We start from the raw sequence: 57,671 nt of genomic DNA on the forward strand, positions 1-57,671 counted from the left end.
ATAGCGATGAAGACGGGCTTTCTGTACCCAAAAAATTATTTAGGACGCTACTGATGCTGATTCGGTTTATGTTTCTTTTTGATTAAAAATTGTATCTTTATTTTTACCAAATTATTTAAGAAAAAATATTTTAAAGAAAGTATTTAATGTGTCTTTTTGAATATATCTACAAGGCTATTTGTCTGCGGATATAGCTTATGAAAATTATGTTGTAAAAGGTTAGCTCGAAGACGTACGTTTCCGGGCTAATTTTTTTATCGGTGCCGTCGGGCCCATTGGAAAGGATTAAAAGCCTGGACCTCCATGTGTATTAGTTACCGTAAAATTTTACAATATTTGTTGCGGCAATGGGGTGAGAGGCGCTAAAGAAAACGACATAGATAAGAATTAATTTTAGTATTGTTGGCTGTCGACGGTGCTTGCTTTGATCGAAGTTTGTTAGAGTCGGGCTTCCGCTTTAGTACTGACTTGTTCAGCCGTAGTGGGCACGCTGTAAAGCTCGTGTTTCGTGTAGCACCCTTCGAGATTGCTCTTGGCCATGTTAACTACCGAGTCCAGGGACAGGAAAATACTTGCAGAGCCTAATCGTTCGCCTTGAAGCCCGAAAAGTTAGAACTCCAGGTCGTATGGTTACGGGCTCCGTTACGCGGCTCTAAAATAATACATCTTTAATTTCAGGGGTCTTCTCGAATACGCTTTTTGCGTACGGGCATAACGGAAGGATTTTACTCCCTTTCGCCCGTGCATATTCTGCGCCGGCCATTACGAGCTTTCTACCGATCCCTTTGCCTTCATTTCCCTCGAACACTTCGGTATGATCAATTATGAATTTATTATCACCTGCCCAAGTATAACGCATTTCACCTGCGCGCTCTCCGTTTTCGAAAATTTCGAATAATCCTTTCTTGCCTTCTTTGTTTGATATCGTTGTCATCGCGTTTTTTCTTTTAAATGTAACACATTTTTTTACAAGTTAGATTTGAGTAGCTATATTATTCGGTCTTTAAAAACGCCCTTTTATTGAAATTACGATACCTAAGGGGATCGTTAGTCGTTAAGGTTAAATATTTGTAAATTAATTGTTTAATAATATTGGGGTGGTAAAGGCGTTATATTGTCGTCGCACATCGTAATTGAAAAATAATTTAGGATTTGTTTCATCTATTTCATGTAAAAATGATAATTTTAACTATGTTTTCAACCTGTTCTCATTTTTTTATTTAAATCCAATATAACATGAATTTTGAAAAACTTACTTTTAAAGATTTTGAAAATATCCCAGAACTAGATCTAAATGCACGCTCGAAAATTTTTAAAGAGTATCTATCTTACATGGGATTTGACGATTACCAAAGTTATAGAATTATAGGCAAAAGCGGTTGTAATGCAAATATGACACTTGAAAGCCAACACGGGGAATCTTTTATAAGTTTTGTGTCCAACGACTACCTCGGTTTCACGCAACACCCTAAGGTAAAACAAAGCGCCATTGAAGGTATTGAAAAGTACGGTACAGGTGCTGGTGCTTCGCCTTTAATAGGAGGCTTTTTTGATTACCACCGATTATTAGAGAAAAAAATTGCCGGATTTTTTGGCCGACCAGATGATTGTTCGGTGATTTATACCACCGGATACACGGCTAACAGTGCGTCGTTACAAAGTTTACTGCAGAAGGAGGATATCGCAATCGTCGATATGGCGGTTCATACTAGCGTTCATGAGGGGTGCATTCTGACGAATAAAAAAACGTTTCTGCACAATGATACGGATGCATTGGAACGGATATTACAAAATACGACTGGTAAATACCGCACACGTATGGTCATTGTAGATGGTGTTTATTCGCAGGATGGGGATGTTGCTCCGTTAAAAGAGATTGTCGCCTTATGTAAAAAATATGGGGCTTACATCATGGTCGACGATGCGCACGGGGTAGGGGTTATCGGTCAAACTGGTCGAGGGGTCCTAGAAGAAGCTGGTCTTTTGCAAGAAGTTGACTTTATTACTGGTACGTTTAGCAAAACTTTTGGTGCGATTGGCGGGTATGTTGTATGTAACGCGGAGAATGCGGCATTTTTGAAATTTCAGTCGCGTCAGCAGATTTTTTCTGCTACTGCCGGCCCGGCAAGTCTAGGGATTGTTAAAGCGATTGAACTCATTGATGAAGAGCCAATATGGCGAGAAAAGTTACAACAGAATATGGAACACTTCCGTCAGGGACTACTCGATATAGGCATTGACATCGGAACGACAAATTCAGCGATTTTTCCGCTTAAACTAAAAGATCCAATTTTAACAGTGGCCATGAATAAGGCGATCTTTAAAAAAGGAATCTATGCTAATGCGATCTTGTACCCCGCGGTGTCAAAAAAGGATGCGCGAATCCGTATGAGTTTGTCGGCATTACATACGCGCGAGCAACTAGATACCGCGCTTTCGAGTATTGAATCTGTTTTTTTAAAAGAAAAGCAATTCGTGTATTAAATAACGAAATGCTACTGACAAAAGGTTGTCAATCGACCGATTATCTTTGTTCGTATACTTTAACTTAAAAAGAGAAAAACATGCACCTAAAACAAATTATTTTAAGTAGCCTGGAATATAACCTGTGGGTTAACGAGCAGTACGATAAATGGTTGTCTGATAAAAGCGATGTTGTATTGACGAGTCACGTGGATTCCAGTTTTCCGAGTATGCTACTGACCTTGCAACATATTTTGCAAACGCAAGAGTATTGGTGGTCTGTTTTAATGGAACGACAAAATATAGCAGTCGAGAGGCAGGAGGAGGATGGTTTAAACCGTGATCAAGTATTTGATTCATTAATCGAAAATTCCAGACTTATCCTAAATCATTTTAACGCCCTTAGCGAAGATGAATTGCTTAAAACGTTAGCGATTAAAAATGAATGGTTTAGTTGTAACTTTTCGAAATTCGAATATGTGCAACAATTGATGTATCATGCGGCCTATCATCGGGGACAAGTTGTAACGATTGGCAGAAACCTTGGTATTATAGATGCCCCTTTAACGGATTATAATTTTTGGAATTTATATAAAGACCGAACAGATATATTTGCTGGAATGGGCAATTAACAGTCACAATTTCTAAGTGGAATGTCAAAGTTTAAATAAAAGACTTTTAAGTCTTTTATTTAAACTTTCTTTTTTATCTTTGTTCTATTCAATCGTTGGGCGCAACAGTGCAACGGAGGAATTGGTAAATGTGTTTTAAAATATGGAAACAACTTCGATATTAGACGGGATTGAATATAATGCGAACCGGCCAGTCGTTTCGGTTTTGCTTCAAAGCACTGCTGGAAAAGAAATGCGCATTGTCTTTCGTAAGGGACAGCAGCTCAAGCAGCACAAAGTCGGATTTCCAATTGTTATACATGTTGTCGAAGGCAGAATTGATTTAGGTGCCGGACCGGAGCGTTGTGAATTTACGGTAGGTAGTTTAATAGCCTTGGAAGCAAATGTACTTCATGATCTGATTGCCATTCAGGACAGCATTGTTCGGCTTAGCATTAGTGTTAATGATACTGCCGGTCGAGTAGAACGATTGGTTCACAATTAATCAGAATTGTTATATTCGAAAAATATTAAAAGTCAATAATGGGAGTATTTTCCAAAACATGTGAGTACGCGATCCGAGCGGTGTTTTATATCTCGCAACGCACACATGAAGGGTATAAAACGGGCATAAAGGAAATCGCGAGCAATATTGATTCGCCGGAGCCCTTTTTGGCTAAAATTCTCCAGAAATTGGCGAAAGCTGGTATTGTACAATCGGTAAAAGGTCCAAATGGAGGGTTTTATATTGATATAGCTAGTTTCGATCGGCCCCTTTCGGATATCGTGGAAGCAATCGATGGGGCAGAGATATTTACCGGTTGTGCAATGGGACTAAGTTTCTGCTCGGAGGTAAACCCCTGTCCGTTGCACAACGACTTCAAAGAAGTGCGAAATCGGATCACTGAGATGCTTCACAGAACTAGCATCAGCCAATTCGACGAAGAATTGATCCGTGGACAGCTTTCATTGAATAAATAGTACTTTTTTTTACCCTAATAGAGGACAAAAACATCTTTTATTTTTTTAAACAACAATGAACAACAATATGACTACAGAACAAAAACAAATGGTGAAGGCAACAGTGCCCGTGTTGAAAGAGCACGGTGTATTATTAACAACGCATTTTTACAAGCGTATGTTTGAACACAATCCAGAATTAAAGCATGTCTTTAATATGGGGAATCAACAAAATAGCAAACAACAAACCGCGCTCGCACACGCGGTATTAGCCTATGCGGAGCACATTGAAGATCCCTCGGTTTTGTTACCGGTTGTAAATAATATCGGCCATAAGCATACAAGTCTTGATATTCGCCCTGAACATTATGCCATCGTTGGAAGACATTTGATCGCCTCCATCGGTGAGGTATTGGGGGATGCTGCAACACCCGAATTGATCGACGCTTGGACTACAGCATATGGACAGCTAGCTGATTTGATGAGTGGTCACGAGAAAGGCTTGTATCAGCTCCAAGTCGAGAAAGAAGGTGGATGGACAGGGTGGAGACCGTTTGTCATCCGCAATAAGGTAGAAGAATCGAGCGAAATTACATCGTTTTACCTGTACCCGGCAGATGGGGGAGCCGTTCCTGATTACAAACCTGGGCAATATATTAGTTTACGCTTATTTCTCCCCGAATTAAATCTTTTACAGCCACGTCAATACAGTATCTCCTGTGCACCAAACGGCGAGTTTTACCGTATCTCGGTGAAACGTGAGACAGGAAGTACCCATCCGGATGGAATGATCAGCAACCGTCTTCACAACTTTGTTAAGGAAGGTGATATCGTTGATCTTTCTGCACCAGCCGGCGTATTCATTCTAAATGAGAAAACTTCTGCGGCAAAGGTATTTATTAGCGGAGGAGTGGGACAAACGCCATTGATGGCGATGCTCGAAGGTGCACTAAGTAGTTCTGAAGGTCAAGGTCGCCCTATTACATGGGTTCATGGATGTAGGAATGAAGCTGTGCACGCATTTAAAGATCGTCTTGCTGAAATTACGCATATGTATGCTAATGTAAATCGTCACATATTTTATGATGACCTCGAGCAAGAAAATGAAGCTACACATCGCGGATGGGTTGAACTCGAAAGGATCAAAACGCAGGTGATACACGAAGATGCAGACTATTATATCTGTGGCCCTGCACCGTTTATTGCAAAGCACTACAATTATCTGGTAGAGAATGGTATTCCTAAAACAGCTATTCACTTCGAGGAATTTGGTCCGGCTTCTTTGAACATGAACTAATTGTTTATATTCTGATTGTTTAATGAAAAGGTTCTCCCGAGAGGACCTTTTTTGTTCTCGAACAACTTGATCGGTAAATTTCACCAAGGTGTTTATATAGCTCGAGGAGATTCTGGGATGCAAATTCGAATGCCCGGCAATTCGTTCATACCATTGCCACGTAATCCATTGTCTTTTATAAAACAGGGAGAGGAAAGCCCTGTTGCGGATAAATTGATACGAATTGTCAATGTATTGATCTATAATTGCTATAAGATGGTTATTCTTTCGGTGTATCTTTAACGTTGAAATTGAACTCTCATCACGCAGCATTCAATGGGAGTATAACTATTATACCGCCTACAATTACCATAAATAAACCATTTTGTGCACTATATACCAATAATAATTAAACGATGAGACGAAGAACATTTTTACAAGCACTTAACCTGGGAGTTACGTCCGCAGCTCTTTATAACGGATCAGGATTCGCAAGAACTTTAGCAACATTCTCGGAGAATTTTAAACAGCAAGAAGACCTCGCGCACCACCGGATAGCAGAAATTAAATTTTCCTACGTACAATTAAATTACCCACGCTTAGTTGGTAAAAATGCTCGACTTGATCTTCACGGGTATGGACCGAAAGTGGAGATCTGTGTTATAAAAACTGATCAAGGGGCGTCTGGATGGGCCTCGCTGCGCGGATCAAGACAAGACGCTGAAAAAATCGAAGCCGAAATAATTGGGAAGCGGATTTCTGAATTGTTTTCCGTGAATCAAGGCATTCTCGATAACCGCCATATTCCGTTCGATATAGCACTACATGACCTTGCAGGAGTCATTTTGGATAAGCCCGTCTATGCATTATTAGGAAAGGAAAAGCCCTATACAACCGATTATTATAGTGGTATGATTTATTTTGATGACCTTGAGCCTGAAGCTACCCCGGCTGGTATCGATCGCATATTAGAGGAGTGTCGATACGACTACGGATTAGGGTACCGACAGTTTAAGTTGAAAATCGGTCGTGGTCATAAATGGATGCCTTTTAAAGAAGGATTACAACGCGATATTGAAGTAACCAAATCGGTCGCAGAAGCTTTTCCTGATTGCAAGATTTTAGTGGATGGAAACAACGGGTTTTCCGTTGACCAGTTTATCCAATATCTTCAGGGGATACCTGCGGTCGAGCTGTTCTGGATTGAGGAGCCATTTCATGAAACAGTTGAGGATTATAAAAAATTGCGGAGCTATATCACCGGGGACGGTAGAAGTGTGCTGCTTGCTGACGGAGAAGCAGATCCTGATCCAACGTTGTTACGTAAGCTCTTTGAAGAAAAGCTTTTGGATGTACATTTGACCGACATCGAGGGATTGGGATTTACAAACTGGCGAACATTGATGCCGGAATTAAAGCGGTTAGGAGCCCAGGCATCACCGCACGCTTGGGGATCATTGCTAAAGAGTTATTATACCGCACATCTAGCAGGCGGGCTCGGAAATACGGTGACCATAGAAGGTGTAAGCAGTACGTCGGACGATGTTGATTTCTCCGGGTATAAAGTCGAGCGTGGTCGGTTGATTCCGTCCGCAGCAGCCGGTTTTGGGATGCCGCTATTGAAGAAAATATAACTTCGACAGTTTCGAGAAATTAAATCAAAACGTACGACGCAAACAATTACTTGTTAAATGAATTGAAAAAATGAAAACATGATGCCGCCATGCGGTGGAGAGCTCCATGACCGCGCTTCAGGCACCATTCGGCACGTAGTTATCATGCTTTTTTTTCTATAAATTCTTGATTCTTGTCCTAAGGCAAGTACTTTGAGCAACCAAGTCGTTAAACTTGTATGGATCATTCAATTACGCATTATGGAAAGTAAATTTGAAGCCGGTGTTAATATCGCTATAAAGATTCCTAAAAATAAATACGAAAAGACGATTGCATTTTACCGAGATATTTTGCAGTTGAGGGTCGAAGAACGCCCAATAAATAATCCAACTGTCTCCAGAACATTTGAAGTGCAGTTTGGTAATAATATTATTTGGTTAGACTGCGTCGATAACTACACACATTCAGAAACTTGGTTACAGCTTACCGTTGCTGATGTGGAAGTGGCGACAAAATACTTGCAAGCTAACGGGGTAGACACATGCGACGAAATTGAGGAGATTCCCGAAGATATGCATTGGATTACCGATCCAGCAGGTACCGTTTTTAATCTCCAAAAAAAAGACGGAACTCAGGGTGCCGGCTAACGCATTGCGGAGATCTCCCTACGTTCGAAAATGATGTGCAGGAACCAAGTTCAGTTCGTTTCCCAGCGATTGATAATTCGGTTTGATGAGTCGCAATTCGCTTTCTAATAATTTCTGTCTCACCGAGACGGGCAAAGCAGATTGAAAGGTATATCGGACATTGCGGTTCGCGTGCTCTGTCTTTTCGTTTCTGGGCCGACCTTTGTAAGTTGGGCGACTGGCCCTGTTTAAAACTTTTTATCATGGAAACTGTTGATACTTTAAAACGGTATTTAATAGCGAATGATGCCTAACACGGAGACTGTTGAACGCAAATCTTTTTTAGTATGGAAAAGGAAATAAAACCACATTACCAGAATCTTATCATCGGATTTGGAAAAGGAGGGAAGACGCTCGCGGCTTGGCTGGCTGCGCGAGGAGAAACCGTAGCGATGGTAGAAAAATCCGAAAAAATGTATGGGGGGGCCTGTATCAATATTGCGTGTATACCGACCAAATCATTGATCAAAAATGCAGAAAAGCAAATCCCATATCAAAAAGCGTTCACTATCAAGAATGATCTAACGTCAACCCTTAGAAAGATAAATTTCCGCGCCCTTGAACAATTACCATTCGCAACGGTTATTTCTGGTGAAGCTTCCTTTGTGTCTGAAAATGAAGTGCAAGTTAAATTAGGTGCAATCGGTGATATCGTTAAGATTCACGCAGACCGTATCTTCATCAACACTGGGTCTAGACCCTATTTGCCACCCATTGATGGCTTAAGAGCTTCGGCGAGGATCTTTACCAGTACTGCCTTGCTGGAGCAGTCTGCCCTAGAAAAAGATATAGCGATCATCGGTGGAGGCTTTATTGGGCTGGAGTTTGCAGATATGTATGCGAAGTTTGGAGCCAAAGTAACAATTTTTGAAAGCGGAGACACCTTCCTATCAAAAGAAGATTGCGATGTCGCGGAATTAATTTATGAGATTTTAACTGCAAAGGGTATCCATATTTTAACAGGTGTTTCGGTTGAAAAAGTAGAGGATATTAATGACAAAAAAGTGAAATTACGTTATAAAAATAAAGCGAATGACTGTAAATCGCTTGAGGTGACAGCTATCTTGGTGGCAACAGGGCGGATGCCGAATACAGCAGGACTAAATTTAACCGCGGCCGGTATCAAAACTGGGGAACGGGGATTTATAATGGTCGACGATGAGTTAAAAACTAGTGTTCCAAATATTTGGGCGATTGGCGACTGTAACGGAGGACCCCAATTTACCTTTATCTCTCTTGATGATTTTAGATTGATCAGAGATCAGTTGTCAGGCGGTAGCTACACGTCTGTTAAACAAAGAAGACAATTTGCCAGCTCGGTTTTTACGACGCCGCAACTTGCACATATCGGAATACGGGAAAAAGAAGCCAAAGAACGTGGCTACGACTATAAGGTTGCGAAATTACCTATAACAAGTATCCCTCGGGCGAAAATTAATGGGGAAACACAAGGTTTTTTAAAAGCGGTGGTCGATTTAAAGACAAATAAAATATTAGGGTGCACGCTGATATGCAACGATGCGAATGAAATGATAAACACCGTTCAAGTGGCCATGAATGCGGAACAAGATTACCAAATCATTCGCGACGCTGTGTTTACACATCCTTCTATGACCGAAGCATTCAACGATCTGTATGCGTTGGTTTAATAGTTGATCGCGTCAACGTTGACGTGTTTTTCAGAGAGAACAAATAAACCGATAAGTGCGTTTTAGATAGTTTTTCCATCGCTTTTTCCATCAGCTTATCGTGTATGTTGCGGGCTTTGTCCAGTCAAAACTTTTAATAAACCACTTAAATATTTGGTCGAAACATTTAATGTATCAGCAATGTATTGTACCGTTGGCAATATTTATGAAATTAAATCTTCGCTGTCTATGGCATTTATCGGGGTAGTCAAGAATCTTTTTGGTACGGGTGCGCTAACAAAAAAACGGTAAACTCAACATACGTTGAACTTACCGTAATTGATTTTGTGAACCCACTTGTACAGAACTCGAACTATTTTTTGGAAGATTTACGCAAAATAAATCATCTGCGAGACCGTCCGTAGCAATATGATTTGGACGCACAAAAGGTAATTCCTCTTAAATCTAAGCAAGCTCAAAATCCTACGAAAGTAGTAAAGGTAAAAAGATAAAGAAATTGGATAGCTATTCTCGCTAGTACGAGGCGGATGATAAAAAACCTAGTAGTGTTAACTCTATTGCAAAGTCCTATTCGGCTAACGCCGCAATCGGGTTTATTTAACAAGGGCAGTCTCTTTTGGAAAGATTCAAATACTGCACAAAACACTACATTTACTATTTCAAACCCTGCCTTTGCTGTTTTATGGTTTTAGTTTTGCTATAATTACCACAAGTTTGATAAAAATTAAACTTAACACCATGAAAAAGATCATCTTCACATTACTCAGCTTCATTATTGTGCTATCTACAGTCAGTGCACAAAAAGGCATCAACTTCAATCACACGTACCCGGGTGGAGGAAGACTACTCATGACGGTTGATAGTTCAGCTAAAAACGTCTATTATGACATTTACTTCCCCAATCAACCTAATACCTCCTTTAGTTATTTACCGGAAGTCGACAGTGTAAGTATCCAAATATATTTTAGAAAGAAAGATAGTGTAGAGCATTATCGGTACACAATTTTAGCCGATAATAAGCCAATAGTGGTAAATAAGGCGATCAACAAAGCGGGACTAAAAGATTTCGACAGGGGAGACGAACTATCAAGTTTCACAACACTCGGTATTTTTCCAATAAAAGGCAAAATGATTACGACACTAGTCTACAGCATCGAAAATCCTCTTGATATAGAGAAATCTGTTTTTTACGGGAAGCCTATTCCCAGAGCGAAAATCGAAGTCTTAACAACGAGTTTTGCAACTGAAAGCGGCGTTGACTACAACTATATAACACAGCCAAAAGAAAGGGTAGATCTCACGTTCACTGAAAACGACGACGAACTGACCGTTGTAAAAGAAAGAACGGATATTGACTATCTGTACTTCACCTCCATAAAAGACAAGAAAACAGATAAAATAGTCTTTGAATCCACTTCATGGCTATATGGCAGCTACCTTAATAAAGCAGGTAAACTTTCACCTTACATAAAGATCGATAAAAGCGTTTTCAAAAAGTCGGGAGATTATGAAATTATCGTTCAGCCTTTGATTGACTGGACTAATTGCCTTGACTGCGATATTTCCGCAAAAGAATTAGAAAAATGTATAACCAGAAATACGCTTTCTATAAAGCTAGATGAGGAAAACTATACTAAAAAAGAACTTTTAATTTATACGCTGATCGCAGCATTTTCTATTGGACTAGTTTTTCTCATTATTCTTTACTTCATCAAAAAAAGAACCAAAAAGAGGCTGGCAGAAAAAGAGCAACAAAAAAACATTGCCAAGCTCAAACTTAACTCAATTCGTTCCCAATTAAACCCTCATTTTCTGTTTAACGCACTCGCGGGCATTCAAAGCTTAATGAACAAAAACGAAATAGACAAAGCCAACACGTACCTCTCTAAATTCGGTCGGCTAACGCGCAATGTACTTGATGATAAAGAACTGATTAGTTTGTCACGAGAAGAAGCTTTATTAGACGATTACCTGCAAATGGAGCAATTGCGGTTCGGCTTTACGTACGAAATCGATCACGCCGGAAACTTAGATTTAGATAACATAGTAATACCAAGTATGCTGCTACAACCATTTGTAGAAAATGCGGTTAAACACGGCATGTCGCAAAAAGCTAGCGATGGAAAAGTTATAATCACATTTATTAAGCAAGCAAATGATTTGGTGTTAACGGTTACCGACAATGGTAATGGCTTTGATACAGGGAAAAAGCTTAATGGTTTGGGACTGGTATTAAGTGAAAGTAGATTAGCACTATTAAATAGTGTTTATAAAGAGAATCGCTTTATCTTAGCTATACAATCAACTACTAACGGCACTAAAATAAGCCTAACATTAACCGATTGGCTATAATATGATGAGAGCAGTTTTAATAGATGACGAAATTTCCAACTTAGAAAACCTGCGGATTTTGCTAGAAAGGCACTGTTCGCAGGTAACTATAATCGCAACAGCACAAAATGTAAGTGATGCAGTTGATGTTATTCAAAAATATTCGCCTGATTTAGTGTTTCTGGATATTCAAATGGACAAGCAAACCGGTTTTGACGTACTTAAAATGCTTCCTATGCGTAATTTTGAAGTTATTTTCGTTACCGCTTACGACAAATATGGGGTACAAGCTGTGAAATTTGCGGCCTTAGATTATCTCTTAAAACCCATTGATATCGAAGAACTGATGATTGGGGTAAACAAAGCCGAACACAAATTGGCAACACAAATACAAACATCGCAGCTCGATTTTTTACTGCAACAACTAAAAAAGCCAGAGATGAACGTGAGTAAAATTGCCCTACAGATGCAAAGCGAAATAAGGTATATCACTTTATCTGAAATTATACGTTGCGAAGCAGACAATACTTATACCCATTTCTTTCTTTCGAGTGATGAAAGAATAATGGTTTCTAAATCACTTAAAGAATATGCAGATTTACTGTGCCCCAATGGATTTTTAAGAACTCACCAAAGCCATTTAGTGAATCCAAAGTACATAAAAAGCTGGTTAAAAGAAGACGGTGGCATTCTACTCTTAATGTCTGGAGAAAAAATACCTATTTCTAAGCCCAACAAAGAGACTGTAAAGCAAGCCTTGCAACAGCTTTAAATAATATATCTGGCTTTTAGCTTCTTCATTTAACATCTATGAATACGCTTGCTTAACAGCGTTAATTGAGAAGCATACCTAATATAATGCTCCTCAATATTGGGCCGCTGATTAAATTCATGCATTTAACCGTTCAAAAATCAGTCCGATCTCTTAAACCAAAATGCCAATCTAATCATTTCCAGTTTTCAAGTTCCGGAACATGTAACAATTCGAACCCCAGGTGGGAACAAAAAAGGCGCTATTTCTAGCGCCTTTCGTGATCCCGCTGGGATTCGAACCCAGGACCCATACATTAAAAGTGTATTGCTCTACCAGCTGAGCTACAGAATCATTTTACACCTTTCGTGTGAAAGATTACTCTTTCGTTGTTTGGAGTGATGCAAAGGTAGAAAAATAGTTGATTTATGCCAAATCTAACGAGCTTTTTTTGTTTATTTCTTTTTAAATAGTTGTTTCTCAGTTAAAAAAAAGCAATCCAATTATATGCTAGCTTTGATCATACGGTTGACTTGGTTTATATCTTTACGAATTTCTATTTCTTTGTACCCTTTTTTTCGTAATAAGTCAGCCGTTTCGGCCGCTAAGTACTGGTTGATCTCACAGTATAGGTGACCAGGGGAATTTAAATGGCTTTTTCCGAAGTCTGCGATTGCACTATAAAAAAGTAACGGAAAATGATCTTCGACAAATAGTGCCGAATGAGGTTCAAATTGCAATACGTTTTTATGCATTTTCAATTGTTCTTTTGGTGTAATGTACGGTGGATTGCTGACGATAATGTCGAGGTTCATTCCATCGGAGAGTGCCATTTCCCACTCCAAAATATCGGCTTCAATGAACTCAACTTGGGGCGCGAGCCTTTGGGCATTTATGCGTGCAATTTTTAATGCTTCTTTAGAAATATCGAGGCCGGTCAGGTCGGCATTTTCTAGTTTTCTTTTTAAGGAAATTGCGATACAACCGCTTCCAGTTCCGATATCTAGAATCGTTAAACGCTTTTGTTGGTTTCTGACGTTATCTTTGATTATCCAATCTACTAATTCTTCAGTTTCTTGTCTTGGAATTAACGTATGTTCGTTTACAATAAACGCGTTACCGTAAAATTCTGCTTGGCCAAGAATATATTGGATCGGACGACCTGAACAAAGCTCTTCAAGGGTATTCATATATTTTTCATATACAGTAGGAGGTAAGTTCGCACTTTTTTCTAGCGCATAGTGCACGGCCGGCTTACCAGTGACGAATTGATATGTCATCAGACAAAGTTGACGAATTTCACCTTGGTCATATAAATGGTCAAGGTGTTGTTCAAATAAACTTACGACCTCCTTAAGATTTCCCATAATGCAAACTTACAAAAGGATATCACACTTTCTAAATTGATCAATTAAATAGTAGCTTTGTAATATGGATTACGAGGAAAGGTATATGCGACGCTGTCTAGATTTAGCAGTTCTTGGTGCTGGTAGTGTGAGTCCTAATCCGATGGTAGGAGCAGTCGTTGTTTATGACCGTCGTGTAATCGGCGAAGGCTTTACTTCGCCATATGGAGGACCACATGCGGAAGTAAATGCGGTGAACGCTGTGCTGGAAAAATATGGCGAGAGCGAGTCTAGAAAGCTCTTTAAACTTTCAACGATATACGTAAGCTTAGAGCCTTGTTCGCATCAAGGAAAAACACCACCATGTGCGGATATGTTAATCGACTACGGTTTTCAGAAAGTTGTTATTGGTTGCTTAGACCCTTTCATAAGTGTAAATGGGAGGGGATTGGAAAAACTTCATTTGGCAGGAATTGAGACCAAGGTTGGGGTTTTAGGGAAGCAATGCGAGTTTATTAACCGGCGGTTTTTCACACATATCAAACAGCAACGTCCCTTCGTGATTTTAAAATGGGCAGAGACGGCCGACGGGTATTTTGCGCCTTTGCATAATAGTCAACACTGGATAAGTAATGCCGCTAGTAAGCAGCTTTCACATAAATGGCGCAGCGAGGAAGATAGTATTTTAATAGGAACGTCCACAGCACTTAACGATAATCCTTCCCTCACCACGCGAGAGTGGAAAGGGAAAAATCCTAGACGTATCTTAATCGATAAAGATTTGAAAGTGCCTGCATCGGCTGCGGTATTGGACAGGTCGGCCGAGACCATCGTATTTAATGCGATTGAGTCAGACTGGCGCACTAATATAAAACGGATCGCTTTAGAAAATTTTGAATTTTATCTACCACAAACCATATTGTATCAATTGTATCTTATGGATATTCAGTCGATTATTATTGAAGGCGGAATTCAAACGCTTCAGTCTTTTATTGATGTGGACTTGTGGGACGAAGCGCGGGTCTTTGTGTCCCAGCAGCATTGGGGTGAGGGCAGAAAATCACCTTCTTTCCAAGGTGGCAATGTCATGAAATACAAAGTTGGAAATGATATGCTTCGACTATATTATAATGAGAGGTACTAATGTAACTTCGGACTGTCAAGTAAATCACACACATAGCCTAGAACTTCATGTTCCGTATGCCCATCTTCTAACATTGAAAACGTTAGGTATGCCGCGTATATTTCAGCGCTAAAAGTTACATGTTTATCTTCGATAACGCGATCGATAAAGTCTTCGTTGACTTCTATTCCAATGTGTTGAAGTTCATTGCGCAAATTAGTTGAAATCGAACAGTGCTCTTCACCAGAGGCAAAAGCTGCAATTATGTGTAGGATTAATGTATCTAATACATCCTCTTGTATGGTAGATGCCTTTTCGCCATATTCGGAAATATCAATTCTTTGTTTAGCACTATTGACGATCTTATCCCAAATAAGGAACTCTGTTTTAGTGTGCATAATTGTAGAAGTTTATATTGTAGACTAAAAATAGGAAAAATCAATCGATAATAAAAACTCTTGTAATTTTTAAAATTTTCGAGAAGTTTATTCATGTTGAGTTATTCAGGCCATCTTTTTGGGAAATTAGCATACTTTATCCGGTCAGTATTGGTATAAAGAACGTGGCTAGGAGCGACTGGAATTTGAGTAGATTGTCAGATTACGCATTAAAAATTCATGGAATTTAAATTTTAAATATCATTTATAATGAGCAAGTTAAACCGGTTTGAATGGTACATTGTTACTGTTTTTCTTAAAATAACTGTCTGACTAACAATTAATTGCAATTGGTGCTTTGAAAAAGTTAGTTTGGATTGCGATAAATCCATACCTTTAAGCTACAACTATAAACTAAAACTTAACTCAATTTAAACACGACACTATGCAACACTATGCCTATTTACAACAAAAAGTATGGATCAAACCTTTTGTTCTTGAAATGAAATAAGCGTCTCGACGATCAATTATCATTTCTGTGAACTTATGGAGCTAACCGAAAATTGATTTTTCCATTGTTAATTATATAATTTTTTCCTTTTAAGGATCGTAGTCAAAGCACATGTGCTGTTGAGACGAATTTGCACCGCCCGGTATTTACCGGAGTGGGGTGCTATGATATTCTGAAATACGAATTATTTACCATGTACACAATGATTTCAATTAGTAGTGAAACCTAAATTTGAACTATCAATTTCAACTTAATAAATTAAAACTTATGCTTAACAAACGAAACTACAAGAAGGACCTGAAACGGTTCTTGTGGATGGGAGGATCCGTGTTCGCCTGTTTGAGCTATTCGTTTACGCCTGTAAATGGATTTGCACACGAACAAAACAGTAAAGTTCCAATCACCCTAAATCAAGAGAAAGTTACAGTAAAAGGAATTGTCACGAGCCAAGCTTCAGGTGATGTAATTTCTGGAGTAACGGTTTCTGTTGTTGGACAGACGATCGCCACAACTACGGATAATCGCGGCTACTACGAACTGAAAGACGTGCCGGCTTCATCGCAGATTTCCTATGATATGATTGGTATGCAGTCCGTTCGAGAAGATTTGGCCGGACGCACTAATATCGACGTAATGTTAATCGATGTCAACTCCAACATCGAAGAAGTCGTCGTCGTTGGTTACGGTACGCAGAAGCGTGAGACGGTCACGGGATCTGTAGTTGCTGTTAAAGGCGAGGAGCTCCGGAAATCACCAGCGCTGAACGTTTCGAACGCAATTGCCGGGCGTGTTCCTGGCGTGATAGCAACCAACGGGAGTGCGGAACCCGGGAATGACGGATCGAGTATAAAAATTCGTGGAACCAATACCCTTGGCGACAGCTCTCCTTTAGTGGTGATCGATGGTATTCCAGCACGAGAAGGAGGAATTGACCGTATTAATCCGGCTGATATTGAGAATATTTCGATCCTTAAAGATGCGTCGGCAGCCATTTATGGAGCGCGTGCCGCAAATGGCGTAATTTTAGTTACAACCAAGCGCGGTAAAACCGGTAAACCGAAGTTATCGTACAATTTTAATTTAGGCTTTTCGCAGCCTACAGTGATACCAGAATTGGCCGATGCGATGCAGTACGCAGAAATGCGTAATGAACTTGAAATTTATAAACTACCCGTAGCCGAATGGCAAGGCGCATTCGACGGTTTTAACTCCACAGGGAGTTACGATAGAGAAAATGGGACAGTTCTCAATGCGCCATTCACACCTGGAGATATTGAAACGTTTGCCAATGGATCTGATCCCTGGGGGCATCCCAATACCGATTGGTACGACGATGCCCTAAAAAACTGGTCGCCTCAACAGAAGCATAACTTGCAAATTGATGGTGGTACCGAGGATATGCAATATTTGTTGTCTTTAGGTTATCAGGATCAAGATGCATTTTATAAAAATTCGGCAACAGGATACAGTCAGTATGATTTTAGAATTAATCTAGATGCTAAAATTAGCCCGTATATTAAAACGCAATTTGGTGTGCTTGGCCGTCAAGAAGATCGGGAATACCCGACAAAGCCAGCATCGACTATATTTCGTATGTTAATGCGTGGTAATCCTACAATGCCCGCATTTTGGCCAAATGGGAAACCGGGACCTGATATTGAAAACGGCGAAAATCCTGTTGTGATTACTACAAATCAAACGGGTTATGATCGCGATAAGCGTTATTACCTCCAAACAAACGGGCAAGTCGATATTACCAATCCATGGGTAGAGGGTTTAAAACTATCGTTAAACGCATCGGTTGATAAATATATTAAAAAAACGAAAAGGTGGGAAATTCCCTGGTATTTATATACTTGGCAGGATGAATATGAAGCCGATGGAACGACACCTAAATTGGTTGAAGGTGTCCGAGGACCTGCGGACCCGCGCTTGACGCAAACTGATGAAGATCAATTGAACATATTGATGGGGGCAGTTTTGAGTTACGATAAAACGATTAACGATCACACGCTGAATCTATTAGCGGGTGTGAACCGAGAAACGATTCGCAACGACAATTTGTCCGCCTATCGACGTTATTTTATCTCCCAGAATATAGACTACATGTTTGCTGGAGGTGATTTAGAGAAAGATAATGATGGAGGAGCCTGGGAGCGAGCACGATTGAACTATTTTGGTCGTATGGGTTACAATTATAAACAAAAATATATTGCAGAGTTCCTTTGGAGGTATGACGGATCATATATGTTTCCCGACGATTCTAGGTATGGTTTTTTCCCAGGTGTGATGCTCGGTTACATGGTGTCTAATGAGGATTATTGGAAAGAAAACGTTCCTTTTATCAATTATTTTAAGATCCGCGCGTCCTATGGACAAATGGGGAACGACAATGTTTACTATGATGATGAACTTCAGGAATACCAGTATTTCTTGACCTATGGTTTCGGTAGCTATATTATCGGCGGTAATGAAGAAAAAACGTTGAGTGAACTGCGGGTGCCGAATGAATTTATCACCTGGGAGGTAGCGAATAACTACAATTTAGGTTTTGACTTCCAGTTTTTCGATGGTAAAATGAATGCGGAAATTGATTTTTTCAAAAATAGTCGTAAGAGTATATTATGGAGGAGAAATGCTTCGGTTCCCCAAAGTACAGGTATGAGTCTACCTTCTGAGAATATAGGTAAGGTCGATAACTCCGGTTGGGAATTTAATGTGGGATGGCAAGATAAGGTAGGCGAAGTTGGCTACCGGGTTTCGGTTAATGGTGGTTACGCCAAGAATAAAATTATTTTCTGGGATGAAGCGCCAGGTGCACCAGAGTGGCAAACGAGTACCGGTAATGCAATTAACGCGGAACTTTATTACGTTTATGACGGTGTTTTTCGCGATCAAGCCGAAATTGATGCCAATACTATCGACTATACCGATGTCACGGGAAATTTGCGCCCAGGTGATATGAAATATCAAGATTACGATGGAGATGGAAAAATTACAGCAGATGACCGCGTACGTCGTGATAAAAATACGGAACCAACCTTCCAGGGAGGTTTTAGTTTAGGTTTAAATTACAAGAACTTTGACTTGAGTATCTTATTTCAAGGTGCCACCGGAGGCGAACTTCGGGTAGCAACGGATGAATCTGGTGCAATTGGTAACTACCTAATCGATTTCTATGAAAACCGTTGGACGGTTGATAATCCGAGCAGTGAGCACCCACGCATTACCGATAGAAGTGATCAATATTATTCAAACAATAATACATATTGGTTGCGTAGCACGGACTACCTTCGTTTAAAAAATGTGGAGTTAGGTTATAACCTTCCATCGAGTATCTTAGAGAAGGCAAAAATAAGTAACCTACGTATATTCGTAAGCGGGATGAATTTGTTGACCTGGAGTAAAAATAAAGCTTATGATCCGGAATCAACCAACCAGTTAGGCCAATATTATCCGCAGTCCCGGTTGATCAATGGCGGGGTGATGGTTTCATTTTAACGATTTTAAAGTATGAAAAATTTTAAATATTTATTATTTATTGGGTTGATTACCGGTGGGTTATCTTCTTGTAATGACGATTTTGTCAGCACAAAGCCGCTTGAAGAGGTGCCTGCTGAAGATGTCTGGGCCGACGGCCCGTTAGCACAGGCTTTTGTTTTTGAAATTTATAATGGATTTGGTGTCGGTGGTTTTGAGGAGCAGCAGCTTGCTTCGATGTCTGATGAATCGCTATTTACTCATCCAGGTCGCGGAATTAATACGGTAAATGAAGGTCGCGCAAATGCTGCCGACCAAGGGTACATTATGCCGACCTATGAATATGGAGCAATGTATACTAGGATTCGGGCGACGAACGTAGCCATACAAAAGCTTCAAGCACCGGAATTTGACGACCCGGCTTTGGCGTCTCGATTATTAGGTGAAGCCTATTTCCTTAGGGGGTATTTTTATCAACAGCTGGTTCGATTGTATGGGGCGGTACCGTTGGTGGATGTCGTATATGAATTAGGAGAGGACGACTATACTTTGGCGAGAAATACGTATGAAGAATGTATCGCCTTTATCGTCGACGATTGCGACTCGGCAGCACTTCTGTTAGCCGGAGTGGAAACCGTCGACGGTCGAGCTAGTGATGTGGCTGCATTAGCGCTTAAAGCGAGAACATTAACTTATGCAGCAAGCGATCTACATGACGTACCGACGGCTAAAGCGAAGTCGGCAGTTATTTCAGGTTTTTCTAATCCCGAGTTTCTTGGGTACGTGTCGGGAAATCGAGCAGAACGATGGGAACGAGCAAAAGCCGCAAGTAAGGCCGTGCTAGAACATGCAGAGCACGCGTATAAGCTAGACCTTTCGGCCCCTGTTTCAGCGGAGGAAGGGCAGGCAAACTACCGGTCTATCGCGATGGGAGGAGGAAGTAAAGTGGCAGATGTAGCCGGAAAGCAAGATTTGATATTAGGTCGTTTTTTTGTTGATTTAAAAGACGAGCGTGGCGGCTGGGTTGGTCGCGACAACGGGCCGAATGGTTACCACAATTGGTCGGGGAATACGCCGACGCAGTTGCTCGTGGACGACTACGAGATGATTGACGGTAGCAAGTTCGACTGGAGTGTCGTTGCACACAAGTCGGCGCCCTACGAAAAACGCGACCCACGGTTTTATGCCTCGATTTTACACGATGGCGCTGATTGGAAGCCGCGGGCTGCAGATGTTTCCGGCCGTGATCCTTACGATCAAATTCAAACAGGTCAGTACCAGGTTATCAGCGGAGGTAAAAAAATCAATCAACCAGGGCTCGATACAAGAAATGGTCCGGTGGAAGACTGGAACGGTTCGTATACAGGGTATTACTACAGTAAATTTGTCGATTCTGACCCCGCTATCGAAGATCAAAACACACGGCAAAGCATTCCATGGCCAATTTTGCGGTACACGGAAGCCGTGCTCAATTATGTTGAAGCGTGCATCGAGTTAGGTGAGGAAGCAGAAGCAATTTCGTGGCTTAATAAGATTCGTTTCCGTTCCGGTATGCCAAAGGTTACCGATTCGGGAGCTAAGTTAAAGGAACGTTATCGAAATGAGCGCCGCGTGGAACTCGCTTACGAGGAACACCGTTACTTCGATGCCCGCAGGTGGATGATCGCAGAAGAAACCTTGGGTCGCAAGGTTACCCTAATTCGAATTCAGGGGACATTGAAACCAGGCAAATCAGTTACGCTTTATAAGTATGATAAAAGCAATTACGATTATACCTATACGGTTGGTACGATTGATCCAGGAATTGAAAATAGAGTCTGGAACGACAAGATGTATTTTACACCGTTAAATCGTGATGAAATAAATAGGAATACGAAACTTGTGCAAAACCCAGGTTATCAATAGGTACGTTTTTCTATAAGCAAATGCAGGCGGGAGTTTCTAGAAATTAGAAGCTTCCGTTCTTTATATGCCGCATATTGCAAGCACAATCGGTAAAGCCAGATTCCTTTAGGGTGGGGATATAAGGCTTATTTCTTTTATTTGCTATACGCTTGCGGCCTTAAGGAAAGTAGAGGGTGGAGAGGAAATTTAAAGGGGAAAAGTATAGCAATAACCGTTTTAATATATAATTCGTATAGGGTATTGACTGGTTCTCGATCTTCTAATACACTTAAAAGTCTAAGATAACAAACATTTAAATTTAGCCTGGTTGTATGCAGCAATAGCCCCACCCTTAGTTAAAGTTTATAATATCTAATAGCCTTATGCTCTCTTTTTAAATAGAATATAAACACCTTAATTATTGGTTAATATATTTTAGCGTATTTTTAATAAAACTAGTAAATATAAATTTCACAACTGTTCTGCTATATGATAATTGCAAAACGGTTTCCCTTTTCTACTCATACTGTATGCATGTCATAAAGTAGGTGATCTGATTAAATTGGGATTATGCTCGAAAAATCGAGATAAATTAAAACGTAGATAACATTATGAATATAACATTGGAAGGACGAATAGCCCTCGTGGGAGGGAGTAGCGATGGCATTGGATTTGCAATTGCACAGGTGCTTGCTGAATGTGGAGCGAAAGTCGTGCTGATGGCGCGAAATGAACAAAAATTACAATCGGCGGTATCGAAGCTATCTGTGCAGAGCGGGCAATCGCATAGTTTTATTGTGACAGATTTTAATAATCATCAGCTACATAAACAAACACTTAGAACTTATTTTGAAAACCACAGCGTTGATATTTTAGTCAATAATACCAATGGACCGGTTGCTGGAGATATGTTTTCGAAATCTGAATTAGATTATCAATTAGCATTTGATTTACTGTTTCAAAATGCCGTATATACTACTAATTTGGCGGTAAGCTCGATGCGTGAGAAAGGTTTCGGCAGAATTATTAATGTTTCTTCGATGACGGTGAAGGAACCGAGCGATACCCTTGTGTTATCGAACACCATGCGCACGGCGCTAGTGAGTTGGACCAAATCGCTATCCAACGCGGTGGGAAGGCACGGGATAACGGTGAACTCCGTGTTAACGGGCTTTTTCGATACAGGACGGTTGAATAGTTTAATGCGTCTGCAAGCGGAGAACTCGGGCGTGGCATTTGAAAAAGTTAAAGAAAGTCGTATTGGAGATATTCCCGTGGGACGACTCGGGGAACCCAGAGAGTACGGCGCCCTTGTAGCATTTCTAGCATCTCCCTATGCTGATTTTCTCACAGGAACAGCTATCCCATTGGACGGGGGTGCGGGCATCGCTGCATTTTAAGTTAGATAAATATCCCTCTCAAATTGAAGTGATATTTATTGCTGATTTTAATCATTTTCGAGTTGCTTTTTGTAGGACTTCAGTTGATCCTGAATATCATTGTCCAATTCCGGGTATTTGATATCTTTATAACTTGAGAGTACCTCCCATAGGATTTTCGCCACAAGATACCGGGAGATATCTTTATCGTCAGAGGGAATGATATACCAAGGTGCTTTATTTTTACTTGTTTTCTGAATCGCCTGCTGGTAAAAATCCATGTATTGGCTCCAAAGCTTCCGCTCTTTAAGATCTCCAGGGGAAAATTTCCAGTTGTGCTTTTCTTTTTCAATTCTTCGCAATAGCCGTTCTTTTTGCTCTTCTTTGCTTATGTTTAAGAAAAATTTAAAAACGATCATCTTGTTTTCGGTAAGATGTTTTTCAAAATTATTAATCTGTTCGTATCGCTTTACCCAAAAATTGTCCGGTATATTCTTGATCTCTTCAATGCCGGGAATATTCTCATTTAATAAATATTCGGGGTGCACACGTGTGACGAGTACATTCTCGTAATGCGTACGGTTGAAAACACCAAACTTACCTTTGGCTGGAAGGTTTATATAATGGCGCCAGAGATAATCGTGCTGCAATTCGAGTGTTGTGGGGGTCTTGAAGCTTTTGACCTCTACACCACGTGCATTGAATTCCTCAAATACTTCGCGTATTAAACTGTCTTTTCCCGCGGTATCCATGCCCTGCAAACAAATTAAAACGTTATATCGATTGTGTGCGTACATCACATCTTGCAGCTTCGCCAATTTTTTTCTTAAGTCTTTTAGTTCCTGCTTGGCAAAGGTTGGGTCAATTTCGCGGCTTATATCTGTCGGAAAAGATTGGAGGAGGAACGACCGTTTTGCTTTAAATTTTTTCGAATATTTATTCATGCGAGTTTCAATATAGGTTATTGCGTGTATAGTCGGTAATCGTCAGTACAACCGGTGTTTTAAGTTAAATATACGTATTCATACCGAGAAATTGTGTTTATTTAATGAGACTTTAGATGCCACCATCGGCGGAGCTATATTTCAGTTGACCAGGCGGCGTAATGTATATTATATATTTCCACCAGCGCGAGGGAAGCGGTAGGCCGCGGGCATGGGCTTGCGAAACCACTAAAAAAAATAGTAATCAGCGCGCTCCGGTCGGTGAAGCCTGACGGACTATTTGGATGGTGCGACAGTACTATGGTGACTATTCGCTTCGCGTAGGTTTTAAAGGGACGTGCCGTTAGTTTCGTGGGACGGTTGTTTTCAGCATCGACCGTATCTATACCGGCTTGAGTATATCCGCAATCTCTTTGAAACCTTTTTCCATTGCCAGGTCAGCCGCTGCGGCACCCTGATCCGTTTTTATGGTGATGTCAGCCCCCATTTCTAAGAGCAATATGATCAGATCAATGTTTCCTTGCTGCGCAGCAATGTGTAGTGGGGTGATGCGAGCATTTTGAACGATGTTAACTTCTGCCCCTGCCTCGATGAGCATCTTACTGATGTTATCAAATTTCCCGGTTAGGGCAGTGTGTAATGGGTAAACATGGAAACCGTTTTGCGAACATATATTCGGGTCGGCATGTTTTGTTAATAGTATCCGAACAACTGCTTCTTGTCCAAAATGCGAGGCAATACCAAGAGGAGTAAAACCGTGAGAAGAGATTTCATCGATTATTTCTGGTTTCTGTTGAACCATCAATTCCACTTGATCCTCTATACCGATCGCACAGGCTTCGTGGATGGTGATGGTTGTCAAATGTTTTAAGATCGTCTTAATGACCTGGTCTTTATGGTAATAACAGGCTAACAATAACGGAGAAATTTCATGACTCGTGTTTTCACGTAAAAGGGACGAATCTGTTCTAAGCAATATTTCTAAATCGTGGTGGTTCCCCGTTTCTATGTACTCTTCAATCTTGTATAAACTCATCGTGTATTATTTGACGATTACGAATAAACAAAAAAGATACGAAAAATCGGCGTGTTGTGAGAAACTTTACTTGTTTATTAACATTTTTCGGGCGGCGAATAGGTGTTCTGCTGTGATAGACTCCTTAAACCAATTATAGATTCATCATTTACTCAACACGCGCACGTTGATTTATACGCCGCTATGCCCAAAACTAGCGGGCGGTAAGGATGCTAGTCTCGCGAAAAATGTGTTTTTACGAGTGCGACCTTTTTTATCTGGACGCGCCACGCGCTTGCTACCGAAGAATAGAATTAAGCCGTTTATTTTTATATTCACTCGGTTTTTTGGGCTTTGGGCATGCGTAGTTATTGTGCTACAAGTTATCAGAAAAGCTATTTTGGTTTTGTAGATGATAAAGTAAAGGGTATTTTTGTAGTGCCCTCCCCAAGGGCATGTTTTTCATAGGTAGATGTAGGGTCGGATATTTATATTCGACCCTTTTTTGTTAGCTTTGTTTTGAATATGATCCAAAAGAAAAAAGTTATTATCGCTATCACGGGAGCGAGTGGTTCAATTTATGCAAAAGTATTGTTAGATAAGCTAACTAAGCTACATAAACAGGTATCTCACGTTGGTATTGTGATGTCCGATAACGCGAAAGATGTTTGGAAGTTTGAATTAGGTAATTCCAGTTTCGATAGTTACCCCTTCGAATTTTACAGTAAGCAAGATTTTATGGCTCCCTTTGCTTCTGGATCTGCAAATTATGACACGATGATTGTCTGCCCATGTTCGATGGGTACTTTAGCACGTATTGCCCATGGAATATCGTCTGATTTGACGACCCGGGCAGCTGATGTCATTTTGAAAGAACGTAGGAAGCTTGTATTACTTACGCGAGAAACGCCCTTGAGCTCGATACATATTCAAAATATGAGTTTAGTTACACAAGCTGGAGGTATTATTTGTCCTGCGAGTCCATCATTTTATAGTCAGCCAAAAACAATGGAGGAGCTTGTAGCTTCTGTGATTGATCGTGTGTTTTCGCTGTGTGATATCCACGTGGACAGTTATACTTGGGGGGGGTAATATGAAAAACATCGTTTTAAGAAAGGGCGCTATCAAATTATTTTGTACATTTGTTTTTCAATGAAACAGATCGCAGACTTGAATGCACTCAGGCCACATTTCATTGGTTTTCTACCGAAAGAAATCAGCTTTTTTCCTGCCTTGAGCCGGATTTACCTTCTATTTTGTTTTACCTATCCCCTCATATACATTTTTGAATAATGAAATCTATGAATAATATTTTAATTTCCTCTGCAACGCTTGTATTGCCTGGTCATACTCAAAATGGGAAGATCGTCGATATTTTAGTTGAAAACGGAAATATTAGTCGGATAGACGGTAAAATACAACGTGAGGCTACAAACGTTCATTTGATTGATGCAAAGGGTTGTACGCTTGCTCCCGGCTTCTTTGATCTGCACGCTAATTTCGGCGAACCGGGATTAGAAACGAAAGAGGATATTTCAACGGGTACAGCCGCCGCCGCCGCTGGAGGCTATACTGCTGTAGCGGTATTTCCTAATACCAATCCACCTGTCCATAGCCGTTCAGAAGTTTCACTTATTGTGAATACAGCGAAAGGCAATTTGGTTGATGTTTACCCTGTTGGCGCGATAAGCCGCAAAACTGAGGGGAAGGAACTCGCTGAACTTTATGATATGCAATCCGTTGGTGCGATAGCATTCAGCGATGGAAACCACAGTGTTCAACAGGCCGGCCTTATGGGACGCGCGTTACTGTATGCAAAGGGCTTCGGCGGTTTAATAATTGCATTTGCGGAGGATGATTCCATTGCAGCGGGCAACCAAATGAATGAAGGCGACGTAAGTACATATTTAGGAATGAAGGGAACGCCTAATTTGGCGGAAGCATTGATGATCTCGCGTGATTTATTCTTGGCTGAATATAATGATGCGCCAATACATTTTACCAGTGTATCAACGTTCGAGGCGGTAGAATTAATTAAACGAGCTAAATCTAAGGGAATCAAAGTTACTTGCGATGTGGCGGCGCATAATTTAGTATACACCGATCAGGAAGTAGTAGGGTTTGATAGTCATTATAAGGTGTCTCCACCTTTACGGACCAAAAAGGACGTGAAAATGTTAATTAAAGGCTTAAAAGAGGGCACGATCGATGCGGTCGTGTCCCAGCATACGCCGCATGAGATTGAATTTAAGAATGTAGAATTTCAAATCGCGAAAAACGGTATAATAGGCCTACAAACTACCTTGCCATTTCTTGTGAAAGCGGGGTTGACCGATCAAGAGATTGTGCAGAAGCTGTCTATCGGCCCTCGTCAAGTGGTCGGAAAGCAAGTGCCAAGTTTTGAAATTGGCAGTGCTGCTAACTTGGTTCTTTTCGATAGAAATCAGGAATGGATGTACGACACGAACAATAATAAATCAAAATGCGCAAATAGCCCCGCTTTTGGAGAGAATTTACTTGGTAAAGTTCGCGCAGTCATTAATCATGGCCAATTGGTCGAAAACTTATAAATTATGGAAGTAAAAGTAAAAAAAGCACTTTTATCTGGGATTAACGCTTATGCATACTCAGAAAACACGGATGCAAATGAAATCATTTCAGAATTAACAAAGGCATTCGATCAGGAAGTACCTTTTATGGAAAAAGTGGCTCTACTCGATGCGACATTGGATGATCACCAAAAATTTGAAGAATTGCGCGAGGTCATTTTTGATCTTTTGATGGTGAATTTCTTTGCTCAAGATGTGCAAAAGCTGGAGGAAGATTACCTAGATTCTCCCGAGTGGGAAGCAATCGAAGAAGAAACAATTGATCGAGGGACCGAACTGTTAAATATATTTTTATATCTTAGAGAATGCGCGGATGACGAAGTGGAACCGTCCTTAGACGACTATCTTAAAGAGTTCTTACTGATCGAAGAGGATGAATTTCAAGATGAATACGCGATTTATGAACAAGTCATTGCCAATCAAATATTGGTTGACAGCTCCTATGGAGAGATTAGTAAAGTTGCGAACGGTTTGTCCTTTCAGGACGATCTGAAAGAATTGTTTTATCCGATGGTTGCATTTTTCAGTGAATTAGATCCATCTGAACAGCAGGTTGCCGAATTTAAGACAGCGTCTCCAAATCCGTCTTTTGACACCGCTATATACCAAATTATTGTAAACTTTAATAAATAAAAAGATGAGTCAAGACTTTAACGGATCATTTCCTAGCCAAGAAGTAAAGACCGAAGGTATTAAATATGGTGTTTACCTAGGAATAATTGCACTGGTATTAACTATTGTTTCGCTGTATGTATTGATGAATAGTGCTGATTTTAAGCTTAGCTCTATGATTAGTGGCGGGGTAACGATTGTAATTATGATCGGGCTCTCGGCTTATTTTTCGATATTGTTACGGAGAATTGCTGGAGGTTTTTGGACTTTCAGTCAAGCTTTAAAGGGAATATATGTAATGCTTGCCATTGCGGTCATAATTTCTGGATTGGGGGGAGCTATATTTAATCTCGTGGATCCTGAGCCGCAACAAATTATTTTCGATAAGACAATAAATATGACTATCGAAACGATGGAAGGTCTTGGGGTTGATGAAGATATAATTGACAGTCAAGTTGCGGAACTAGAACAAGCGCGAGATACATCGAGAGGCTTTTCAATTGGGCAAACGTTACAAAGTCTTGCCATCAGTTTAATCATGTATTTTGTCTTTGCGCTAGTTTTAGCGGCTATCCTTAAACGCGAACGTCCAGCGTTCTTGAATGTGCCTAATACGCCGGACCAAGATGCTGATGATATAGCGCAAGTGAATAGTTAGGTCCACGTACAAGACATAAGTAGGGTATATCTGAACGAGTGCCCTTTTTTTTATTTCATATGAATATATCAGTTGTCATTCCATTATTTAATGAGGAAGAATCTTTACCGGAATTGGTGGAGTGGATCCGCCAGGTCATGCGGAGTAATGCATATACCTACGAGATAATCCTGATCGATGACGGTAGTAACGATTCTTCGTGGGAGGTTATCGAGCGACTGAAGCTCGAACATCCCGAAATTTCGGCGATAAAGTTTCGTCGGAACTATGGTAAATCGGCTGCGTTAAATGTAGGCTTTGCAGCTGCCGAGGGGGAGGTGATCATTACAATGGATGCCGATTTGCAAGATAGTCCAGATGAAATACCTGAATTATATCAACGGATTATCGGGGGGGCGGATTTAGTGTCCGGCTGGAAGCAGAAGCGCTACGATCCAATTACGAAAACAATACCTACAAAGCTCTTTAATGCAGTCACCAGAAGTATGTCGGGCATTCATAATTTACATGATTTCAACTGCGGCCTAAAAGCTTATCGTAATTCGGTCGTAAAAAGTGTTGAGGTTTATGGAGAAATGCATCGTTATATCCCAGTACTTGCTAAATGGGCGGGATTCACGAATATCCAAGAACAAGTAGTACAGCATTATCCGAGGAAATACGGAACGACTAAGTTTGGTGCGGGACGATTCATCAAAGGTTTTTTAGACCTTTTATCGATTTTTTTCGTTGGAAAATTCGGGAAGCGTCCTATGCATTTTTTTGGAACTATCGGTGTATTGAGTTTTATTGTAGGTTTTGTTATTACCATATATTTAATTGCCGAGAAGCTCCTGAGTATTGCTCAGGGGACCGTCTATAGAAATGTTACCGACCAACCTTTATTCTTTTTATCGCTTGCGGCTATATTGATTGGTACACAATTATTTTTAACGGGCTTTATCGCGGAGTTGGTTTCTCGGAATGCTTCTGAACGTAATAAATATCATATAGAGAAGGTCCTTTAAGATGTTTTTCTCGATTATTGTACCCCTGTATAACAGACCGCAAGAAATTGACGAAATGCTTGATTCGTTGACTAAACAGCACTATTCGAATTTTGAAGTGATTGTTATCGAAGACGGCTCCACGATTCCTGCTAAAGAGATTGTCGAGGGTTATAAAGGCAGACTCGATGTCCATTACTATAGCAAACAAAATCAAGGCCAAGGTTTTGCCAGGAACGATGGTTTTGCGCGAGCAAAAGGGGATTGGTTCATCGTTTTTGACTCCGATATTATTGTTCCTTCGGAATATCTGCAGCACGTTGCCCGCGGCATAAATAATCAAAATATTGATGCATTTGGCGGACCCGATGCGGCGCATGAGTCGTTTAGTGCCACACAGAAGGCAATTTCTTATTCGATGACCAGTCCGTTCACCACGGGCGGAATTCGAGGGAATAAGGCGCATATCGGTGCTTTTCATCCGCGAAGTTTTAATATGGGTATTTCGCGTGCTGTGTATGAGCAAACAGGAGGATTCCGGTTTTCCCGGCGTTCGGAAGATATCGAATTTAGCATAAGGATGATCGAGCAAGGTTTTCGCGTAGAGCTTATTGCCGATGCGTTTGTTTACCATAAGCGTAGATCCACTTTTGGACAGTTTTTTCGCCAGGCACAGTCTTTTGGCAAGGGACGAATCGATATTTATAAAGTGTTCCCGAATGAACTCAAGTGGGTACATGCCTTACCTGCGTTTTTTGTTATCGGATTGGTCTTGTTGCTTGTCTGTTTAGCTTTACATTTGGCATGTGAAGGCGAACATGCTTTATTTTCCTTCTTGAGCTGTTTGGGAGGAAGTTTGCTATTGCTTTATACCGTGCTACTTTTTTTACATGCTTTAGGTAAGACGAAGCGTATAAAGATCGCCGGACTATCGGTCGCTGCCGCATATATCCAACTTTGCGCATACGGATTGGGATTCATTGAGAATTATGTGGAGAAAGTAGTGTTGAAAAATTAGCATACATCGCCGCTAATAAAGTAAATAAAGTTTTATATTTTGTCTGAAAATTTGCAAACGTGATAGCATTTACACAACATAATTTAGGGAAAATTGAAGATCTTTTTTCAGATTTAGGATATCGGGTACGTTACGAAAAGGGTTCATTTCGAACGGGTGCGTGTGTACTCCAAAATACGAAAGTGATCGTTGTTAATCGATTCTCTAACCTCGAGATTCGTATTCAATCATTAATTCAATTACTGCTGGAAATGGTTATCGACGTCAGTCAGTTAGAGGATAAGAAGAAGGAGTTCTATAAGTCTTTAAAAAAACTAAATGCCTAATTTAAAAATTACGTTTTTGGGAACAGGGACGTCACAGGGCGTGCCAGTTATAGCGTGCGATTGTGCAGTATGTGTATCAGAGGAAACGAAGGATAGACGTTTGCGAACTTCGATTTTAATCAGCTATGAGGATGTGAATATCGTTGTCGATACGGGGCCGGACTTTCGGTACCAGATGCTTCGTGCGAATGTGAAACACCTTGAGGCGGTACTAGTAACCCACTCACATAAAGATCATATAGCGGGGATGGATGATGTACGTGCATTTAACTATCAACAACAAGATTCTATTCCAATTTATGGTACCCCGGCGACTCATGCCGCCTTAGAACGAGAGTTTTACTACGCCTTCGCGGAGCACAAATACCCGGGGGTTCCGCGTTTGGAACTACGAGAAATTTCAAAAGGAGAGCCTTTCCTCATCGGCGGGCTAAGTATTATGCCACTTGAGGTGCTCCACTACAAAATGCCCGTGACGGGTTTTCGCATCGGTGATTTTGCATATATCACCGATGCTAAGACAATAGAACCGGCGTCAAAATTACTGTTAAAGGGTGTTCAGGTCTTGGTGGTTAATGCACTTCAAGAAGAGCCCCATATTTCCCATTTTACTCGCGAAGAGGCGGTCGCATTTTCACAAGAAATCGGCGCGCGAACAACTTACCTGACCCATATTAGTCACCGTTTTGGAAAGCACGAAGAAATTCAAGAAAGGCTTCCCGACGGCATTTTTGTCGCTTACGACGGTTTGATACTTGATGTTTAACTAAAAATCCAAAAGATGTAAAACATTTTCTCATCAATGGCTGTTGTTTTATTAGAGATTAATGAATAATATATCAATTTGAAAAGTTATGGGAAATATTCTTTATTTAGTAGCAGTTATTTTAGTGATAATTTGGGCTGTAAGTTTTTTTGGCGGATTTGCGACGGGTGGTATCATTCACGTTTTGTTAGTAATCGCTGTTATAGCTATTCTCTTACGAGTTATACGTGGAAGCGTTTAACGGATACAACATTTTTAAGACAAAAATAATTGGGCTATTTGAATGTCTTCGGGGTATGTAATCTTAATGTTCTTACGGTCTCCCGGAATTAGATAAATCGGATAGCCCAATTTTTCTACCACAGAAGCATCATCGGTAAATTGAACCGATTCATGCTGTTCAAATGCATCGCTTAATAAATCTCCTCTAAACGTTTGAGGCGTCTGTACCTGCCAGACGATGTTTCGATCGACCATTTCGTTTGACTCCGTGGTTCCTTTGCGAATCGAGTTCACGCTTGTGACTGCTAGTACCGTTGCACCTACGCGTTCTGTTGTTGTATAGCAAGTGTCGATTAGGCGACCTTTTATCAGGGGACGGGCAGCGTCATGAATCGCGATATAGACGTCCTCCATTTTATTCAATTCGATTTTTTGAATTTCTTGCAGTCCATTTTTAACACTTTGAAACCGACTATCTCCACCGAAGGTCACCCGATGAGGCACTTTAAAATTATATACCTCACAGAGCTCGCGCCAGGTGTTTTCCATCAATCTATGAAGCACCACGATGATGGAGGGTTTGCTAGTGGCATTATTGAATTGCTCGATAGTATGCATCAGTATCGGCTTTCCATTGAGATTGTGGAACTGTTTAGGCATCTCGCTCCCCATACGCGTTCCTGTTCCTCCCGCTACAATGATTGCATACCTTTTTTTCATACTCGAAGTTATCATTTTTTTTCCGCTAGCCGTAATTAACCTGACTGCCTTTGTCGGCATCGTTGATCACCGTTATTGACGAACTTATTTTTTCCTTCAACGCATCAACGTGCGAAATGATCCCCACGATCCGATTTTCGCGCTGTAGGTACTGCAGTGTTTCGAATACGATATTTATGCTTTCAGCATCTTGCGTTCCGAACCCCTCGTCGATGAAAAAGAAGTTTTTGTCTGCTTTGTTTAACGATTGAATATTTTCAGCGAGCGCCAGCGCAAGACAGAGGGAGGCTTGGAAACTTTGGCCTCCAGAAAGTGTCTTGACAGACCTGCGATGTCCGTCATTTAGAAAGTCTACGACTTCAAATTCATTCTGATCGTTTATGGTAAGGCTCAAGCCGTTTCGCGTCAGTCGGTGGAATCGTTGGTTAGCAATTTCGCAAAGTCGCTGCAGGTGTATACTGGAGACGAAATTTACAAAACCGGAACCACGAAATAGATTTTCGAGTGTCGTTAAGTTACTTTTGCGGGTGTTTAGCTTTTCGTAATTTTCTAATAGTTTTTCCTTTTTTGAAAACTCCGTCTGAAGGCGAAGGTTTTCTCTATCTAAGGCCGTTGTTAAGCCGATTTGCAGTTCGAGTTCTTGTCTTTTGAGAATCAACAATTCGGATTGCTCGTGAAAATTGATTTCATCGAAATCGTCGGCTTGTATGCGCATAGCTAGATCGGAAATTTGCGACCGTAATACGCCGATATTGAGATTAAACTCTTGTATTTTTTTTCGTAATGAGGGAACTTCCAAGTTTTTTTGCAATGTTTGCTGTACTTCGATGATGTCATTATATTTATGTTCTTTGAGAAGGCTCGAAATCTCCGCTTGTTTGCCGTTGAGCGTCTGCGAGAGCGATTGGAATTGCTCTTTAGAAGCATTCCTTTCCGCGTTGATCGTCGCAAATTCCGTTCTTAGCTGCTGTAAAGATTCCGACAGGTCTTTATAGCTCGAGTCTATTGTTTGTATTTTTTCGTATAACTGATTTCTTGCGGCCGTGATTGCGGTTGCAGTTTCAGTCTTGTAATCATCTTTATCTAGAAGCCGGAGTTGATTTTGGTGTTGTACAATAATACTCTCGGAAATAGCGATGCTTTGCTGAATCTCTTGTAACGTAGTTTGATACTTATCAACACGTATTTTTACAGTCTGCAGGTTCGTACGAGCTTGTTTTAACGCATTATCGGCTATTTTAATTTTACTTTCCGACTGTTGGTTTTCTTTTTTGTAATTTAAAAACTCCTTTTGGTCGTCTTTGGAGAAATTGGTCCAAACGAATAAGCTTTTGTGGGCATCTTGCTGCCGCCGTATGTCTGCTATTACGGTTTCTATCTGATTTTGCTGTGCCACTTTCTCATGGTAACGTGCATTTAGACTAGCGAACTTTTGGGAACGCATTTTCAAGTTATAAATCTGGCCTTCTATTTCTTGTTTTGCGCTGTTTAGTCTACTCTCGCGTGCAAGAAGATCACTTTTCACCATTGGATGCGGATGCTCTAAAGCACCGCATAAAGGACATGGGGTGCCCGAGGAAAGGTTGTCTGCAAATTCAACCAGCTTTGCCTGTACCCGAAGGTGTGTTTCGTCGTGTCGCAAGTGATTACGTTTCTCTTCTAGCGCTTTTTCATGCTCGTCTATCTTCGCTTCCCATGTGTCCAGCGTAAATCCTTGTCGCCGGAACTCCTCGTTGATTTCTGACTTTTCTTTGGTAAGCTTATGGAGCTGCTCGGAGAGTTCTTGTTGCTTTTTTTGGTAGTTGTCGTTTTGTTGATACCACGATTCTAAATTAAGAAGTATCGTCGTATCGAGTTTATTAGCCTTTAGGTCTTCGAGTTCTTTTTCTTTTTTACCGACATCGTTTAAAATTTCCAGCTCCTCTTTGTGCGCGTCTTCTAAGTGAGGCTTGCCTTCGTTCAGCCTTTTCACATTGGTGGAATACACAATTTTATTCTCTGCTATAAGGGAAAGGTGCTTTAAATCTTCGGCTTGCGTCCTGAACTGTTCAATTTGCGCATACTGCGCGGCCGTATTTTTCCACTGCTCTTCGGTTTGTTCAAGCCGCTCCAGCACCATATGTTTTTTATTGTCGAGCCCTTCTATTTTATGCGTTAGATGCTCCTTGTCTTTATTTAAGGTATGTGTATGATTTAAGAGTTCACGGAACGCTTGGCTAGTTGTGACGTAGATTTCTAGTTCATTTTCCAACTGCTGGACTTTCGACTCTTCGGAAACAAATTGTTCGAGCGATTTCGTTTTTTGTTCAAGGTCTGCTCGGTATTTTTTGGCTTGGGATAAACGGGCGATTTCCGCTTCAAGAAAGGTATGCTCCGATTTTATAGTTTGCAATGCATTTTGTGCATCGACGAGTTCGGTCTGTTTGCTTTGTAAGGTTTCCACACTAACCTCCTCAAAGCCTGATAATGTACCTTTTAGTACGTCCAGGTGCATGGTGTTTTTTCGTTGTAGTGCAATTACCTTTTGGCCTAAATCGAAACGGTTTAAATTGAATATTTCCTTCATCATCTCTGAGCGATCTTTGCCACGGAGTTCTAGGAACTCTTTAAATTGTCCCTGTGGAATGATGATCGTACGACGGAAATTGGAATACGTTAAGTTGGTGATTTGTGATCCGTCTGCTGAGGTTAATGGAACCCACTGCTCGTCTATCCATTGATAGGCCGTACGTTCAAGTGTCGTGGTGTCTTCAAATTTTTTGCGGCGACGCCACTGTGCAACAAATCGATATTTATTACCCTGGAAATTTAAAAAGTCAAAAGCGATACAGGCAGCATTTGACTTTAAGTTCAACATGTTATACGTTCGTTTTTCTTGCTTGTTCAACCGTTCTGTTTCCCCGTAGAGCACAAAACCGATAGCTTCAAGGATAGATGATTTTCCGGACCCCACCTTACCAAATATTCCGAATAGACCGGTCTGTGTTAAGGTGGTGAAGTCAATCTCTTGCTTCTGTTGGTAGGAGTATAATCCTTCAATACTAAGATATAATGGTAACAAATTTAGTCCTCCGTATTAGTGTTGTTGTTAATAACTTCTTTTAATAAATCCATTATTTCCGCATTGGGCTGCTGTGCATACTTATACTGAAAATAGTCTTTAAAGAGTACATCTAGGTCTTGTTCCAGATTAACCATTTTATTTGTGGTATTGGTAGGTGTCTGTGAACGTATGACAGGAATAATATGGATGATGCCGTCATGAGCTTCGTGTATTCGCTTCAAATCCGCTGAATTAATAAACTCATCACTCACCAACGTCAGCTCTACGAGCGCGTAAGGATTCGATCTTAGCCAACTAATTGTTTCCTCGATATCCTCAAAGCGCTTTCGTTGTAAATTGCGCCCTGATTCTAAAGGTACAAACGTAAACTGTGCGTCAGTTTGCGGAGAAAGTTCGACCATCACAATACCCTTTTTCTGCCCCGCTTCGGAGAACGAGTAGGCTAGCGGGCTGCTCGGGTATACGACTGGCGACCGGTGTCCACCGATCCGTTGGTATCGATGCAAATGCCCCAGTGCAGTATACTGTATTTGCTCTGGAATGCAGTCCGAGTAAATAAGCTCTGCGTTACCGATTTTGATTGGTTTTTCGCCTTCAGGTTCCTCCAATAATTCGCCACCGCGTTGCGACACGTATAAATGTGTTGTCAACAGGTTCACGCCGCTTACATCACAGTATTGATCAGCAAGCTCGGTCCAGTGCGCTTTCAATAGTTCGTTTAGCTTTTGTTCTTTGCCCTCGAGTCCAAGATACTGTTTCAATCGAAGCTCATTTGCATAGGGCGTGTGTAACACGCGCATAGGATAGGGGATATCAGGTAGCTGTATTTCTAAAAATCCCGGAGCCGAATTGGTGACGGAGAACCCAGAGGGGATAACATATGGTTTTATGTGTGCTTTGGGGTAGCCGACGAAAATTATACCACATTCACGTGCTATAATGTCGGGTGCGTCAATTCTGTCAGGACTGTCATGGTTCCCTGCAATGGCAATCACTGGACGTCTACCGTTCTGTGACAAGGTTCGTAAAGTACGATAAAGTAGTTCTAATGCCTCAACAGCAGGGTTGAAATTATCAAATAAATCCCCCGCGATAATTATTGCATCTGCTTGATGTTCGTCTGCAAGCACACAAAGTTCGGCGAGTACTTCACGTTGTTCCTCTAATCGAGAGAAATTATCTAATCGCTTGCCCAAGTGCCAATCGCCGGTATGTAATATTTTCATGTTGGAAAAGAATTATTTCAAGCAATAAAATTAACGAAAACTAAACAAAAACTAGGTTAAGAAATGTGAAAGAATAAAATCAGCGCGCTTTCAGGTGTATGCGAGCGGGATTCGTATTTTGATTTATAAATGAGATTTTCGATGATCTGTACGGTGCGCGAGGCTATCATTTACTGGACAAGACATAGGTTTAGAGCTTCACGGCCCGCTTAATTTGTAGGCTGGGTTCTCGCATAGCGGCTTATCAAAAAACATGCTTATTATTTTAGTAAATACTATTAATATTAGTATATTTGATAATGACTTCACATACAAATTCCGGGGAATATTTTAAAGGAAGGGGTGCCCAATTTAATCCCAATAATAAATTTAATGAACATCAATATGCGCAAGAATTCGTTGAAGGGCTCGATGAACCATTCCTGCAATCCGAAAAGACAGTAGTTATTGATTCCTATCCCAAATCTATTATATCGAAGGTGAATAGTCCGGATATTGGTTTTTCTCAATCACTCAACCCGTATCAGGGTTGTGAACACGGCTGTATTTATTGTTATGCGAGGAATAGTCATGAATTCTGGGGGTATAGTGCCGGCTTGGATTTTGAACGAAAAATCCTTGTCAAGCATAATGCGGTAGAGCTACTAAAACAAACCCTTGAGAAAGCAAATTACCGTCCGCAGACCATATTCTTGTCCGGTAATACTGATTGTTATCAACCCGTTGAACGTAAATATAAAATCACGCGAGAGCTATTAAAAACAATGCGGGAATATAAACACCCTGTTTCTATCATAAGTAAGAATGTTTTGATGCACCGAGACCTCGATATTATGCAAGAACTTGCTTCGTTGGGGTTGATTTCCGTTACAGTGACGATAAACAGCCTACAAGAAGAAGTGCGGCGTAAGATGGAGCCGAGGACTGCGACGGCTCTGGCGCGATTAAAACTAATTGAATCCTTAGCGAAGAGAAATATCCCCGTGTCGGTATTAATAGCACCGATTGTTCCAGGAATCAATAGCATGGAAATGCCTGCCATTATCCAAAAAGCCGCAAATGCTGGGGCGGTTTGGGCTGGATATACTATTGTTCGGTTAAACGGGGCCGTGGCCGATATTTTCCACGATTGGGTCTATAAGAATTATCCTGATCGTGCGTCTAAAATTATACATGGAATTCAAGAATGTCATGGAGGGCAGCTGAACGATAGCGCGTGGGGAAGGAGAATTGCTGGCGAGGGACGGATTGCTGAGGGGATTAAACAACTGTTTAAGCTAGCACGGAATAAACATATGGGTGATCTTGGGCCGCCGGTTGTGCGTACCGACATGTTTGTACGTCCAGAAAGTTCGGGGCAACTAAGGCTGTTTTAAGTAAAATGGCGCATCCCGAGATCATAGATCGGGATGCGCCGTCTCGAATTACGATATTATCCTTGTTGAATTGGCGCAGGTGCTTCTTCTTCGAACAAGGGTAAATCTTTAAGTAGATTGTACCAAGAAATAATTTTCTTAATATCTGAAGAGTACACGCGGGACTCGTCATGTCCTGGCGCAACTTCACGGAAGAATGCGCGTAACGCATCGCCACTTGCTTTCACTTCAGGCGTTTCTTTTCCTTGGTCTTTAATTGCGCCTAAGACGTCGACTAATCGAATTTCTTCGTCTTCCCCGTAGATTGTGATGTCCTCTAGGGTCGCCATTTTTGTTGTTGAAATGCTAACTGTCGATTTAATCTTTTTCTCGTCGAGAGTTTCCAAAATAAAGCCGGCTTTATTTTGGCCAATTAATTTATACAGCCCTGGTTTACCCGTAACTGATACTAATGCTCTTAAATTCATCTGGAATTTATATTAATCTTCAATAACTTCAATACTTACGATGCCGTCCCCCTGTTGAATGGCATCAACAAGATCAACGTTTTCAATAACTTTACCGAAGCAGGTGTGGTTTCTGTCAAGGTGTGCTGTATTATTACGGCTGTGACAAACGAAAAATTGTGATCCACCCGTGTTACGTCCTGCGTGCGCCATTGACAACACGCCGCGGTCGTGGTATTGGTTCTCGCCCGTTAGTTCACAGTCAATTTTATAGCCCGGTCCACCGGTACCTGGAACGCCTGTTGCTCCTTCACGAGTGTTAGGACACCCTCCTTGGATTACAAAATCAGGTATTACACGGTGAAACTTTAACCCATCATAATATCCGGATTTTGCAAGTTTGATAAAGTTCGCAACTGTATTTGGTGCATCTTCTGTGTAGAATTGCACAGTCATGTCGCCTTTTTCTGTCTTAATAATAGCTTTGCTCATAGTCTTTTTTATTTTACGTATGGACTGCAAAGATAAAATTTCTAATTGAATTGTGGGTTGTCTTCACTGGATGAATTGATAATGGTCTTTATTCCAGTTGTTTGGTTTTCCATAATTCTATCAGTAGGTTTGACTTACATGATTTAGTAGGGGGCCGTTTGAAACATTTCTCAATAGGGGCTTTGCTGCCCAATACTTACCGAGGCATGGGATTAAATTTTGTTAAATTGAAGAAATCGATGGTAATTGATGATGGTGAGATCGACTTTTTGCACATTGAGCCATAGGAATGCGGTAGCCGTAGTTTTATAATGATACGGCACCTGTAAAATCTATAATCTCTTTTAGAACAAACCGAACATCTCGGCTTCTATTTTTTCGATCACTAAACCCAGATCTTCCGGCTTCTGTGCGAAATCAAGATTATCTTTGTCGAGCACAAGAAGCTTTCCTTCTTTATAATTGCCGATCCATTTCTCATACTTATCATTCAATTTGGATAGGTAATCTAAACGGATCGCTGATTCGTAATCGCGTCCCCTTTTTTGAATGTTATTTACAAGTGTCGGAACCGAGGCCCGCAGATATATTAATAAATCCGGCGGTTTTATATAATGAACTATACTTTGAAAAATATTGCTGTAATTTTCGAAATCACGCGCGCTCATCAACCCCATATCATAAAGGTTCTCGGCAAAAATATAGGCATCTTCGTAGATTGTACGATCTTGAATCATATTAATGCTTCTTTTCTGTAGCTCAACGATATGGCGAAACCGGCTGTTTAAAAAAAATATCTGTAGGTTAAAAGCCCAGCGTTTCATGTCACTATAAAAATCCTCCAAATAGGGGTTATTTTCTACCGCTTCAAACTGAGGTTCAAAGTTTAAATGACGAGCTAACTTCTCTGTCAAGGTCGTTTTTCCAGCCCCGATGTTTCCTACAATTGCTATATGCATATTCAAGTATTAATATAATTTCTTTATACCTATAATTTTGCGCACCTCGTTAATAGTTTTTCGCGCGCTTTCACTCGCTTTTTCTGCACCAAGACGAACAACCTTTTTGATATATTCTTCGTCATTGGAGATGTCTTCGATACGTAGGCGAACAGATTCAGTCGCATCAATCATGTCTTCCGCAAGCTGTTTTTTAAAGTCACCGTAACGAATTTGACAATTGTCGTAGAGGTTTTCGAAATGGGTCAGTGTATCTGCTGAAGATACAACCTTCATTAAATCAAATAAGTTTTGGATTGCTTCGGGTTTCGGTTGATTTATTTCAGTCGGCCCCGAATCTGATACCGCGCGCATGACTTTTTTGCGTATCACCGCTGGAGAGTCGCTTAGGTATACGCAGCTTGCCTCACCGTTGGATTTACCCATTTTTCCATTTCCATCTAAGCCTGGAATTTTTACGAGTTTATTACCGTAGCTAAAAGCAAATGCTTCTTTGAAATACTCTACATTATATAATCGATTAAATCGGTTCCCAAATGTTCTGGTCATTTCTAAATGCTGCTCTTGGTCCTTGCCTACTGGAACTTTGGTGCCATGGTGTAGAAGAATATCACACGCCATCAAGACGGGGTAAGTAAGAAGTCCGCTATTTACATTGTCCGGATTAGCGCGGACTTTATCCTTAAAAGCAGTAGCCCGCTCTAGCTCACCTAGGTATGCATTCATATTCATATACAGGTATAGCTCGGATACTTCCGGAACATCTGACTGTACATATATGGTTGACTTCTCTGGGTCGATACCCGCTGCCAAATATTCTACAACCACCTCTCTTACCGTTCTGTTTAAGTCGCTTGGTGTGGGGTGGGTTGTTAGCGAATGGAGATCTGCTATGAAAAAAAAGCAATTGTATTCGTTTTGCATTTTCACAAAATTGTTCAACGCTCCATAGTAATTCCCTAAGTGTAATTTTCCGGTACTTCTGATACCGCTTACAACAGTTTCTTTCATGATGCAAATTTAAGGATTAATTGGTAATTAATTACAGGTGGTTTATATTTGTTGTAATTAATAAGTTCCTCGATTATGAAGTTTGCAATACCGTTATTCCTGTTTTTTTTCTGTTTCTCTTGCGGTGCTCGATGTCAAACGGCAACATTCGAGTTTGACGATCAAGTATGTTCGTATCAGGGTATTTACGATACCGCTTTGTATACCAAAAGTCAACTTAAGGACACTTACCGTTTGGTAGCAGATAATTATTACGTTGCCGATGAGGGAAACGTCGCGGAAGTAACGAGGCGATATCAAGCGGTTATTGAGAGCCTGGATTCATTAGAAATTGTGGAAAACCCATATTTTCAAATTGTAAGGGATTCTGTCCGCACGTATTTAAAGCAAACACTTTCTTTAAAAAGAGCACAGAAATTGGCTAGGGAAGAGCCATCGCTTCTTTTATCTTCCGTCGCGGCTGATTCGCGCGCGTATCGGTACGGGCAGGCGCTTGTCGCCGGGGGTGAGCTATTATTAACCGCATACAAGGAACTTGTGGAAGAACAGATGAAAAATAATGCGATGCCGGATTATCTTTTTGATGAATATCAAGCCGTTATGGACAGGGATAATCGTGAGGAAATAGCGTTCGAGAAACTTCTCGTTTATGGCTGGTGGAACAGTGCAAATGATCAGAGCGATCACCTCCGGGATCGCCGTCTGTTATTCGAAAGTTTCCTAGAATTGTTTTTGGAGGTGAAAACAGTCCACTGCGACGAAGTTTAACGAGCTGCAGAGATTGTTATTAATCCTTCGTGTTGCCCATACCTTTGGCTTCATTCCAATATACGTCCATCTGTTTAAGTGTCATATCTTGAAGGCGTTGCCCAGTTTCGGCTGCGCGATTTTCTAAATGATTGAAGCGCTGAATAAACTTTTTGTTTGTCCGTTCGAGTGCATTTTCTGGATTGATACCAATATGACGGGCGTAGTTGATGAGCGAAAATAGCAGGTCTCCGAATTCAGCTTCGGCGCGCTGTTGATCGATCGCTTGATGATGCTTGATGTCAAATTCCGCTTTGAATTCAGATAGCTCTTCTTCTACTTTTTGCCAAACTTGTGTCTTATCGTCCCAATCAAAGCCAATGCCACGCGCTTTATCTTGTATGCGGTATGCTTTAACTAATGCAGGAAGTCCTTTTGGCACACCGGAAAGGACCGATTTATTTCCTTCTTGCAGTTTTATCGTTTCCCAATTCACTTTCACCTGGCTTTCATCGCTGGCAATCGTGTCGCCGTATATATGCGGGTGACGTTTTATGAGTTTGTCACAAATAGCATTTAGCACGTCAGTGATATCAAATTCTTGTTGCTCAGAGGCTATCTTAGCATAGAAAAGTAGGTGCATCATCACGTCTCCCAATTCGTTTTTAATTTCCTGGAAATCCTTTTCTAAGATGGCGTCAGTCAGCTCATACATTTCTTCGATAGTCAGCAGCCTTAGGGATTCCATCGTCTGTTTACGATCCCAAGGACAGTGTACGCGCAAAACATCTAGAATAGTGATAAGACGCTCAAAAGCCCCACTTGGGGTCTCCTGATACGATGGTATATGGTGACTCATAGAAATTAAATTTGATGCGTGAAATATGAGCCAAATATACAGGAAAAAAGCACGAATTTACAAATTTAGCATCGATGGAAACTAGGATTAATGCGCTGTATTCTTGTCGGTACGCTCTATACGCTATAATATTTAAAACATAAGTCCCGCCATAGCTGTTATTGATGTAAAATAGATTTAATTAGTTATGGAAACGAAACACAAATACGAGACAGCGGACGTCGCATTAGAAAAGTTGAAAGAGATGGGGTATACGACAGATTATAATATCGCCTTTGATGAAATTTCTGTGGATGCAGACGATTATCAAGTAGACCATTTATATCGTTACGAAGGGGACTCCAATCCGGATGATGAATCTACAGTATATGGTATTTCAAACCCTACCAATGGAAAGAAAGGAGTGTTCGTTGCGGGCAATCTGTCGTTAATTGAGGGCAGGAAGCGCGACATTATTTTGAATTTAGAAATGAAATTTAAGAAAAAAGATGCCTAAGAATCTTTTCATGGTGCTCTTAGGGTGTAAACCCGAGGGGCGATTCATTGAACAGCATGATATTTACTTTGGAATAGCCGAAGAGTTGCCGGAGTTGAAAAATGACATGATCGAGTATTGGCCCCAGGCCCGCGGGAAACTGCATATCGATGCTTGGAAGAAAATTACGTATGTTGAAGGGTATACGATTTTAGTACGTCCGAGAAACGATGCCGCTGAGCAGCGCAATAAATTATTTTTTGTTAACCTTGGTGGCTATAGGGAAAATGATTTTGAAGAATATCATTTTAAACAGCTGGTCGTCGCTGAGTCTTTGGAACTAGCAAGCCGGCTTGCAAAAAAAACGCGCTTTTTTATAGATCATATTTCACCTCATATCGATGACAAATATGGTTTGGATGTGGATGATATATTTGATGTCGAAGACATTATTTCGCCTTCTTTACGCGCGCAGTATAGCTTGGAAATCGTGCCTATTGATAGTAATTTAGCTTTGGAAGATACTCCGAATATTGGTTACTTGAAATTCTCGGATTTTTAGTTGGTGTGCTTTCGGCTATGTGTAGTAGTAGAGAGTCAAAAAACGAGCAAAGTAGCGGACGTTCTCATATACTTTGCTCGTTCTAGATAAAAATTAAATTCCCATCTCCTCAATGATAAATTGTGCATTATCAATTTTGTCAGCTACCCATAATACGTAGCGTATATCAACACCGATCGAGCGGCTATAGTCTTCATTCCAGGCAAAATCGTTTATCGTTGCATCATATGCACGGTCAAAATTAACGCCAATTAGGTCACCGTAGGCATTCATTATTGGAGAGCCAGAATTACCGCCTGTCGTATCCATATTATACAAAATATTTACCGGAACGTCGTTCAGTTCTTTCTTAGCGTATGCGCCAAAGTTTTTCGCCAGCCAAGCTGCTTTTATAGACTCGGGATAGGCAAATTCAGGGAGCTCGGAGTTTCCTTTTTCTATTAGTCCTTTTACAGTCGTAAATGGAGTCATATAGGTAGCATCGACAGGACTATAGCCTTTAATGTTACCAAAGGTCAGTCGAAGCGTCGAATTGGCATCAGGGATAAAGCTTTTAGATTGAAACTTTTCCTTGACGGCCACATAATCGCCCATTAATCTATTTAAAACACCTTCTCTGCGTTTTTGCTCGTCATCAAAGCTGAGCAGCTCTTTATCAAGTTTCGCTTGAATAGCGAGTAAATCATCGTGATAATTCTTTAGGGACTGTACATCGCGTAAAATCTCATTAAATACGTCGTCTTCACTGTTTAGTTCCGAATGATCCAAGGCAGTGATGAATTCTTTCACAAATTCTTGCTCGGAATGACCGACATGAGCAGAGTCGAAATAACCGAGTTTATTATCGCCTTGGAAGCCGTAAGCATCTTCAATCATTCGTGCTCCAATATTTTTATCAACTTGCAAATTAAAACCGTCGTATATTTTGGATAGAAAGTCCTTGACCTGGTTGATATTAATATTGAAAAACTCTTCTTGCGCTTGAAGACCATTCTGTTTCAATAAAGCGTCTCTGAAACCGTTGATCGTACTTGCTATTCGCAATAAACTCGAACTGCTATAGAGATTATTAAACCATAGCTCTTTTAACGCTGTTTTGTCTACTTCTTGGTAGTAATCGTCGATGTCGGCCATTAAGCTGCCATAACGCTGCTTGTACTCTGGTTTACTTTCTATGAATTTAGCCAGCGCCTCATCTTCTTCGTATTTCTGTTTTACGAGCGATAAGTTCTTTAATCCTTTTAATTTGCCGCGGTAATTTTTCATCACATTGGCGTTTCTTTTCATTCGCGTTGCAAGAGCAAGTTGCGTGGAAACATCACTCTTGCTTGCAAAGGACATTTGTTGGTTTTGGAAATCATAAAGATTCGATGTGTACGGCAACAGGAAGCGTTCCTGGTACTCCATGTACTGCGCAGGACGATGTCTAAAAGTTCGGCCAGGGTACCCCAAAATAAAAACGAAATCATTTTCATTTACGCCTTTCGGATTTACTTTAAGATGCTTCTTAGGTTGATAAGGTACGTTCTCTTTGGCGTATTTCGCCGAGGACCCATCGGGTGCAACGTAAGCACGTAGGAACGAGAAATCGCCCGTATGACGTGGCCAAACCCAGTTATCAGTCTCTCCTCCGAACTCGCCAATATCTTGCCTGGGAACGTAGACTAACCGGACATCTTCAATTTTTTTATACTTAAACAATACATAGCTCTTGCCAATGAACATTTCGGACACTTCGGCCGTGATACTCGGGTCTTGTTTCTCAGCTAATTCAGCTAATTCTGCTCGTTTTTTATTAATTGCGTTAATTCGCTGCTTTGGATCTTTAATATTTTCAACGGTCTGCAGTACCTGATCCGAAACGTCCTGGTAGGAGTCTGTAATTCGAATGGTCAACCCTTGTGCTTCGATTTCTTGCTCGAGACCGTTGGCCACAAATCCATTTTTTAAATAATTAAACGCAGGGCTACTCGCTAGTTGAACGGCGCTAAAAGCGCAATGGTGGTTGGTTATAATTAATCCGTTTGGAGAAACAAACGAACCCGTACATCCCCCGACCTTTACGAGCGCATCTACTAATGCAACTTCGTTATTGGGGTTATAGATATCTTTTTCTGCTATCTTTAACCCCGCCTTTTTTAGACCTGCACGACTTAGTTCGCTCAAGGGAAACATTCCCTCGTCGGGGACAGATGCCGAAAAGATTAACATGCAGATACCAAGTAGCAGACCACACATTAAAGTTCCTTTTAATTTATTCATAAATTCTAATTTAGCGTGGTTCAAAGTTAAGAAAGATTTCGCGACAAATATCTCGCATATTTACGCCGAATGAGGGTTTCGAATTTAGATAATACGATATGGTGAAAATCTGTCGTAAATACGTGGAAAAACTCTTAAAGTTGTACCTTTGTATAGCTAAAATTTATCGAATGACACTTGTTCAATTAGAATATGTTATAGCGGTCGATACGTACCGTAGTTTTGTCGCCGCGGCCGAGCACTGTTTTGTTACACAGCCGACTTTAAGTATGCAGATTCAAAAGTTAGAAGAATCTTTAGGAGCGAAATTATTTGACAGAAGTAGGCAGCCGGTAGTTCCCACAGAAGTCGGGGAGAAAGTTATCAAGCAGGCGCGTCTGATTCTAATGGAAAGTAAAAAGATTCTGGAAATTCTCCAGGAGGAAAAAGGGGAGATTTCTGGTGAGTTGAAAATAGGCGTGATACCCACTGTCGCCCCGTATCTACTTCCAGATATTCTCACATTATTTTTAAAAAAATACCCGAAGCTTCAAATGCAAGTTTGGGAGCATACCACAGAAAAGATCATTCATGAACTTAAAATGGGACGGCTTGATTGCGGAATTGTGTCAACACCATTACGGGAACTCGGAATCGATGAAACTCCCCTCTATTATGAATCGTTTGTGGCTTACGTTTCTGAGCGGAGCCCATTATATCAAAAGAAAATGATCAGCCCCGACGAGATCGCAAGCGAAAAGTTATGGTTATTAAACGAGGGACACTGTATGCGTGGGCAGGTGTTGAACCTTTGTCAATATAAACATAAGTTGGGTAGCGAAGGAACCTTTGAATATAATACGGGGTCTGTGGAAACGCTTAAACGAATGGTAGACGTGAATTCTGGAATAACAATTGTTCCGGAAATGAGTATTCTGGGGTACGAGGAAGATCAGCTAGCACATGTTCGCTATTTTAAATCCCCCGAACCTGTTCGTGAAATTAGTCTCGTTACGACGCAAAATTATGTAAAAAAGCAGGCCGTAAAAGCACTAGAGAATGAAATTTTAGATATTATCCCCGAAAGGTTTAAAAATAAAAAACGGAAAGAAATAATGGGATTCGAACTTTAATTATTGGCCAGCATATTAATGAGAACTAAAATTCAGATAAAATTAGAACACGTAAATAGGTGGAGAATGCAAAAAATTTCTAACCGAAATTTTTTGATTATTCTTTCTGTCGTCGTAGGAATTATCGGTGGGTTAGCCGCTTCATTACTCAAAGTTATGACCCATTATATCGCCTCGAGTCTCCAAAATGATATTGAATGGCACTATAAATATTCCTTTTACCTTATTTTGCCATTAATCGGAATCCTATTTAGTGTTCTATATGTTCGTAAGTTCCTTAAAGGGAAGAATTTCGAGCACGGAATAACGCCTATCATCTATGCCATTTCTAGAAAGTCTTCTCGAATCGAACCACATAATGTTCATTCGCAGATTGTTACAAGCGCAATTACGGTTGGTTTTGGAGGATCGTGTGGTCTAGAGGCGCCAATTGCCTACAGCGGGTCGGCGATAGGTTCGAATATTGCGCGGTTTTTTGGTTTACAGTATAAGGAAATTACGATGCTGTTGGCGTGTGGCGCGGCGGCCGGTATTGCCGGAGCTTTTAATAGTCCTATCGCTGGGATGATTTTCGCCATTGAGATTTTACTCCCTGAGTTCTCTATTCCTGCATTTATTCCACTCTTGATGTCGGCGGCTCTGGCCTCGGTGATTTCGCGGATGCTGTATGCTGAGCCATTGTTTCACACGGCCACTACAGAATGGGAGATTTCGGCACTGTTTTTTTATGTACTGCTTGCGGTGATTGTCGGCATTTATACTGTTTATTTTGCGAAAATTAGTACGGTGGTGAAAAATAAGTTCGCAAAGATCAAAAATCCGTACGCAAAAGTTTGGGTGAGCGGAGGTTCTTTGGGGATTATGATTTTTTTATTCCCAGCGTTGTATGGTGAGGGGTACCTAACTATCCAGCAGATGCTCGATGGTAAATTCGATGCGATTGTAAAAAACAGTTTGTTTTTTGAATACAGTCACCTCGGCTGGGTTATTGTTTGTTATACTGTACTGACCCTGTTCGCTAAATCTCTTGCCTCGCTTTTTACATTAAGCGGAGGGGGCAATGGGGGGATTTTTGGCCCCAGCTTAGTAATGGGGGGCTTACTTGGGTTTGCATTTGCGTACGGAATTAATCAAACAGGGGTCGTCATGCTGAATGTGCCAAATTTTGTTGTTGCCGGAATGGCTGGAGCGATGGCCGGGATAATGCACGCTCCACTCACCGGATTGTTCCTCATCGCTGAAATAACGGGAGGATACACCCTGATGGTTCCGCTGATGTTGATTACGTCGATTTCCTATTTGATCAACCGCTCCGTGTTGAAGCATTCCATATATACGAAGGGATTGGCCGAATCGGGGGATTTACTTTCATATGAAGACAAAGATCGAACGGTATTAAGTATGATGAAGCTTCGGTATGTCCTAGAGACAAATTTCATCGTTTTAGGACCGAAGCAAACGCCAATCGATCGCCAAAGTCAAATTATACACTCCAAACGGAATATTTTTCCTATTGTAGATGATACAGGCGTACTGCTGGGTATTATATACAGCGAGCGACTGTTCTCGATTTTACTAGGGGAAGAAGAGGGGGCGAATAAACCCTTTGACACTTTGGCTCAAAAACCGAATGACGTGATAAAAGAAAGTGAAAATATGGAAATCGTAATGGCGAAAATGAATCGCGATGATGTCTGGATTTTACCCGTTGTGAATGATGAGAATAAATATCTTGGCTTCGTGTCCAAATCGAGCGTGTTTAATAAATATCGCGCATTGTTAGTTCGTCAAGGACAATATTTAGAATAAGACCGCTTGCGCACGATGCGCCTAAGCGCGTGCGTCTAGGATTTTAGCCACATATTTTCCGATTATATCAAACTCTATATTAATTGTATCACCGACCTTAACCGACTGCAGGTTGGTGTACTCAATGGTGTAAGGGATTATCGCAACGGAAAACCGACTGTCTTGTGAATTTACGACAGTCAAACTGATTCCATTAACCGTAACCGATCCTTTTTCTACGGTGACGTTGTCTTGTAGGTTCTTTTGGTATTCAAACGTAAATAACCAGCTCCCATTTTGATCTTCAATGGCTACACAGGTTGCCGTTTGGTCCACATGGCCTTGGACAATATGTCCATCTAAACGTCCCCCAGCGACCGTACATCTTTCTAGGTTAATCAAGTCACCTACTTTTAAAAGTCCAAGATTTGATTTAGCAAGTGTCTCTTGTATCGCTGTCACTTTATGAGTTTGTGCTTGTATGGCTACCACGGTAAGGCATACGCCGTTATGCGAGACACTTTGATCAATTTTTAGCTGATCAGAAATTGACGATTCGACATAGAAATTAATATTCTGCTGCTCGGTCTCTATTCGGGTGACTTTGCCCAGTGTTTCGATGATGCCTGTGAACATAAGTTTTGCTTTTGAACAAAGGTAAGGAACGTTGCGTTAAAAAAAATAAAATTAAAAATTTTGTATAGTGTATTTTATACACTACTTTTGTAGTATCATAATTTAGGTTTATAATTGGTTATAAAGGTTTTCATTCTCCCCGTTTGAAAACCTTTTTTTTATATCTGATTATCAAGTAATTAACCTAAATATGTAGAATTATAACGACATTTATTCCGAAAAAATTTGGGGAATATCCAAATAATACTCTATCTTTGTGATAGGTTTAGGTTGATTACCTCGTACAAGAGGTTATATTTTAAAGCCTGGAGGATCGCCCGATTCATCCAGGCTTTACTTTTTTATTAAAATTTGTAGGTTACGCCCGCGCCCACAATTTGTCTGACTTGAAGACCTGGACCTTTTTCTTCAATACCATTTTTAACTTTCGGAACCATCGTATTGTCGTCGTATATCAGTTGAACGCCTGCATTCACCGTAATAAATTTATTTACCGTCATAAAAAGATTTGCGGTATAATCGACGTCCACATTTTGAGGATCTTCCAGGTAGTTGGCGTAAAGTTTTAACGTATTTTCAAAGGAGATGTTCTTCATTAGATCCACTTTGTAGTAAGCATCCAAGGACGCGCCAAACTCTGTACGCAAATTTTTATCGGCATCTAGCCCATAGTCTGTCCGGAGTGAGTCGATCCCTACGAAGATGAGCCGTGCAGATGCTGGCGAAAGGTTTACACGGAAGTTGTCCGAGCGTTTGTATGCAAAACCAGGACCGAAACTTAAGTACGCTGGAGCAAATGGACCTGATAACACTTGTCTTTGTTCGTTTGTGTAGTCGTATCCTTTAGCAAACTGCGTGTTAAAGTTTAGGAAGAACGTATACATCCAATATTGTTTAGCCTCGTAGCCGAGTAGACTGTTTATCATAAACCGATCATCGTTCTTTCTCCAATCCGTTTCTTTTTGAAAAGTTTGACCGTAGGCCGCGAGGACCTTGTTATCCCAGTTCCACTTTCCTTTTTTGTAGTTGAAATCATAATTAAGAACAAGGTTACCCGCAAACGAGCTCACTCCACCGGCCGCCCAATTGGTGAACGAACTTTGATTAATTAAAAAGGTGTTTTCTCCCTTAATTGTCCAGGTTTTTGTGGTGTCTGTGGTCTGCGGGTTTGCCGGAGTGATATCATCTTGTGCAAATGCAGAGCTGCCTGTAATAATGGCGCCGGTAGCTAAAAAGATTTTTAGTAGCTTCATTGTGGTTTGATTAAAGTGTAAAAAAATGTAATATTGAGTTCATACGATAAAATAAATTAATGATTTATATTTGCGTGAGATTAAGAAATTCTAGTTAGGCAGATCAAGCTTTAGAATATAAAGGTAAATAAATATTTCTTTTTTGCAATAAATAGCAGGTATTAGGTATATGAAAATCACTTTAATTTGTATTGGTAAAACGGATGAGAAGTTTGTGATAATGGGGGTTGAGATTTACCTTAAGCGCTTAAAGCACTACATTAATTTCGACCTTGTGATTATTCCGGATATAAAAAATGCGAAGAATCTTACGCAGGACCAGCAAAAAGCAAAGGAGGGAGAATACATTTTAAAGCAAGTTGGAAATGCTGACTTTCTGGTACTTTTAGATGAGCGGGGTAAAGAATTTCATTCGGTCGGTTTCTCACAATATTTGGAGCAGAAAATGATCAGTTCGGTGAATAACTTGGTTTTTGTAGTCGGCGGGCCTTACGGATTTTCTAACGAGGTATACCAGCGCGCGAATCAACAAATGTCACTCTCTAAGATGACCTTTTCACACCAGATGATCAGGCTGTTTTTTATTGAGCAGCTTTATCGTGGATTTACAATCATAAAAGGAGAGCCGTATCACCACGAATAATTTAGCTAATTTTAGTATATTTATATTATGGAATTTGCGGATGGATTTCATCATTAGTTTAAAAAGGAGGCGTAATGGATTTAAATAATTTAAAGCGAGATTATAAATTTAAGAGTGAGGAAGCGTACCGCGATAAGAGGCGGAATAGAAATTTGATTATAATTTGTATGGTCTGTGTAGTGATACTATTCTTTTTATTCGATAGGATTTTCTAGAACAGATATACTCGTTACGGAGTTTTTTCTAGTTCGTATCAAAAATTTTTATTTTCTCGTTCGAGCAGATTTTTAAAAGTATGCCATGCTTGCTTGTCGGTCTTAAACGTTAATGACTTTTCTTGCAGCGTGTCAACCGGGACGAAGCGAAATACCTCCAGTTTATCGGCTTGTTTTTCCTTCGAGAAGTCGAAAGGACTTACCTTTATATCAAATGTAATCGGCCCTTTGGCTTTCACTTGGTAATAGATCGAAAGAATTTGACTTTCGTTAAAACTGGATTTTTCATAGAAATCCGTCGTATAAATATGACGAAGAACATCGATTTCAAGTTGACATTCCTCCATAAATTCGCGCTTGAGGGCATCAATTAATCCTTCGCCGTATTCGAGCCCACCTCCGGGAAATTTGGTGAATGATACATTCATAGTCTTCTCGTCGCTGACTAGTAACTCATTTGTTTCATTGAGTAAAAGGCCGTATACACGGACGTTAAATAGATACATTTAGTGTGTATTTTATTTTTTATTAGACAAGTCTTTAAGGTAGATGTTTCGAAATTCGACCGGTTGCCCCTCACTTTGTAGGGCGATATAACCATGGTCTAAAATTTTGCCATCTACCTTTTCCGCCTGCTTATAATTATTTACTATCGGTCCCCCAATTTGTGGTTTACTATAAGTAAGTACGGTGTCGCCTTCAATAATATGGGTAACCAGTGAATCTCCTCGTACGATTAGTTCGGCGTGCACCCATTGGTCACCATCATATGTCTTTGAAAGCGAATTGATACAATGCGTCTCAAGGAGCTTTCCTTGATATACGATGTGTGTACCAGGTGAGCACATATTTCCGGTTGGCCGCGCAACGCTGTCGCCAAGGCCACCCAAAAACTGCATTTCGACCGAAATGGGCCAGTCTTGGTTCACAGGCATCGTTCGTGGATCTTGGGAGTGAAACATCACACCGCTATTACGCAACGTGAAAGAGGGAGCGCCCGGGTACAAATCACCAACAAACCGATATTCTAATTTTAAATGGTAATGCGAAAAGGGGGTTTCATAGTACAGGTGGCCGTATCTATCGTCAAATTCTCCGCCATAACCATCGTAGTTTACTTGAATTACATCATCGTTCACTCGAAACGTATTCGCGAAGTTTTCACCGGTGGGGTAGGAATAAATTTTGGTGATCCAGTTGTCAAGATTTTCACCGTTAAATAATCGGATCCATTGGTCTTGTGGCTCCTGTTTTAGAACAGGATTACAACCAAACAACAACGTTGTAACGCTTAATGCGTATAAAACTGATTTTATCATTTTATAGGAATTGGAATCCGTTTTCTATCGACATTTCATCTACCCCAAAGAATGAATAATGTTTAGGAAGAAACCATTGCAGCGTATTCATGATTATTTTAAAATCCTTTTCATGTGAAAACTGTATCGGTGTGATATTAAAAACGAGATCTTGAGAAGCCTTTCGTTCGTCCTCGTAATCGCGGGCAATTAGCATCATTTTTGGGTTTTGTACACCTGAAAATGTTAAGAATTCGCGAATATGTTTCCGTAAGTATTTTGGAAATATTTCTTCCGAAGGTTGCCCCACGAGGATGTCTTCGTCGTTACTGATTTTGGTTCGTTCTTCTCGATTCGAAAATAAGCTAACATCCGTATAAAAGGAACCGGAAAGTTTCAAGTTAACTAGATCACCGTATGAGAATACCCATTCAGGTTGTCCTTGGTGTGCATTAATTACAATTCCGAACCCTTGGTCCATGATGATAGCAAGCTGTTTTTCGATGACATATGCTTGAAAGCTTTCTCCAGTGGAAATGGTTTGTAACTGTATATAGGGGAAACCATCATTACTCGTGATAATTTCAGGGTCACCAAGCTTTAGATTTGCGCCGGCGATTGCACCTAAAAAATCATCTCGCCATTTCTCATCGCGTTGCTCGAACGGGATTTGCATTAATTGGTTGATAATGATAGTTTTCTCCAAATCGCCTAAAAATTGTTCTTTCTGAATTGTTTTGTTCTCGCTTTTATTCATCTTGTATTTATCCCTAAAAGAGTCTAAAAGTAAGTATAATTGCTTAAAACAAAAACATCTTTTCCGAATTATAGAGCGCGCTTAACAGGAACCACTATTGGGAATACCAGGTATATTTTAGTACTTTTGCTGAAACCATAGTTTAGTATATGTCTGAAACTATCAACAATGTAAACAGTGATTTCGAAACATCCAAAATCAGCTTTAATGACTTTCGTGAGATCATATTGCATGATTATAAGATTGCCGTTCAAAGCAGATATGTAAGCGTGCTGGGACGGAAAGAAGTCTTAACGGGAAAAGCTAAATTTGGAATATTTGGTGATGGTAAAGAGGTCGCACAAATTGCATTATCTAAAGTATTTAAAAACGGAGATTGGCGATCGGGTTATTATCGCGACCAGACTTTTGCTTTTGCATCTGAAATCACCAATGTATATCATTTTTTCTCGCAATTATATGCAAATCCGGATCTGAAGTCAGAAATTTCTTCTGGTGGAAGACAAATGAATTGTCATTTTTCTACTCAGTTACTCGATGGACAGGGGAATTGGTTGAATCAAACGGAGCAGAAAAATTCTGTCTCGGACATTTCGACTACAGGAGGACAGATGGCACGCGTGGTTGGACTAGGACTTGCGTCGAAATTGTATCGCGAAAATAGAAACCTAGATTATCTATCCTATTTTTCAAATAAAGGCGAGGAAGTCGTATTTGCGATGATCGGCAATGCATCGACGTCCGAGGGGGTCTTCTGGGAAACATTGAATGCAATTGCTGTAAAACAAATACCTGTGGTTGTGTCGATTTGGGATGACGGATACGGTATCTCGGTCCCCAATGAAGTCCAAACGACCAAGGGAGACATTTCGGCTGCTATTCGTGGTCTTCAACGTGAAGGTGGTAGTAATGGTGTGGAGATATTCAAAGTGCGTGGTTGGGATTATCCAGCTTTGTGTGAGGTGTATGAAAAGGCCGCTTTGTTAGCGCGCGAGGAACATATCCCGTGTGTAGTACATGTTACTGAAATGACGCAGCCGCAAGGGCACTCGACCTCGGGTTCCCATGAACGCTATAAAACGGATGAACGTTTAGCATGGGAGGAAAGCAACGATTGTAATCTAAAAATGCGGGAATGGCTATTAACGTCCGGCATTGCACAGGAAGAGGAACTTTTGACACTTGAGAAAGATTCGAAAGAGTTTGTTCGTCAGGAACAACGACGTGCTTGGGCCGACTGCAACGGGACTATTCGTAAAGATCTGGATGAAGCGATCGAAATGCTCGCTGCAATCGAACTTCCAGTCGTTGAAATTCCTTTAAAAACACTGAAATCGTTAAGTGAGCCATCTTTAAAAATCGTATACGCGAATGTGCGCCGTGCTATTCGTGATTTGCGCAGCGAGAATAGCATTGAAAAAACTGCATTGGTAAATTGGTATACAGGGAAAACACGGGAGAATTATGGCAGGTTTAATGATAAACTTTTTAGCGATACGAAAGACTCACCACTTGATATCGCTCCTGTAGCGATTGTGTATAACGACGCAGCACAATTGGTCGATGGAAGAGAAATTTTAAACGCTTGTTTTAAAGCAAATTTTGCACGGGATGAACGCATTATCGCCTTTGGAGAAGATGTGGGATTAATTGGCGACGTGAATCAAGGATTTGCCGGCCTGCAGGACATTTTTGGTGAGCAAAGAATATTTGATACCGGTATAAGGGAGTCGGTCATCGTTGGCAAAGGGATCGGGCTGGCCATTCGGGGACTTCGTCCAATTGCGGAAATACAGTATCTAGATTACTTACTATATGGATTGCCGGTATTAAGCGATGATTTAGCGAGTCTCAGTTACCGTACCAAGGGAACACAGAAATCTCCTGTAATTATTCGCACACGCGGCCATCGTTTGGAGGGCGTGTGGCATTCGGGCTCTCCGATGACAGTATTATTAGGTGCCCTGCGCGGAATACATCTATGTGTACCGCGTAACATGACCCAAGCAGCAGGCATGTATAACACCTTACTTCGTTCAGATGAACCAGCATTGGTAATCGAGTGTCTAAATGGCTACCGGCTAAAGGAGAAGATGCCGAGCAATGTTGGAGAATTTACCGTGGAAATTGGCCAGACCGAGCTCATGCGAGAGGGTACAGATATCACCGTGATATCCTATGGTGCCACATTACGCGTTGTAATGGACGCCTCTGTTGAACTGGAAAAACTGGGGATTTCTATCGAGGTAATTGACGCACAATGTTTACTACCATTTGATCGTACGAATCTGTCGAGTAAATCACTAGCAAAAACGAATAAGATTTTGGTTGTGGATGAAGATATGCCAGGCGGTGCTTCTGCTTTTATTATGAACGAAGTGTTAGAAAATCAAAATGGCTATTATCTGCTCGACGGCCAACCAAAGACATTGTCAGCAAAAGCCCATCGACCACCTTATGGCTCTGATGGCGACTATTTTACGAAACCATCGATCGATGATATCGTAGAAGTGGCTTACCAGATGATGAGTGATTATAATGGAAACAGGTTCCCTAAATTGTTTTAGGAGGACACTGTTTCATGCTTATAATTTAAATAAATAGTGAGGCTGCTCCTAATATTGCAGCCTTTTCTGCAAATTTTCCGACAAAGATCTTAAAGGGTGCAAATTTCTCGCTGTTGTATTTTGATATTATATCAAATGCTTGTGCGATGTTTCCTCCTAATATAAACGTTTCGCACTGATGAAGGGCTGAAAAATGGGTTAAGAAATCGCTAAAGGAAATACTATATTCGTCCATAAGAACTTCAAAAGCATCTGTCTGGCAATGTTTCTCTAGTATTTCTCGAAATCCATCTTCGCGATGACCCGTTAGCTCATAAAATCGCTGCGTGAACCACCGAGTGGCTAGGTACTCCTCAAATATACTCTCGCGGTAGGAGACGTTCCATAAGTCGGCGTCGAAAGCTTTTCCATTTTTTCGCCATACTGAAGATCCTAAACCCGTTCCCAACGTAATGCCTAATATCGCAGGCTTGTCTTCTAGTTTGGCGGCAAATACTTCACCCTGCAAGAAAGCGGCTGCATCATTGATGAAATTTACTTGTTTATTGTTGCCAAGTAGAGCTGTCAATTCTTCCCCTACATTAATTCGATACAGGGAATCGTATTTATCTTGACCATGCATCAATGAGATGCCATTTTCGTAGTCAAATGGTCCTGGGACCGCAATTCCAAGGCGTGAAACTGTTACCGAACTCTCACTTATCGATTGGCTAATTGTTTGTGCCCATATTTGTAAAATCGATTTAGCAGATTGCCCTGAATTTACGCGGCTTCTAGAGATAGTATGTTCTAAAATTTCCCACGTATTAATATCGACCACTGCACATGTGATATGCGTGCCCCCAATATCTGATGCGAGTACTAAATTATTCTCCATTGGTGTATGCTTTATAACGTAGGTAATGATCGGCTAAAACTAATGCAGTCATTGCCTCGACGATGATAACGGCACGCGAAACGACACAAGGATCGTGACGACCTTTGCCTGTGATTTTCGTGTTTTCCCCCGCGTTGTTTAATGTGTCTTGATCTTGCATTATTGTAGCGACAGGTTTGAAGGCAGTTCGAAAGGTGATGTCCATTCCGTTAGAAATGCCCCCTTGAATCCCACCAGAGAAATTGGTTAGCGTACGTACCTGATCGTCGTTCTTTACAAAAATGTCGTTGTGTTGTGAACCACGCATTTCCGATCCGTTAAAACCGGACCCATATTCAAATCCATGTACGGCATTTATACTTAGCATGGCTTTGCCTAGATCGGCATGTAATTTATCAAAAACCGGTTCACCTAAACCGACGGGGACACCACGAACAACTGTCGATATTTTGCCGCCAATAGTATCGCCACTTTTTCGAACCTGATCGATTAGTTCAATCATTTCTTTTGCAGTTGCGGGATCTGCGCAACGAACAATATTGTCTTCTCTAACTTCGAGCAAACGATTCAGGTCTTCTGTGTCTAAATTAGGTGCTTGCAAGCTACCGACGGCATCGACGTGCGCAAATATTTCTATTCCTTTGCTCGCTAAATACAACTTAGCAATTGCACCGGCGGCTACCCGTGCTGCTGTTTCTCGCGCGGAGGAACGGCCGCCACCGCGATAAT

At 40.8% G+C, this 57,671-nt stretch carries 52 protein-coding genes and 1 tRNA gene (1 of these 53 running past the window's edge); 31 read left to right on the forward strand and 22 right to left on the reverse strand.

Annotated features, from left to right (window positions below):
• Nucleotides 1–652: 652 nt before the first annotated feature.
• Nucleotides 653–934 (reverse strand): GNAT family N-acetyltransferase, encoded by a 282-nt coding sequence (locus FM107_RS12560; protein WP_086948860.1) that lies wholly within the window; start codon nucleotides 932–934, stop codon nucleotides 653–655.
• 302 nt (nucleotides 935–1,236) lie between these two features.
• Between FM107_RS12560 and FM107_RS12565 the strand changes: the two genes are divergently transcribed.
• From FM107_RS12565 to FM107_RS12620, 10 genes are all read left to right on the forward strand, one after another.
• Complete coding sequence (locus FM107_RS12565; protein ID WP_086948861.1) at nucleotides 1,237–2,484, forward strand: aminotransferase class I/II-fold pyridoxal phosphate-dependent enzyme; 1,248 nt, start codon at nucleotides 1,237–1,239, stop codon at nucleotides 2,482–2,484.
• An 80-nt stretch (nucleotides 2,485–2,564) separates the two neighbouring features.
• Nucleotides 2,565–3,095, forward strand: coding sequence for a DinB family protein (locus FM107_RS12570; protein WP_086948862.1), 531 nt, complete (start codon nucleotides 2,565–2,567; stop codon nucleotides 3,093–3,095).
• Nucleotides 3,096–3,237: 142 nt separating this feature from the next.
• The gene (locus tag FM107_RS12575; protein ID WP_086948863.1) at nucleotides 3,238–3,579 is read left to right on the forward strand and encodes a hypothetical protein; all 342 of its coding nucleotides are present in this window, start codon (nucleotides 3,238–3,240) and stop codon (nucleotides 3,577–3,579) included.
• Nucleotides 3,580–3,617: 38 nt separating this feature from the next.
• Nucleotides 3,618–4,055 carry an Rrf2 family transcriptional regulator gene (locus tag FM107_RS12580; RefSeq protein ID WP_086948864.1) on the forward strand — a complete coding sequence of 146 codons (438 nt, stop codon included), beginning with the start codon at nucleotides 3,618–3,620 and terminating at the stop codon, nucleotides 4,053–4,055.
• Between the two features lie 55 nt (nucleotides 4,056–4,110).
• Nucleotides 4,111–5,331: an NO-inducible flavohemoprotein gene (gene hmpA, locus FM107_RS12585; RefSeq protein WP_256959513.1), complete on the forward strand. Its 1,221-nt coding sequence runs from the start codon at nucleotides 4,111–4,113 to the stop codon at nucleotides 5,329–5,331.
• A gap of 395 nt (nucleotides 5,332–5,726) precedes the next feature.
• Entirely contained in the window at nucleotides 5,727–6,944 is a 1,218-nt protein-coding gene (locus FM107_RS12595; protein ID WP_086948866.1) for an enolase C-terminal domain-like protein, read from the forward strand.
• A gap of 240 nt (nucleotides 6,945–7,184) precedes the next feature.
• Nucleotides 7,185–7,571: a VOC family protein gene (locus tag FM107_RS12600; RefSeq protein WP_086948867.1), complete on the forward strand. Its 387-nt coding sequence runs from the start codon at nucleotides 7,185–7,187 to the stop codon at nucleotides 7,569–7,571.
• A 326-nt stretch (nucleotides 7,572–7,897) separates the two neighbouring features.
• Nucleotides 7,898–9,259, forward strand: a complete 1,362-nt coding sequence (locus FM107_RS12605; protein ID WP_086948868.1) for an FAD-dependent oxidoreductase — start codon at nucleotides 7,898–7,900, stop codon at nucleotides 9,257–9,259.
• A 714-nt stretch (nucleotides 9,260–9,973) separates the two neighbouring features.
• Nucleotides 9,974–11,611 (forward strand): sensor histidine kinase, encoded by a 1,638-nt coding sequence (locus FM107_RS12615; protein ID WP_256959514.1) that lies wholly within the window; start codon nucleotides 9,974–9,976, stop codon nucleotides 11,609–11,611.
• A gap of 1 nt (nucleotide 11,612) precedes the next feature.
• Complete coding sequence (locus FM107_RS12620; RefSeq protein WP_256959515.1) at nucleotides 11,613–12,362, forward strand: LytTR family DNA-binding domain-containing protein; 750 nt, start codon at nucleotides 11,613–11,615, stop codon at nucleotides 12,360–12,362.
• 260 nt (nucleotides 12,363–12,622) lie between these two features.
• On the opposite strand, the gene FM107_RS12625 is transcribed toward FM107_RS12620, so the two are convergent.
• Nucleotides 12,623–12,695, reverse strand: a tRNA-Lys gene (locus FM107_RS12625).
• 149 nt (nucleotides 12,696–12,844) lie between these two features.
• Nucleotides 12,845–13,708: a peptide chain release factor N(5)-glutamine methyltransferase gene (prmC, locus tag FM107_RS12630; RefSeq protein ID WP_086948870.1), complete on the reverse strand. Its 864-nt coding sequence runs from the start codon at nucleotides 13,706–13,708 to the stop codon at nucleotides 12,845–12,847.
• Nucleotides 13,709–13,772: 64 nt separating this feature from the next.
• On the opposite strand from prmC, the gene ribD reads away from it, so the two are divergent.
• The gene (gene ribD, locus FM107_RS12635) at nucleotides 13,773–14,831 is read left to right on the forward strand and encodes a bifunctional diaminohydroxyphosphoribosylaminopyrimidine deaminase/5-amino-6-(5-phosphoribosylamino)uracil reductase RibD (protein WP_086948871.1); all 1,059 of its coding nucleotides are present in this window, start codon (nucleotides 13,773–13,775) and stop codon (nucleotides 14,829–14,831) included.
• Here the strand turns inward: ribD and FM107_RS12640 are convergent.
• Nucleotides 14,828–15,208 (reverse strand): hypothetical protein, encoded by a 381-nt coding sequence (locus tag FM107_RS12640; protein ID WP_086948872.1) that lies wholly within the window; start codon nucleotides 15,206–15,208, stop codon nucleotides 14,828–14,830. The two genes, ribD and FM107_RS12640, sit on opposite strands and share 4 nt — an antisense overlap.
• A gap of 757 nt (nucleotides 15,209–15,965) precedes the next feature.
• On the opposite strand from FM107_RS12640, the gene FM107_RS12645 reads away from it, so the two are divergent.
• From FM107_RS12645 to FM107_RS12655, 3 genes are all read left to right on the forward strand, one after another.
• Nucleotides 15,966–19,199, forward strand: coding sequence for a TonB-dependent receptor (locus tag FM107_RS12645; RefSeq protein WP_256959516.1), 3,234 nt, complete (start codon nucleotides 15,966–15,968; stop codon nucleotides 19,197–19,199).
• 12 nt (nucleotides 19,200–19,211) lie between these two features.
• Nucleotides 19,212–21,083 carry a RagB/SusD family nutrient uptake outer membrane protein gene (locus tag FM107_RS12650; protein WP_086948873.1) on the forward strand — a complete coding sequence of 624 codons (1,872 nt, stop codon included), beginning with the start codon at nucleotides 19,212–19,214 and terminating at the stop codon, nucleotides 21,081–21,083.
• Nucleotides 21,084–21,673: 590 nt separating this feature from the next.
• Entirely contained in the window at nucleotides 21,674–22,462 is a 789-nt protein-coding gene (locus FM107_RS12655; protein WP_086948874.1) for an SDR family oxidoreductase, read from the forward strand.
• 47 nt (nucleotides 22,463–22,509) lie between these two features.
• Here FM107_RS12655 and FM107_RS12660 read toward each other — a convergent pair whose 3' ends face one another.
• Both FM107_RS12660 and FM107_RS12665 read right to left on the reverse strand, forming a co-directional pair.
• Nucleotides 22,510–23,385: a PPK2 family polyphosphate kinase gene (locus FM107_RS12660; RefSeq protein WP_086948875.1), complete on the reverse strand. Its 876-nt coding sequence runs from the start codon at nucleotides 23,383–23,385 to the stop codon at nucleotides 22,510–22,512.
• 382 nt (nucleotides 23,386–23,767) lie between these two features.
• Complete coding sequence (locus FM107_RS12665) at nucleotides 23,768–24,421, reverse strand: ankyrin repeat domain-containing protein (RefSeq protein WP_086948876.1); 654 nt, start codon at nucleotides 24,419–24,421, stop codon at nucleotides 23,768–23,770.
• A 504-nt stretch (nucleotides 24,422–24,925) separates the two neighbouring features.
• Between FM107_RS12665 and FM107_RS12670 the strand changes: the two genes are divergently transcribed.
• The 9 genes from FM107_RS12670 to FM107_RS19370 all read left to right on the forward strand — a co-directional run bounded on the left by FM107_RS12670 (nucleotide 24,926) and on the right by FM107_RS19370 (nucleotide 31,616).
• Complete coding sequence (locus FM107_RS12670) at nucleotides 24,926–25,492, forward strand: UbiX family flavin prenyltransferase (protein ID WP_218778977.1); 567 nt, start codon at nucleotides 24,926–24,928, stop codon at nucleotides 25,490–25,492.
• Between the two features lie 209 nt (nucleotides 25,493–25,701).
• Nucleotides 25,702–26,970: a dihydroorotase family protein gene (locus FM107_RS12675; RefSeq protein WP_086948951.1), complete on the forward strand. Its 1,269-nt coding sequence runs from the start codon at nucleotides 25,702–25,704 to the stop codon at nucleotides 26,968–26,970.
• A 3-nt stretch (nucleotides 26,971–26,973) separates the two neighbouring features.
• Complete coding sequence (locus FM107_RS12680) at nucleotides 26,974–27,642, forward strand: hypothetical protein (protein ID WP_086948877.1); 669 nt, start codon at nucleotides 26,974–26,976, stop codon at nucleotides 27,640–27,642.
• Between the two features lie 4 nt (nucleotides 27,643–27,646).
• Nucleotides 27,647–28,279, forward strand: coding sequence for a DUF4199 domain-containing protein (locus FM107_RS12685; RefSeq protein ID WP_086948878.1), 633 nt, complete (start codon nucleotides 27,647–27,649; stop codon nucleotides 28,277–28,279).
• Nucleotides 28,280–28,338: 59 nt separating this feature from the next.
• Nucleotides 28,339–29,286, forward strand: a complete 948-nt coding sequence (locus FM107_RS12690) for a glycosyltransferase family 2 protein (RefSeq protein WP_086948879.1) — start codon at nucleotides 28,339–28,341, stop codon at nucleotides 29,284–29,286.
• Nucleotide 29,287: 1 nt separating this feature from the next.
• The gene (locus tag FM107_RS12695; protein WP_086948880.1) at nucleotides 29,288–30,283 is read left to right on the forward strand and encodes a glycosyltransferase; all 996 of its coding nucleotides are present in this window, start codon (nucleotides 29,288–29,290) and stop codon (nucleotides 30,281–30,283) included.
• A gap of 59 nt (nucleotides 30,284–30,342) precedes the next feature.
• Nucleotides 30,343–30,609 carry a hypothetical protein gene (locus FM107_RS12700; RefSeq protein WP_086948881.1) on the forward strand — a complete coding sequence of 89 codons (267 nt, stop codon included), beginning with the start codon at nucleotides 30,343–30,345 and terminating at the stop codon, nucleotides 30,607–30,609.
• Nucleotides 30,602–31,375, forward strand: a complete 774-nt coding sequence (locus tag FM107_RS12705) for an MBL fold metallo-hydrolase (protein ID WP_086948882.1) — start codon at nucleotides 30,602–30,604, stop codon at nucleotides 31,373–31,375. The genes FM107_RS12700 and FM107_RS12705 overlap by 8 nt, the downstream gene beginning before the upstream one ends.
• 88 nt (nucleotides 31,376–31,463) lie before the next feature.
• A complete protein-coding gene (locus FM107_RS19370; protein ID WP_143559484.1) occupies nucleotides 31,464–31,616 on the forward strand; it encodes a lmo0937 family membrane protein in 153 nt (50 codons plus the stop codon).
• Nucleotides 31,617–31,630: 14 nt separating this feature from the next.
• On the opposite strand, the gene FM107_RS12710 is transcribed toward FM107_RS19370, so the two are convergent.
• From FM107_RS12710 to FM107_RS12720, 3 genes are read right to left on the reverse strand one after another with little or no spacing between them, the layout of a single operon-like run.
• The gene (locus FM107_RS12710; protein ID WP_179204478.1) at nucleotides 31,631–32,317 is read right to left on the reverse strand and encodes a 2-C-methyl-D-erythritol 4-phosphate cytidylyltransferase; all 687 of its coding nucleotides are present in this window, start codon (nucleotides 32,315–32,317) and stop codon (nucleotides 31,631–31,633) included.
• Between the two features lie 25 nt (nucleotides 32,318–32,342).
• A complete protein-coding gene (locus tag FM107_RS12715) occupies nucleotides 32,343–35,378 on the reverse strand; it encodes an AAA family ATPase (protein WP_086948884.1) in 3,036 nt (1,011 codons plus the stop codon).
• Nucleotides 35,379–35,380: 2 nt separating this feature from the next.
• Nucleotides 35,381–36,607, reverse strand: a complete 1,227-nt coding sequence (locus FM107_RS12720; protein ID WP_086948885.1) for an exonuclease subunit SbcD — start codon at nucleotides 36,605–36,607, stop codon at nucleotides 35,381–35,383.
• Between the two features lie 299 nt (nucleotides 36,608–36,906).
• On the opposite strand from FM107_RS12720, the gene FM107_RS12725 reads away from it, so the two are divergent.
• Entirely contained in the window at nucleotides 36,907–37,983 is a 1,077-nt protein-coding gene (locus FM107_RS12725) for a PA0069 family radical SAM protein (RefSeq protein WP_086948886.1), read from the forward strand.
• 56 nt (nucleotides 37,984–38,039) lie between these two features.
• On the opposite strand, the gene FM107_RS12730 is transcribed toward FM107_RS12725, so the two are convergent.
• The 4 genes from FM107_RS12730 to trpS form a co-directional block, all read right to left on the reverse strand.
• Nucleotides 38,040–38,450, reverse strand: coding sequence for a DUF5606 domain-containing protein (locus tag FM107_RS12730; protein ID WP_086948887.1), 411 nt, complete (start codon nucleotides 38,448–38,450; stop codon nucleotides 38,040–38,042).
• A gap of 12 nt (nucleotides 38,451–38,462) precedes the next feature.
• The gene (locus tag FM107_RS12735; protein ID WP_086948888.1) at nucleotides 38,463–38,921 is read right to left on the reverse strand and encodes a peptidylprolyl isomerase; all 459 of its coding nucleotides are present in this window, start codon (nucleotides 38,919–38,921) and stop codon (nucleotides 38,463–38,465) included.
• A 344-nt stretch (nucleotides 38,922–39,265) separates the two neighbouring features.
• Nucleotides 39,266–39,880, reverse strand: a complete 615-nt coding sequence (locus FM107_RS12740; RefSeq protein ID WP_086948889.1) for a deoxynucleoside kinase — start codon at nucleotides 39,878–39,880, stop codon at nucleotides 39,266–39,268.
• A 9-nt stretch (nucleotides 39,881–39,889) separates the two neighbouring features.
• Nucleotides 39,890–40,891, reverse strand: a complete 1,002-nt coding sequence (gene trpS, locus FM107_RS12745; RefSeq protein WP_086948890.1) for a tryptophan--tRNA ligase — start codon at nucleotides 40,889–40,891, stop codon at nucleotides 39,890–39,892.
• Between the two features lie 75 nt (nucleotides 40,892–40,966).
• Here trpS and FM107_RS12750 point away from each other — a divergent pair, with 75 nt between their 5' ends.
• Nucleotides 40,967–41,659, forward strand: a complete 693-nt coding sequence (locus FM107_RS12750; RefSeq protein WP_086948891.1) for a hypothetical protein — start codon at nucleotides 40,967–40,969, stop codon at nucleotides 41,657–41,659.
• Nucleotides 41,660–41,678: 19 nt separating this feature from the next.
• Here the strand turns inward: FM107_RS12750 and mazG are convergent, their stop codons facing one another.
• The gene (gene mazG, locus FM107_RS12755) at nucleotides 41,679–42,497 is read right to left on the reverse strand and encodes a nucleoside triphosphate pyrophosphohydrolase (protein WP_086948892.1); all 819 of its coding nucleotides are present in this window, start codon (nucleotides 42,495–42,497) and stop codon (nucleotides 41,679–41,681) included.
• Between the two features lie 187 nt (nucleotides 42,498–42,684).
• On the opposite strand from mazG, the gene FM107_RS12760 reads away from it, so the two are divergent.
• Nucleotides 42,685–42,993, forward strand: coding sequence for a hypothetical protein (locus FM107_RS12760; RefSeq protein WP_086948893.1), 309 nt, complete (start codon nucleotides 42,685–42,687; stop codon nucleotides 42,991–42,993).
• Entirely contained in the window at nucleotides 42,986–43,534 is a 549-nt protein-coding gene (locus tag FM107_RS12765; RefSeq protein ID WP_086948894.1) for a DUF1543 domain-containing protein, read from the forward strand. The genes FM107_RS12760 and FM107_RS12765 overlap by 8 nt, the downstream gene beginning before the upstream one ends.
• Before the next feature lie 93 nt (nucleotides 43,535–43,627).
• Here FM107_RS12765 and FM107_RS12770 read toward each other — a convergent pair whose 3' ends face one another.
• Entirely contained in the window at nucleotides 43,628–45,796 is a 2,169-nt protein-coding gene (locus FM107_RS12770) for a S46 family peptidase (RefSeq protein ID WP_086948895.1), read from the reverse strand.
• 170 nt (nucleotides 45,797–45,966) lie between these two features.
• Here FM107_RS12770 and FM107_RS12775 point away from each other — a divergent pair, with 170 nt between their 5' ends.
• Complete coding sequence (locus tag FM107_RS12775) at nucleotides 45,967–46,908, forward strand: hydrogen peroxide-inducible genes activator (RefSeq protein WP_086948896.1); 942 nt, start codon at nucleotides 45,967–45,969, stop codon at nucleotides 46,906–46,908.
• A gap of 66 nt (nucleotides 46,909–46,974) precedes the next feature.
• The gene (locus tag FM107_RS12780; protein WP_256959519.1) at nucleotides 46,975–48,717 is read left to right on the forward strand and encodes a chloride channel protein; all 1,743 of its coding nucleotides are present in this window, start codon (nucleotides 46,975–46,977) and stop codon (nucleotides 48,715–48,717) included.
• A gap of 21 nt (nucleotides 48,718–48,738) precedes the next feature.
• Here the strand turns inward: FM107_RS12780 and FM107_RS12785 are convergent, their stop codons facing one another.
• Together FM107_RS12785 and FM107_RS12790 are read right to left on the reverse strand one after the other, a co-directional pair.
• Nucleotides 48,739–49,332 carry a riboflavin synthase gene (locus tag FM107_RS12785; protein ID WP_086948898.1) on the reverse strand — a complete coding sequence of 198 codons (594 nt, stop codon included), beginning with the start codon at nucleotides 49,330–49,332 and terminating at the stop codon, nucleotides 48,739–48,741.
• Nucleotides 49,333–49,676: 344 nt separating this feature from the next.
• Complete coding sequence (locus tag FM107_RS12790) at nucleotides 49,677–50,585, reverse strand: DUF3078 domain-containing protein (protein WP_086948899.1); 909 nt, start codon at nucleotides 50,583–50,585, stop codon at nucleotides 49,677–49,679.
• 169 nt (nucleotides 50,586–50,754) lie between these two features.
• Between FM107_RS12790 and rlmH the strand changes: the two genes are divergently transcribed.
• A complete protein-coding gene (gene rlmH, locus FM107_RS12795; protein ID WP_086948900.1) occupies nucleotides 50,755–51,228 on the forward strand; it encodes a 23S rRNA (pseudouridine(1915)-N(3))-methyltransferase RlmH in 474 nt (157 codons plus the stop codon).
• A 253-nt stretch (nucleotides 51,229–51,481) separates the two neighbouring features.
• On the opposite strand, the gene FM107_RS12800 is transcribed toward rlmH, so the two are convergent.
• Genes FM107_RS12800 through FM107_RS12810 form a run of 3 tightly spaced genes read right to left on the reverse strand, consistent with a single transcriptional unit; the run spans nucleotide 51,482 to nucleotide 53,498 of the window.
• Complete coding sequence (locus FM107_RS12800) at nucleotides 51,482–51,949, reverse strand: NUDIX domain-containing protein (protein WP_086948901.1); 468 nt, start codon at nucleotides 51,947–51,949, stop codon at nucleotides 51,482–51,484.
• Nucleotides 51,950–51,961: 12 nt separating this feature from the next.
• Nucleotides 51,962–52,762 (reverse strand): DUF1080 domain-containing protein, encoded by an 801-nt coding sequence (locus tag FM107_RS12805; RefSeq protein ID WP_086948902.1) that lies wholly within the window; start codon nucleotides 52,760–52,762, stop codon nucleotides 51,962–51,964.
• Between the two features lies 1 nt (nucleotide 52,763).
• Complete coding sequence (locus FM107_RS12810; protein WP_086948903.1) at nucleotides 52,764–53,498, reverse strand: hypothetical protein; 735 nt, start codon at nucleotides 53,496–53,498, stop codon at nucleotides 52,764–52,766.
• A gap of 149 nt (nucleotides 53,499–53,647) precedes the next feature.
• Here FM107_RS12810 and FM107_RS12815 point away from each other — a divergent pair, with 149 nt between their 5' ends.
• Complete coding sequence (locus FM107_RS12815; RefSeq protein ID WP_086948904.1) at nucleotides 53,648–56,065, forward strand: thiamine pyrophosphate-dependent enzyme; 2,418 nt, start codon at nucleotides 53,648–53,650, stop codon at nucleotides 56,063–56,065.
• 25 nt (nucleotides 56,066–56,090) lie between these two features.
• Here the strand turns inward: FM107_RS12815 and FM107_RS12820 are convergent, their stop codons facing one another.
• Nucleotides 56,091–56,942 (reverse strand): ROK family protein, encoded by an 852-nt coding sequence (locus FM107_RS12820; protein WP_086948905.1) that lies wholly within the window; start codon nucleotides 56,940–56,942, stop codon nucleotides 56,091–56,093.
• Nucleotides 56,932–57,671 carry the 3' portion of a chorismate synthase gene (gene aroC / locus FM107_RS12825; protein WP_086948906.1) on the reverse strand. Its footprint extends 355 nt past the window's final position, so 740 of the gene's 1,095 nt are visible here — the last part of the coding sequence; its start codon lies off the right edge, out of view; its stop codon occupies nucleotides 56,932–56,934. The genes FM107_RS12820 and aroC overlap by 11 nt, the downstream gene beginning before the upstream one ends.

This window comes from Sphingobacterium sp. JB170 (assembly GCF_900163865.1).
GTDB lineage: Bacteria > Bacteroidota > Bacteroidia > Sphingobacteriales > Sphingobacteriaceae > Sphingobacterium.

Excerpts from the sequence above, each read along its gene's own strand:
- FM107_RS12670 (WP_218778977.1), top strand. The coding sequence starts at position 24,926 with ATGATCCAAAAGAAAAAAGTTATTATCGCTATCACGGGAGCGAGTGGT.
- FM107_RS12675 (WP_086948951.1), top strand. The coding sequence starts at position 25,702 with ATGAATAATATTTTAATTTCCTCTGCAACGCTTGTATTGCCTGGTCAT.
- FM107_RS12580 (WP_086948864.1), top strand. The coding sequence starts at position 3,618 with ATGGGAGTATTTTCCAAAACATGTGAGTACGCGATCCGAGCGGTGTTT.
- FM107_RS12665 (WP_086948876.1), bottom strand. The coding sequence starts at position 24,421 with ATGAGTTTATACAAGATTGAAGAGTACATAGAAACGGGGAACCACCAC.
- FM107_RS12775 (WP_086948896.1), top strand. The coding sequence starts at position 45,967 with ATGACACTTGTTCAATTAGAATATGTTATAGCGGTCGATACGTACCGT.
- FM107_RS12735 (WP_086948888.1), bottom strand. The coding sequence starts at position 38,921 with ATGAGCAAAGCTATTATTAAGACAGAAAAAGGCGACATGACTGTGCAA.
- FM107_RS12660 (WP_086948875.1), bottom strand. The coding sequence starts at position 23,385 with ATGAATAAATATTCGAAAAAATTTAAAGCAAAACGGTCGTTCCTCCTC.
- FM107_RS12575 (WP_086948863.1), top strand. The coding sequence starts at position 3,238 with ATGGAAACAACTTCGATATTAGACGGGATTGAATATAATGCGAACCGG.
- FM107_RS12805 (WP_086948902.1), bottom strand. The coding sequence starts at position 52,762 with ATGATAAAATCAGTTTTATACGCATTAAGCGTTACAACGTTGTTGTTT.
- FM107_RS12740 (WP_086948889.1), bottom strand. The coding sequence starts at position 39,880 with ATGCATATAGCAATTGTAGGAAACATCGGGGCTGGAAAAACGACCTTG.
- FM107_RS12655 (WP_086948874.1), top strand. The coding sequence starts at position 21,674 with ATGAATATAACATTGGAAGGACGAATAGCCCTCGTGGGAGGGAGTAGC.
- FM107_RS12815 (WP_086948904.1), top strand. The coding sequence starts at position 53,648 with ATGTCTGAAACTATCAACAATGTAAACAGTGATTTCGAAACATCCAAA.
- FM107_RS12710 (WP_179204478.1), bottom strand. The coding sequence starts at position 32,317 with ATGAAAAAAAGGTATGCAATCATTGTAGCGGGAGGAACAGGAACGCGT.
- FM107_RS12770 (WP_086948895.1), bottom strand. The coding sequence starts at position 45,796 with ATGAATAAATTAAAAGGAACTTTAATGTGTGGTCTGCTACTTGGTATC.
- FM107_RS12640 (WP_086948872.1), bottom strand. The coding sequence starts at position 15,208 with ATGCACACTAAAACAGAGTTCCTTATTTGGGATAAGATCGTCAATAGT.
- FM107_RS12790 (WP_086948899.1), bottom strand. The coding sequence starts at position 50,585 with ATGAAGCTACTAAAAATCTTTTTAGCTACCGGCGCCATTATTACAGGC.
- FM107_RS12595 (WP_086948866.1), top strand. The coding sequence starts at position 5,727 with ATGAGACGAAGAACATTTTTACAAGCACTTAACCTGGGAGTTACGTCC.
- FM107_RS12765 (WP_086948894.1), top strand. The coding sequence starts at position 42,986 with ATGCCTAAGAATCTTTTCATGGTGCTCTTAGGGTGTAAACCCGAGGGG.
- FM107_RS12720 (WP_086948885.1), bottom strand. The coding sequence starts at position 36,607 with ATGAAAATATTACATACCGGCGATTGGCACTTGGGCAAGCGATTAGAT.
- FM107_RS19370 (WP_143559484.1), top strand. The coding sequence starts at position 31,464 with ATGGGAAATATTCTTTATTTAGTAGCAGTTATTTTAGTGATAATTTGG.
- FM107_RS12680 (WP_086948877.1), top strand. The coding sequence starts at position 26,974 with ATGGAAGTAAAAGTAAAAAAAGCACTTTTATCTGGGATTAACGCTTAT.
- FM107_RS12690 (WP_086948879.1), top strand. The coding sequence starts at position 28,339 with ATGAATATATCAGTTGTCATTCCATTATTTAATGAGGAAGAATCTTTA.
- hmpA (WP_256959513.1), top strand. The coding sequence starts at position 4,111 with ATGAACAACAATATGACTACAGAACAAAAACAAATGGTGAAGGCAACA.
- trpS (WP_086948890.1), bottom strand. The coding sequence starts at position 40,891 with ATGAAAGAAACTGTTGTAAGCGGTATCAGAAGTACCGGAAAATTACAC.
- FM107_RS12620 (WP_256959515.1), top strand. The coding sequence starts at position 11,613 with ATGATGAGAGCAGTTTTAATAGATGACGAAATTTCCAACTTAGAAAAC.
- rlmH (WP_086948900.1), top strand. The coding sequence starts at position 50,755 with ATGAAAATCACTTTAATTTGTATTGGTAAAACGGATGAGAAGTTTGTG.
- FM107_RS12650 (WP_086948873.1), top strand. The coding sequence starts at position 19,212 with ATGAAAAATTTTAAATATTTATTATTTATTGGGTTGATTACCGGTGGG.
- FM107_RS12800 (WP_086948901.1), bottom strand. The coding sequence starts at position 51,949 with ATGTATCTATTTAACGTCCGTGTATACGGCCTTTTACTCAATGAAACA.
- FM107_RS12820 (WP_086948905.1), bottom strand. The coding sequence starts at position 56,942 with ATGGAGAATAATTTAGTACTCGCATCAGATATTGGGGGCACGCATATC.
- FM107_RS12605 (WP_086948868.1), top strand. The coding sequence starts at position 7,898 with ATGGAAAAGGAAATAAAACCACATTACCAGAATCTTATCATCGGATTT.
- FM107_RS12810 (WP_086948903.1), bottom strand. The coding sequence starts at position 53,498 with ATGAATAAAAGCGAGAACAAAACAATTCAGAAAGAACAATTTTTAGGC.
- FM107_RS12695 (WP_086948880.1), top strand. The coding sequence starts at position 29,288 with ATGTTTTTCTCGATTATTGTACCCCTGTATAACAGACCGCAAGAAATT.
- FM107_RS12780 (WP_256959519.1), top strand. The coding sequence starts at position 46,975 with ATGCAAAAAATTTCTAACCGAAATTTTTTGATTATTCTTTCTGTCGTC.
- FM107_RS12565 (WP_086948861.1), top strand. The coding sequence starts at position 1,237 with ATGAATTTTGAAAAACTTACTTTTAAAGATTTTGAAAATATCCCAGAA.
- FM107_RS12705 (WP_086948882.1), top strand. The coding sequence starts at position 30,602 with ATGCCTAATTTAAAAATTACGTTTTTGGGAACAGGGACGTCACAGGGC.
- ribD (WP_086948871.1), top strand. The coding sequence starts at position 13,773 with ATGGATTACGAGGAAAGGTATATGCGACGCTGTCTAGATTTAGCAGTT.
- FM107_RS12570 (WP_086948862.1), top strand. The coding sequence starts at position 2,565 with ATGCACCTAAAACAAATTATTTTAAGTAGCCTGGAATATAACCTGTGG.
- FM107_RS12560 (WP_086948860.1), bottom strand. The coding sequence starts at position 934 with ATGACAACGATATCAAACAAAGAAGGCAAGAAAGGATTATTCGAAATT.
- FM107_RS12685 (WP_086948878.1), top strand. The coding sequence starts at position 27,647 with ATGAGTCAAGACTTTAACGGATCATTTCCTAGCCAAGAAGTAAAGACC.
- prmC (WP_086948870.1), bottom strand. The coding sequence starts at position 13,708 with ATGGGAAATCTTAAGGAGGTCGTAAGTTTATTTGAACAACACCTTGAC.
- mazG (WP_086948892.1), bottom strand. The coding sequence starts at position 42,497 with ATGAGTCACCATATACCATCGTATCAGGAGACCCCAAGTGGGGCTTTT.
- FM107_RS12750 (WP_086948891.1), top strand. The coding sequence starts at position 40,967 with ATGAAGTTTGCAATACCGTTATTCCTGTTTTTTTTCTGTTTCTCTTGC.
- FM107_RS12760 (WP_086948893.1), top strand. The coding sequence starts at position 42,685 with ATGGAAACGAAACACAAATACGAGACAGCGGACGTCGCATTAGAAAAG.
- FM107_RS12600 (WP_086948867.1), top strand. The coding sequence starts at position 7,185 with ATGGAAAGTAAATTTGAAGCCGGTGTTAATATCGCTATAAAGATTCCT.
- FM107_RS12725 (WP_086948886.1), top strand. The coding sequence starts at position 36,907 with ATGACTTCACATACAAATTCCGGGGAATATTTTAAAGGAAGGGGTGCC.
- FM107_RS12645 (WP_256959516.1), top strand. The coding sequence starts at position 15,966 with ATGCTTAACAAACGAAACTACAAGAAGGACCTGAAACGGTTCTTGTGG.
- FM107_RS12785 (WP_086948898.1), bottom strand. The coding sequence starts at position 49,332 with ATGTTCACAGGCATCATCGAAACACTGGGCAAAGTCACCCGAATAGAG.
- FM107_RS12730 (WP_086948887.1), bottom strand. The coding sequence starts at position 38,450 with ATGAATTTAAGAGCATTAGTATCAGTTACGGGTAAACCAGGGCTGTAT.